This window comes from Lentzea atacamensis, assembly GCF_003269295.1.
Classification (GTDB): Bacteria; Actinomycetota; Actinomycetes; order Mycobacteriales; family Pseudonocardiaceae; genus Lentzea; species Lentzea atacamensis.
Map to the genome: position 1 here is coordinate 132,639 of NZ_QLTT01000001.1, position 53,670 is coordinate 186,308.

General features: G+C 69.8%; 63 protein-coding genes (2 of these 63 running past the window's edge). 33 read left to right on the forward strand and 30 right to left on the reverse strand.

The genetic code is table 11. The features are described from left to right. Both C8D87_RS00660 and C8D87_RS00665 read right to left on the reverse strand, forming a co-directional pair. Positions 1-460, reverse strand: partial view of a LysE family translocator gene (locus C8D87_RS00660; RefSeq protein ID WP_112226187.1) — the 5' portion only. Its footprint begins 131 nt before the window's first position; only the first 460 of its 591 coding nucleotides appear in the window; its start codon is at positions 458-460; the stop codon falls past the left edge of the window. A gap of 44 nt (positions 461-504) precedes the next feature. Further along, positions 505-2,130 carry an FAD-dependent oxidoreductase gene (locus tag C8D87_RS00665; protein WP_112225130.1) on the reverse strand — a complete coding sequence of 542 codons (1,626 nt, stop codon included), beginning with the start codon at positions 2,128-2,130 and terminating at the stop codon, positions 505-507. Positions 2,131-2,217: 87 nt separating this feature from the next. On the opposite strand from C8D87_RS00665, the gene C8D87_RS00670 reads away from it, so the two are divergent. The 3 genes from C8D87_RS00670 to C8D87_RS00680 all read left to right on the forward strand — a co-directional run bounded on the left by C8D87_RS00670 (position 2,218) and on the right by C8D87_RS00680 (position 4,317). Next, positions 2,218-2,859 (forward strand): TetR/AcrR family transcriptional regulator, encoded by a 642-nt coding sequence (locus tag C8D87_RS00670; RefSeq protein WP_146771586.1) that lies wholly within the window; start codon positions 2,218-2,220, stop codon positions 2,857-2,859. Further along, positions 2,856-3,791: a serine hydrolase domain-containing protein gene (locus C8D87_RS00675; protein ID WP_112225132.1), complete on the forward strand. Its 936-nt coding sequence runs from the start codon at positions 2,856-2,858 to the stop codon at positions 3,789-3,791. The genes C8D87_RS00670 and C8D87_RS00675 overlap by 4 nt, the downstream gene beginning before the upstream one ends. Before the next feature lie 88 nt (positions 3,792-3,879). Then, complete coding sequence (locus tag C8D87_RS00680; RefSeq protein WP_112225133.1) at positions 3,880-4,317, forward strand: VOC family protein; 438 nt, start codon at positions 3,880-3,882, stop codon at positions 4,315-4,317. On the opposite strand, the gene C8D87_RS00685 is transcribed toward C8D87_RS00680, so the two are convergent. Further along, positions 4,310-5,083 (reverse strand): helix-turn-helix domain-containing protein, encoded by a 774-nt coding sequence (locus C8D87_RS00685; RefSeq protein WP_112225134.1) that lies wholly within the window; start codon positions 5,081-5,083, stop codon positions 4,310-4,312. The two genes, C8D87_RS00680 and C8D87_RS00685, sit on opposite strands and share 8 nt — an antisense overlap. A gap of 65 nt (positions 5,084-5,148) precedes the next feature. Between C8D87_RS00685 and C8D87_RS00690 the strand changes: the two genes are divergently transcribed. The 3 genes from C8D87_RS00690 to C8D87_RS00700 all read left to right on the forward strand — a co-directional run bounded on the left by C8D87_RS00690 (position 5,149) and on the right by C8D87_RS00700 (position 9,651). Further along, entirely contained in the window at positions 5,149-5,703 is a 555-nt protein-coding gene (locus C8D87_RS00690) for a TIGR03086 family metal-binding protein (RefSeq protein WP_112225135.1), read from the forward strand. 8 nt (positions 5,704-5,711) lie between these two features. Further along, positions 5,712-6,395 (forward strand): aspartate/glutamate racemase family protein, encoded by a 684-nt coding sequence (locus C8D87_RS00695; RefSeq protein ID WP_112225136.1) that lies wholly within the window; start codon positions 5,712-5,714, stop codon positions 6,393-6,395. Between the two features lie 97 nt (positions 6,396-6,492). Next, complete coding sequence (locus tag C8D87_RS00700; RefSeq protein WP_170166267.1) at positions 6,493-9,651, forward strand: S8 family serine peptidase; 3,159 nt, start codon at positions 6,493-6,495, stop codon at positions 9,649-9,651. 36 nt (positions 9,652-9,687) lie between these two features. On the opposite strand, the gene C8D87_RS00705 is transcribed toward C8D87_RS00700, so the two are convergent. From C8D87_RS00705 to C8D87_RS00725, 5 genes are read right to left on the reverse strand one after another with little or no spacing between them, the layout of a single operon-like run. Beyond that, on the reverse strand, positions 9,688-10,104 hold the full coding sequence (locus C8D87_RS00705; protein ID WP_112226188.1) for a YciI family protein: 417 nt from the start codon (positions 10,102-10,104) through the stop codon (positions 9,688-9,690). 5 nt (positions 10,105-10,109) lie between these two features. After that, positions 10,110-10,508, reverse strand: coding sequence for a VOC family protein (locus tag C8D87_RS00710; protein ID WP_109637009.1), 399 nt, complete (start codon positions 10,506-10,508; stop codon positions 10,110-10,112). Positions 10,509-10,556: 48 nt separating this feature from the next. Next, positions 10,557-11,138: a TIGR03086 family metal-binding protein gene (locus tag C8D87_RS00715; protein WP_112225138.1), complete on the reverse strand. Its 582-nt coding sequence runs from the start codon at positions 11,136-11,138 to the stop codon at positions 10,557-10,559. Positions 11,139-11,142: 4 nt separating this feature from the next. Continuing rightward, positions 11,143-11,814, reverse strand: coding sequence for an RraA family protein (locus C8D87_RS00720; protein ID WP_109637007.1), 672 nt, complete (start codon positions 11,812-11,814; stop codon positions 11,143-11,145). An 11-nt stretch (positions 11,815-11,825) separates the two neighbouring features. Next, complete coding sequence (locus C8D87_RS00725; protein ID WP_233441836.1) at positions 11,826-12,983, reverse strand: MFS transporter; 1,158 nt, start codon at positions 12,981-12,983, stop codon at positions 11,826-11,828. A gap of 73 nt (positions 12,984-13,056) precedes the next feature. On the opposite strand from C8D87_RS00725, the gene C8D87_RS00730 reads away from it, so the two are divergent. Then, positions 13,057-13,794, forward strand: a complete 738-nt coding sequence (locus C8D87_RS00730) for a DeoR/GlpR family DNA-binding transcription regulator (RefSeq protein ID WP_233441837.1) — start codon at positions 13,057-13,059, stop codon at positions 13,792-13,794. Further along, on the forward strand, positions 13,791-14,330 hold the full coding sequence (locus C8D87_RS00735) for an HAD family hydrolase (RefSeq protein ID WP_112225140.1): 540 nt from the start codon (positions 13,791-13,793) through the stop codon (positions 14,328-14,330). The genes C8D87_RS00730 and C8D87_RS00735 overlap by 4 nt, the downstream gene beginning before the upstream one ends. Before the next feature lie 5 nt (positions 14,331-14,335). Here the strand turns inward: C8D87_RS00735 and C8D87_RS00740 are convergent, their stop codons facing one another. After that, on the reverse strand, positions 14,336-15,118 hold the full coding sequence (locus C8D87_RS00740) for an SDR family NAD(P)-dependent oxidoreductase (RefSeq protein ID WP_112225141.1): 783 nt from the start codon (positions 15,116-15,118) through the stop codon (positions 14,336-14,338). A gap of 86 nt (positions 15,119-15,204) precedes the next feature. On the opposite strand from C8D87_RS00740, the gene C8D87_RS00745 reads away from it, so the two are divergent. The 3 genes from C8D87_RS00745 to C8D87_RS00755 are packed head-to-tail and all read left to right on the forward strand — an operon-like array spanning position 15,205 to position 16,989. Continuing rightward, the gene (locus tag C8D87_RS00745) at positions 15,205-16,053 is read left to right on the forward strand and encodes a helix-turn-helix transcriptional regulator (protein ID WP_112225142.1); all 849 of its coding nucleotides are present in this window, start codon (positions 15,205-15,207) and stop codon (positions 16,051-16,053) included. A gap of 8 nt (positions 16,054-16,061) precedes the next feature. Beyond that, complete coding sequence (gene cmtR, locus C8D87_RS00750; protein WP_112225143.1) at positions 16,062-16,379, forward strand: Cd(II)/Pb(II)-sensing metalloregulatory transcriptional regulator CmtR; 318 nt, start codon at positions 16,062-16,064, stop codon at positions 16,377-16,379. Further along, positions 16,372-16,989: a cation diffusion facilitator family transporter gene (locus C8D87_RS00755; protein ID WP_112225144.1), complete on the forward strand. Its 618-nt coding sequence runs from the start codon at positions 16,372-16,374 to the stop codon at positions 16,987-16,989. Before cmtR ends, C8D87_RS00755 begins: the two co-directional genes overlap by 8 nt. A gap of 12 nt (positions 16,990-17,001) precedes the next feature. On the opposite strand, the gene C8D87_RS00760 is transcribed toward C8D87_RS00755, so the two are convergent. From C8D87_RS00760 to C8D87_RS00770, 3 genes are read right to left on the reverse strand one after another with little or no spacing between them, the layout of a single operon-like run. Further along, positions 17,002-17,538 carry a vitamin K epoxide reductase family protein gene (locus C8D87_RS00760; protein ID WP_112225145.1) on the reverse strand — a complete coding sequence of 179 codons (537 nt, stop codon included), beginning with the start codon at positions 17,536-17,538 and terminating at the stop codon, positions 17,002-17,004. Beyond that, on the reverse strand, positions 17,535-18,134 hold the full coding sequence (locus C8D87_RS00765; RefSeq protein WP_112225146.1) for a DsbA family protein: 600 nt from the start codon (positions 18,132-18,134) through the stop codon (positions 17,535-17,537). The genes C8D87_RS00760 and C8D87_RS00765 overlap by 4 nt, the downstream gene beginning before the upstream one ends. 55 nt (positions 18,135-18,189) lie before the next feature. Then, entirely contained in the window at positions 18,190-18,558 is a 369-nt protein-coding gene (locus C8D87_RS00770) for a hypothetical protein (RefSeq protein ID WP_146771587.1), read from the reverse strand. Between the two features lie 105 nt (positions 18,559-18,663). Between C8D87_RS00770 and C8D87_RS00775 the strand changes: the two genes are divergently transcribed. Next, positions 18,664-19,185 carry a hypothetical protein gene (locus C8D87_RS00775; protein WP_170166268.1) on the forward strand — a complete coding sequence of 174 codons (522 nt, stop codon included), beginning with the start codon at positions 18,664-18,666 and terminating at the stop codon, positions 19,183-19,185. Here C8D87_RS00775 and C8D87_RS00780 read toward each other — a convergent pair. Further along, entirely contained in the window at positions 19,182-20,603 is a 1,422-nt protein-coding gene (locus C8D87_RS00780; RefSeq protein ID WP_112225149.1) for a carboxylesterase/lipase family protein, read from the reverse strand. The genes C8D87_RS00775 and C8D87_RS00780 overlap by 4 nt on opposite strands. A 68-nt stretch (positions 20,604-20,671) precedes the next feature. Beyond that, entirely contained in the window at positions 20,672-21,238 is a 567-nt protein-coding gene (locus tag C8D87_RS00785; protein WP_146771589.1) for a TetR/AcrR family transcriptional regulator, read from the reverse strand. A 53-nt stretch (positions 21,239-21,291) separates the two neighbouring features. On the opposite strand from C8D87_RS00785, the gene C8D87_RS00790 reads away from it, so the two are divergent. Next, positions 21,292-22,164 carry a pentapeptide repeat-containing protein gene (locus C8D87_RS00790; protein WP_112225151.1) on the forward strand — a complete coding sequence of 291 codons (873 nt, stop codon included), beginning with the start codon at positions 21,292-21,294 and terminating at the stop codon, positions 22,162-22,164. Here C8D87_RS00790 and C8D87_RS00795 read toward each other — a convergent pair. Both C8D87_RS00795 and C8D87_RS00800 read right to left on the reverse strand, forming a co-directional pair. Further along, complete coding sequence (locus C8D87_RS00795; protein ID WP_112225152.1) at positions 22,139-22,804, reverse strand: HAD family hydrolase; 666 nt, start codon at positions 22,802-22,804, stop codon at positions 22,139-22,141. The two genes, C8D87_RS00790 and C8D87_RS00795, sit on opposite strands and share 26 nt — an antisense overlap. A gap of 25 nt (positions 22,805-22,829) precedes the next feature. Next, positions 22,830-23,861 carry an NAD(P)-dependent alcohol dehydrogenase gene (locus C8D87_RS00800; RefSeq protein ID WP_112225153.1) on the reverse strand — a complete coding sequence of 344 codons (1,032 nt, stop codon included), beginning with the start codon at positions 23,859-23,861 and terminating at the stop codon, positions 22,830-22,832. Positions 23,862-23,940: 79 nt separating this feature from the next. On the opposite strand from C8D87_RS00800, the gene C8D87_RS00805 reads away from it, so the two are divergent. After that, entirely contained in the window at positions 23,941-24,528 is a 588-nt protein-coding gene (locus C8D87_RS00805; RefSeq protein ID WP_112225154.1) for a TetR family transcriptional regulator, read from the forward strand. Between the two features lie 5 nt (positions 24,529-24,533). Here the strand turns inward: C8D87_RS00805 and C8D87_RS00810 are convergent, their stop codons facing one another. Beyond that, the gene (locus C8D87_RS00810; protein ID WP_112225155.1) at positions 24,534-25,154 is read right to left on the reverse strand and encodes a dihydrofolate reductase family protein; all 621 of its coding nucleotides are present in this window, start codon (positions 25,152-25,154) and stop codon (positions 24,534-24,536) included. A 175-nt stretch (positions 25,155-25,329) separates the two neighbouring features. Here C8D87_RS00810 and C8D87_RS00815 point away from each other — a divergent pair, with 175 nt between their 5' ends. Both C8D87_RS00815 and C8D87_RS00820 read left to right on the forward strand, forming a co-directional pair. Next, a complete protein-coding gene (locus tag C8D87_RS00815; RefSeq protein WP_170166269.1) occupies positions 25,330-26,205 on the forward strand; it encodes a helix-turn-helix domain-containing protein in 876 nt (291 codons plus the stop codon). Further along, complete coding sequence (locus C8D87_RS00820; RefSeq protein WP_112225157.1) at positions 26,171-26,335, forward strand: DUF397 domain-containing protein; 165 nt, start codon at positions 26,171-26,173, stop codon at positions 26,333-26,335. The genes C8D87_RS00815 and C8D87_RS00820 overlap by 35 nt, the downstream gene beginning before the upstream one ends. A 156-nt stretch (positions 26,336-26,491) precedes the next feature. Here C8D87_RS00820 and C8D87_RS00830 read toward each other — a convergent pair whose 3' ends face one another. Then, a complete protein-coding gene (locus tag C8D87_RS00830) occupies positions 26,492-27,565 on the reverse strand; it encodes a hypothetical protein (protein WP_146771590.1) in 1,074 nt (357 codons plus the stop codon). A 129-nt stretch (positions 27,566-27,694) separates the two neighbouring features. Here C8D87_RS00830 and C8D87_RS00835 point away from each other — a divergent pair, with 129 nt between their 5' ends. Genes C8D87_RS00835 through C8D87_RS00845 form a run of 3 tightly spaced genes read left to right on the forward strand, consistent with a single transcriptional unit; the run spans position 27,695 to position 28,952 of the window. Next, positions 27,695-28,159, forward strand: coding sequence for an SRPBCC family protein (locus tag C8D87_RS00835; RefSeq protein ID WP_112225159.1), 465 nt, complete (start codon positions 27,695-27,697; stop codon positions 28,157-28,159). Next, positions 28,156-28,503, forward strand: a complete 348-nt coding sequence (locus C8D87_RS00840) for an ArsR/SmtB family transcription factor (protein WP_233441838.1) — start codon at positions 28,156-28,158, stop codon at positions 28,501-28,503. The genes C8D87_RS00835 and C8D87_RS00840 overlap by 4 nt, the downstream gene beginning before the upstream one ends. Then, positions 28,500-28,952, forward strand: coding sequence for an SRPBCC family protein (locus C8D87_RS00845; protein WP_112225160.1), 453 nt, complete (start codon positions 28,500-28,502; stop codon positions 28,950-28,952). Before C8D87_RS00840 ends, C8D87_RS00845 begins: the two co-directional genes overlap by 4 nt. Here the strand turns inward: C8D87_RS00845 and C8D87_RS00850 are convergent, their stop codons facing one another. Both C8D87_RS00850 and C8D87_RS00855 read right to left on the reverse strand, forming a co-directional pair. Further along, entirely contained in the window at positions 28,953-29,360 is a 408-nt protein-coding gene (locus C8D87_RS00850; RefSeq protein ID WP_112225161.1) for a hypothetical protein, read from the reverse strand. Next, positions 29,357-29,911: an RNA polymerase sigma factor gene (locus C8D87_RS00855; RefSeq protein WP_112225162.1), complete on the reverse strand. Its 555-nt coding sequence runs from the start codon at positions 29,909-29,911 to the stop codon at positions 29,357-29,359. Before C8D87_RS00855 ends, C8D87_RS00850 begins: the two co-directional genes overlap by 4 nt. 252 nt (positions 29,912-30,163) lie before the next feature. On the opposite strand from C8D87_RS00855, the gene C8D87_RS00860 reads away from it, so the two are divergent. Both C8D87_RS00860 and C8D87_RS45570 read left to right on the forward strand, forming a co-directional pair. Further along, positions 30,164-32,443, forward strand: coding sequence for an Orn/Lys/Arg family decarboxylase (locus tag C8D87_RS00860; RefSeq protein WP_112225163.1), 2,280 nt, complete (start codon positions 30,164-30,166; stop codon positions 32,441-32,443). Positions 32,444-32,544: 101 nt separating this feature from the next. Beyond that, a complete protein-coding gene (locus C8D87_RS45570) occupies positions 32,545-32,721 on the forward strand; it encodes a hypothetical protein (protein ID WP_170154954.1) in 177 nt (58 codons plus the stop codon). On the opposite strand, the gene C8D87_RS00870 is transcribed toward C8D87_RS45570, so the two are convergent. Beyond that, a complete protein-coding gene (locus C8D87_RS00870; protein WP_112226191.1) occupies positions 32,722-33,213 on the reverse strand; it encodes an FBP domain-containing protein in 492 nt (163 codons plus the stop codon). Between the two features lie 67 nt (positions 33,214-33,280). Here C8D87_RS00870 and C8D87_RS00875 point away from each other — a divergent pair, with 67 nt between their 5' ends. Both C8D87_RS00875 and C8D87_RS00880 read left to right on the forward strand, forming a co-directional pair. Further along, positions 33,281-33,847, forward strand: coding sequence for a TetR/AcrR family transcriptional regulator (locus C8D87_RS00875; RefSeq protein ID WP_112225164.1), 567 nt, complete (start codon positions 33,281-33,283; stop codon positions 33,845-33,847). A gap of 36 nt (positions 33,848-33,883) precedes the next feature. Next, a complete protein-coding gene (locus C8D87_RS00880; protein WP_146771591.1) occupies positions 33,884-35,824 on the forward strand; it encodes a hypothetical protein in 1,941 nt (646 codons plus the stop codon). Positions 35,825-36,070: 246 nt separating this feature from the next. Here C8D87_RS00880 and C8D87_RS45575 read toward each other — a convergent pair whose 3' ends face one another. Beyond that, positions 36,071-36,220: a hypothetical protein gene (locus tag C8D87_RS45575; RefSeq protein ID WP_170166270.1), complete on the reverse strand. Its 150-nt coding sequence runs from the start codon at positions 36,218-36,220 to the stop codon at positions 36,071-36,073. A gap of 219 nt (positions 36,221-36,439) precedes the next feature. Between C8D87_RS45575 and C8D87_RS00885 the strand changes: the two genes are divergently transcribed. Both C8D87_RS00885 and C8D87_RS00890 read left to right on the forward strand, forming a co-directional pair. Next, positions 36,440-37,633, forward strand: a complete 1,194-nt coding sequence (locus tag C8D87_RS00885) for a coiled-coil domain-containing protein (RefSeq protein ID WP_146771592.1) — start codon at positions 36,440-36,442, stop codon at positions 37,631-37,633. A 46-nt stretch (positions 37,634-37,679) separates the two neighbouring features. Next, on the forward strand, positions 37,680-38,468 hold the full coding sequence (locus C8D87_RS00890) for a pentapeptide repeat-containing protein (protein ID WP_112225167.1): 789 nt from the start codon (positions 37,680-37,682) through the stop codon (positions 38,466-38,468). Between the two features lie 12 nt (positions 38,469-38,480). Here C8D87_RS00890 and C8D87_RS00895 read toward each other — a convergent pair whose 3' ends face one another. The 4 genes from C8D87_RS00895 to C8D87_RS00910 all read right to left on the reverse strand — a co-directional run bounded on the left by C8D87_RS00895 (position 38,481) and on the right by C8D87_RS00910 (position 40,908). Continuing rightward, entirely contained in the window at positions 38,481-39,245 is a 765-nt protein-coding gene (locus C8D87_RS00895; RefSeq protein WP_109636977.1) for an alpha/beta fold hydrolase, read from the reverse strand. An 83-nt stretch (positions 39,246-39,328) separates the two neighbouring features. Continuing rightward, positions 39,329-39,787 carry a hypothetical protein gene (locus C8D87_RS00900; protein ID WP_146771593.1) on the reverse strand — a complete coding sequence of 153 codons (459 nt, stop codon included), beginning with the start codon at positions 39,785-39,787 and terminating at the stop codon, positions 39,329-39,331. A gap of 49 nt (positions 39,788-39,836) precedes the next feature. Continuing rightward, positions 39,837-40,364 carry an SMI1/KNR4 family protein gene (locus C8D87_RS00905; RefSeq protein WP_112225169.1) on the reverse strand — a complete coding sequence of 176 codons (528 nt, stop codon included), beginning with the start codon at positions 40,362-40,364 and terminating at the stop codon, positions 39,837-39,839. Continuing rightward, on the reverse strand, positions 40,357-40,908 hold the full coding sequence (locus tag C8D87_RS00910; RefSeq protein WP_112225170.1) for a TetR/AcrR family transcriptional regulator: 552 nt from the start codon (positions 40,906-40,908) through the stop codon (positions 40,357-40,359). The genes C8D87_RS00905 and C8D87_RS00910 overlap by 8 nt, the downstream gene beginning before the upstream one ends. 85 nt (positions 40,909-40,993) lie before the next feature. On the opposite strand from C8D87_RS00910, the gene C8D87_RS00915 reads away from it, so the two are divergent. Beyond that, the gene (locus tag C8D87_RS00915; RefSeq protein WP_112225171.1) at positions 40,994-42,208 is read left to right on the forward strand and encodes an FAD-dependent monooxygenase; all 1,215 of its coding nucleotides are present in this window, start codon (positions 40,994-40,996) and stop codon (positions 42,206-42,208) included. A gap of 27 nt (positions 42,209-42,235) precedes the next feature. On the opposite strand, the gene C8D87_RS00920 is transcribed toward C8D87_RS00915, so the two are convergent. Then, positions 42,236-43,894, reverse strand: coding sequence for a M14 family metallopeptidase (locus C8D87_RS00920; protein ID WP_112225172.1), 1,659 nt, complete (start codon positions 43,892-43,894; stop codon positions 42,236-42,238). A 104-nt stretch (positions 43,895-43,998) separates the two neighbouring features. Between C8D87_RS00920 and C8D87_RS00925 the strand changes: the two genes are divergently transcribed. After that, a complete protein-coding gene (locus C8D87_RS00925; protein ID WP_112225173.1) occupies positions 43,999-44,781 on the forward strand; it encodes a class I SAM-dependent methyltransferase in 783 nt (260 codons plus the stop codon). Between the two features lie 13 nt (positions 44,782-44,794). Next, on the forward strand, positions 44,795-45,382 hold the full coding sequence (locus C8D87_RS00930; RefSeq protein WP_112225174.1) for a DinB family protein: 588 nt from the start codon (positions 44,795-44,797) through the stop codon (positions 45,380-45,382). Positions 45,383-45,424: 42 nt separating this feature from the next. Here C8D87_RS00930 and C8D87_RS00935 read toward each other — a convergent pair whose 3' ends face one another. Beyond that, on the reverse strand, positions 45,425-46,492 hold the full coding sequence (locus C8D87_RS00935; RefSeq protein ID WP_112225175.1) for an epoxide hydrolase family protein: 1,068 nt from the start codon (positions 46,490-46,492) through the stop codon (positions 45,425-45,427). Positions 46,493-46,555: 63 nt separating this feature from the next. On the opposite strand from C8D87_RS00935, the gene C8D87_RS00940 reads away from it, so the two are divergent. Continuing rightward, positions 46,556-47,482 (forward strand): helix-turn-helix transcriptional regulator, encoded by a 927-nt coding sequence (locus C8D87_RS00940; protein ID WP_112226192.1) that lies wholly within the window; start codon positions 46,556-46,558, stop codon positions 47,480-47,482. Further along, the gene (locus C8D87_RS00945; RefSeq protein WP_109636968.1) at positions 47,475-48,053 is read left to right on the forward strand and encodes a pyridoxamine 5'-phosphate oxidase family protein; all 579 of its coding nucleotides are present in this window, start codon (positions 47,475-47,477) and stop codon (positions 48,051-48,053) included. Before C8D87_RS00940 ends, C8D87_RS00945 begins: the two co-directional genes overlap by 8 nt. A gap of 4 nt (positions 48,054-48,057) precedes the next feature. On the opposite strand, the gene C8D87_RS00950 is transcribed toward C8D87_RS00945, so the two are convergent. Beyond that, complete coding sequence (locus C8D87_RS00950) at positions 48,058-49,344, reverse strand: M20/M25/M40 family metallo-hydrolase (protein WP_112225176.1); 1,287 nt, start codon at positions 49,342-49,344, stop codon at positions 48,058-48,060. Between the two features lie 43 nt (positions 49,345-49,387). Further along, positions 49,388-50,215: a M55 family metallopeptidase gene (locus C8D87_RS00955; protein ID WP_215732124.1), complete on the reverse strand. Its 828-nt coding sequence runs from the start codon at positions 50,213-50,215 to the stop codon at positions 49,388-49,390. Between the two features lie 126 nt (positions 50,216-50,341). Between C8D87_RS00955 and C8D87_RS00960 the strand changes: the two genes are divergently transcribed. The 3 genes in view from C8D87_RS00960 to C8D87_RS00970 are tightly spaced (each overlapping or abutting the next) and all read left to right on the forward strand, a layout consistent with a single transcriptional unit that may run on beyond the window. Then, positions 50,342-52,015, forward strand: a complete 1,674-nt coding sequence (locus C8D87_RS00960) for an ABC transporter substrate-binding protein (protein WP_233441839.1) — start codon at positions 50,342-50,344, stop codon at positions 52,013-52,015. After that, positions 52,016-52,978 (forward strand): ABC transporter permease, encoded by a 963-nt coding sequence (locus C8D87_RS00965; RefSeq protein WP_267899819.1) that lies wholly within the window; start codon positions 52,016-52,018, stop codon positions 52,976-52,978. Continuing rightward, positions 52,975-53,670 carry the 5' portion of an ABC transporter permease gene (locus C8D87_RS00970; RefSeq protein WP_109636965.1) on the forward strand. The gene runs 168 nt beyond the window's last position, so only the first 696 of its 864 coding nucleotides appear in the window; the start codon lies at positions 52,975-52,977; the stop codon falls past the right edge of the window. The genes C8D87_RS00965 and C8D87_RS00970 overlap by 4 nt, the downstream gene beginning before the upstream one ends.

Below are 53,670 nucleotides of genomic sequence, written 5' to 3' on the forward strand. Positions count from 1 at the left end.
AGCCAGCGAACGTCATCGCCATGAACACCGCGCTCAGCTGCACCATCTGCGCCGGAGTGGTGGCGAACTGCGGCAGGAACGCCACGAAGAAGATCGTCAGCTTGGGGTTCAGCACGTTGAGCAGCACGGCGTTGACGATGATCTTCGTCGCCGACGCCCGCGGCGCGTCGGCGGAGACCACGAGCTCGCTCTTGTCCCGCAACGTGCTCCACGCCAGGAACACCAGGTACGCGACCCCGAGGTACTTCACGATCTCGAACGCCAGCGCGCTCGCGTGCAACAGTGCGGCCAGCCCGGTGACAGTGGCGACCACCTGCGGCACAATCCCGAGCGTGCAGCCGAACGCGGCGATCACGCTCGCACGCCGGCCGTGGGCCAGACCGGCGGACATCGTGTACAGCACACCGGTGCCGGGTGTGGCGACCGCGATCAGCGTCGTGATCAGGAATGCGAGGCTCATGCCGATCACTGTGCCGCCGGATCGGTCCAATTGGCAGAGCCAAATCAGGCGTGCTGAAATGGTCCAATTCTCGGGATCGGGTCCGTGTGGGCGACCCTGCGGTCCAGGTCGGCCTGGAGGAGGTCGAGCTGGATCGGGGTGCCGCGGTAGGCGATGTGGCCGTCGGGCCTGATGACGTACGCGGTGTCGTTGCTGTATCGCTTGTGCGCGCTGCCGTCGGAGTCGGTGAGCGCGCCGGCGCCGTCTCGCATCGACACGATGTGGGTGTGCACGGCTGCGCCGTACCGGTTCTCCAGTGTCGCCGCGAGCGCGAGCGCGGGTGAGGTGTCCGCGTCGCGGGTGAACAGCAGCACCGTGTAATGCGTGCCGCGCAGCAAGGTGAACAACCGCTGCCCGCCCACCACGACCTCACGTGCCCGGTCGCCCGGCCGGGGGCCGTGCCGCATCGGGCCGTCGTGGGAGTTGAGCGGGCTGTCCGGGTAGCCGACGCGCAGCTGGGAGAACAGACCCGCCACCAGGCGGCGGAACGCGGGCCGCGCCACGGCGTGGGGGAGCAGCCGCGGCTGAAGTGCCCGGACCAGCCGGGCGAGCGGGTGCTGGGCGGCCGCGATCGAGAAGCCCCGGTCGGTGGTGCGCAGCAGCTGGGTGGCAACCGGGTGTCGTTCGGCGGAGTAGGAGTCGAGGATGCCGGCGTGAGCGTGGCCGTGTTCGACGGCGGCGATCTTCCACGCCAGGTTGTACGCGTCCTGGATACCGGTGTTCATGCCTTGGGCTCCGGCAGGGCTGTGGATGTGCGCGGCGTCGCCGGCGAGGAACACCCGGCCCTCGCGGAAGCGGGGCACGCTGCGGCGGTGCAGCCGGTAGCGAGCCGTCCACGAGGTCTCGGCGATCCGGGCGGGAACGGACGAACGTTGATCCATGAGCGTTTGCAGGTCGGCGAGCGTCGGTGCGTTGTCCGTGTCGTCTCGCGCGCCGGCGGGGACGCTGCCGAAGATGCGGAACCGGCCCGGTCCTGGCATGGCCCAGGCGGCGAAGATGCCGTCCTTGGCCGGGAAGATGTACAGCTCACCGTCCGGCAGGTCCCAGTCGAGCCGTGCGTCGGCCTGGATGAACTCCTCGGCGTAGGTGGCACCTTCGAACGGGATGCCCACCGTTGAGCGCACTCTGCTGTGCGCGCCGTCGGCACCGATCACCCATCGGGCGGTGACGACTTCCTCCGTGCCGTCGGAGCGGCGCAGCCGTGCCCGGACTCCGTCCTCGTCCTGGTCGAGGTCCTCGAAGACGACCCCGCGTTCGACGGGCACGCCGAGGCCGAGCAGGTGCTCGGTGAGCAGGCGTTCGGTGAGGTCCTGCGGAATCATCTGCGGATCCGGATAGGCCGTGTACAGGTCCGACTCGCCCGACAGCTGCGCGCCGAGGTCGAACCGGAACGGCCGTCCCTTGATCACCGCGGTGAGCTGGTCGGCGGGGCGCCCTGCGCTCAGCACCTGCTCGACGACGCCCATGTCGTCGAACACCTCCAGCGTGCGGCTCTGCACCACCAGTGCCCGCGACGTGACCGCGGGTCTGCTCTGCCGGTCGACGACCCGCACGGCGAGGCCGCGTCTGGCCAGCTCGGCTGCTGCGGTCAGGCCCGTCGGTCCGGCGCCCACCACGAGAACCGTTGTCATCGTTTCCTCCGGATCTTCTCTCGACTGACCGGTCGGTCGAGTGGAAACGGTAGACCGACCAGTCAGTCGAGGCAATACAATTAACCGGTGCAACCGTTGAGCCAGGGATCAGGTCCGATGGGCAAGGAAGCGACCACCGAGCAGCGCCGGGCGCAGATCCTCGCCGCGGCCGCGGCGGTCTTCGCCGGCAAGGGATTTCACAAGGCGCGCATGGACGACGTGGCGCGCGCCGCCGGTCTGGGCAAGGGCACGGTCTACTGGTACTTCGCCAGCAAGGAAGAGCTGGCCATCTCGCTCGTCGAGATCATGCAGGGCGTGATTCCTCGCCAGCTGGCCGACGCCGCCGGGGAGCCGGGTTCGGTGCGCGAGCGCATCACCGCGCAGATGAACCGCCTCGCGGAATCGCTGGCCGCCAACTCCGACACGGTCCTGCTGACGTTCGAGATGTACTCGCTGTCGTACCGCGTGCCGGAGATCAGGGCCTACTTCATCCGGTTCTACACCGAGCTGACAGGCCAGTTCGTCCGGCTGCTCGAACAGGGAGTCGCCGCCGGCGAACTGGCCGAGGACACCGACGTGGAGACCGTGGCGAGGACGCTGGTCTCGGCGGTCGACGGCCTCAGCGCGCGCTGGGCGCTGGCCCCGGAGGACCACGACCTGCGCGCGAACCTGGCCAGCACGGTCGCGCTGATCCTGGACGCGGTGACGGCGAAAGCGAAGGGCGAATGATCTCCCGGCTGTGCCAGGACATCCAACGCGAACTGGAAGCCGATCCGCGCTACCGCCACACGAGTCACCTGCGGGTCGAGGTGGCGGGCGAGCTGGTGCACGACGCCCACCTCCACGGCCCGGCGGTGGCCGAGACCTTCTCCATCACCAAGTCCGTGCTCTCCACCCTGGTGGGCATCGCGATGGCGGACGGCCTGGTCACCGACCTCGACACACCGCTCGGGCAGGTGCTCGACATCCGGGGCACCCCGGCCGAGCGCCACACCCTGCGCCACCTCCTCACCATGACCCGAGGCTGCGAGACCGCAGGTGAATGGGACGTCGACGCCGTCCTGGCACGACCGCACGGCTGGATCAGGCACCTGGCCTCGGCGCCGCAGCTCACCGCGCCCGGCGTCCGGTTCGAGTACGACGGCGTGGCGGCACACCTGCTCAGCGCCGCCTTGACCGAGCTCGTCGGGCGGCCGCTGGCCGGCTACGCGGCGGAACGGCTGTTCACCCCGCTGGGCATCAGCGACTGGGAGTGGTCCACAGATCCCGACGGGATCGCCGTCGGGTGGGCGCACCTCCGCCTGTCCGCCGGCGGACTGGGTGCACTGGGACGGCTGTGGCTCGACGGCGGCCGTCTGCACGGGACGCCCCTCGTCGATCCGGGCTACGCGGCCCAGATGATGCGACCGCAGAACCAGGGCGGCTCTCCAGAAGGGTGCCCGTTCGGCTATCTCATGTGGATCGACGAGCACGGTCCGTTCGCCGGTGGCTGGGCAGGCCAGCACGTCACCCTGATCCCCGAAGCCGACGCGGTGATCGTCACCACCGGCGATCCCCGCTTCGACCCCGGACCACCACCGCGTGCCGAACTCCCCGACGACTGGAGGCCGGCGCGTGACCTGGTCACCGCGCGGCTCGTGCCGGCCCTGCTGGCACGGTGAGCGGATTTCGGTCGCAACCCCGGCGAGAGTGTCGAAATGCCACCACCGGCTCCGTCCCAGGGGTACGAGCAACGAGGAGGCACACGAAATGGCAGTCAAGGCCATGCACCACGTCGGCATCACCGTCACCGATCTCGCGGCCGCGGTCGCGTTCTTCGAGGAGCTCGGCCTGGAGCTCGAAGGAAAGATGCACATGGAGGGCTCGTTCGTCGACGGCGTCATCGGGCTCGACGGCTCCCGCAGCCAGATCGCGATGCTGCGCACCCCGGACGACCGGTACCGGATCGAGTTCAGCGAGTTCCAGGCGCCGCAGAGCATCGACGGCAGCTCGCACGCACCGATTCACGCCCTCGGCCTGCGGCACATCGCTTTCGTCGTGGACGACCTCGACGACACCCTCGCCCGCCTCCGGCCGCACGGCGCCGAGCTGGTGCGCAACGTCGAGACGTACCAGGACATCCTGCGGACCTGCTACGTCCGCGGCCCCGAGGGGATCCTCGTCGAGCTGAGCGAGTTCTTCAGCTGAGCGCCCGCGCGTACGCCGTGGGGGAGACGCCGACGGTCTGGGTGAAGTCGCGCACGAGGTGGGCCTGGTCGCTGTAACCGAGATCAGCGGCCAACCGCGCCCACTCCACCTCGGACTCGGCGCGTTCCAGCGCCTCGTGGATGCGGTAGCGCAGGATGACCCACTTCGGGCTCACCCCGACGTAGTCCGCGAACAGCCGTTGCATCGTCCGCACCGCCACACCCTCGGCGCTCGCGAAGTCCGCGACCCGCTGGATCTCCCGGTCGTCACGGATCCGCTGGACCAGGTCCATCGCCAGCGTCGCCTGCGGATCCTCGTGTGGCCCCATCGTCAGCAGGAACCGATCGAGTGCGGCGACGCGCCCGTCCTCGTCCTCCTCGCCCAGCACCAGCTCCGCGGGAACGTCGGTGAGCCGCACGTGCCGGCCGGTCCAGTGCGACACCGGCTCGGCGCGGAACGGCCGGAACCCGCCGGGCCGGAACTGCACTCCCGCGACGGCAACCCGGCCGTGCAGCGTCCGGCTGAAGAGCCCGAGCCCGACACCGGCGATCTCCGGGTGCGCGTACCCGTGTTCGAAGACGAGGTTCACGGACGGATGCGGCACCACGTGCGAGGTGTAAGGCGTGTCGAGCGAACCGTCGATCAGCCAGTAATGCTCCAGATACGGCTGCAGCTCGGCACAGGGCAGACGACGCCGGAACCGCACGCGGGCGAACAGCTCACGCGCGTCCACGATTCCCCTGGTGTCCCGGCGCGGCCCCTGCACGCCAGTGATCCTAGGTTGGCGCGTTTTTTCAAGAACGCCGAACCGCGCGGAAATAGCGTCGAGCCATGAAGCTCAGCGTTCTGCTCGATCGTGCCCGTGACCACGCACTGCCCGTCATCGCGGACATCGGTGACGACGACCTGACCAAGCCCACCCCGTGCGCTGACTACGACGTCCGCGCCCTGCTCGACCACCTGCTGCACGTCGTCGTCGAGTTCCAGAAGCTCGCCGTCAAGCAGGACGCCGACTTCAGCCACACCCCGTCCTATCCGGACTGGCGCGCGCAGTTCCCCGTCGAGACGGCGAAGCTCGTCGAGGCGTGGGGGCAGCCCGGAGCGGACGAGGGCATCGCCGGCAGCATGAACATGCCCGCACAGACCGTGGGCGGGCTTGCGTTGCTCGACCTGACCATCCACGCCTCGGACCTCGCGCAGGCGACCGGACAGCGCTTCGAGCCCGACACCGAGGTGCTCGCCGAGGTCGCGGGCCTCGTCGCCCAGATGGGGCCGATGGCCCAGGAGTGGAACGTGTTCAAGGCGCCCGTCGAGGCACCGGCCGACGCGTCACCGTTCGAGCGGGTCCTGGCCGACACCGGCCGCAACCCGCGCTGGAGTGCTTGACTGGCGGCATGATGACCATCGGGATGCTCGGCGGGATGAGCTGGGAGAGCAGCGCGGAGTACTACCGCCTCGCGAACACGATCGTGCGGGAACGCCTCGGCGGCCTGCACTCCGCGAAAGTCGTGCTGCACTCCGTGGACTTCGCCGAGATCGAACGCATGCAGGTCGAGGGCAGGTGGGACGACGCCGGCAAGGCGCTCGCCGAAGCGGCGGCGAGCGTACAGGCGGGCGGTGCGGACTTCCTGCTGCTGTGCACCAACACCATGCACAAGGTGTTCGACCAGGTGCAGGCCGCCGTCGACATCCCGATGATCCACCTCGGCGACACCACGGCTGCCGCGATCAAGAAGGCCGGGCTGACCACGGTCGGCCTGCTCGGCACCGGGTTCACGATGGACCAGCCGTTCTACCGCGAACGCCTGGAGTCGCACGGGTTGCGCGTCCTGCTTCCGTCCACAGAGGACCGTGCGACCGTGCACCGGATCATCTACGACGAGCTGTGCGTCGGCGTCGTCCGGGACGAGTCCAGGCGGGCGTACCAGGACGTGATCTCACGGTTCGAGGGGGCGGAGGGGATCATCCTCGGCTGCACCGAGATCGAGCTGCTGATCACCCAGGCCGACGTGCCGCTTCCGGTGTTCCCGACCACCCGCCTGCACGTCGAGGCGGCCGTTGAGCGGGCCATTCTGTGAATATGTGATGTGATCCACGCCGCAACGCGGCCACGCTGCGAGCTGTCTTAGTCACTGAGGGCTAATCAACCTCCACAGTGAACCAGGGGAGTTCGCGTTGAAACGATCACATCTCGCCGCAGGGCTGACGGCTGTCGTGGTTGCCGCCACGGCAGCCGTTCCTGTTTCCGCGGCACCGCAGCAACCAGAGGTGCGTGCGGACGGGCTGACCACCAAGGTCACGCTCGTCACCGGTGACGAGGTCGTCGTCACCAACGGCAAGGTTCAGCCTCGCGCGGGCAGGGGCAGGCAGAACATCGCGTTCCGGACGTTCAAGGATCCGCGGGGCGACCTCCACGTCGTTCCCTCGGACGCCCAGGCCGGGTTGAACTCCGGGGAGCTCGACGAGCGGCTGTTCGACGTCTCGCTGCTGGCCAGATCCGGCTACGACGACGCCTCCAGCAAGACCATTCCGCTGATCGTGCAGGGGCAGGGGATCAGCGCGGCCAACGCGGAGTCGTTGCCGAGCATCGGCGCGCACGCCGTGACGGTCGAGAAGAACGGCGGGTTCTGGTCCGGTGCCCGGGCGGCGGGAACCGGACGGATCTGGCTCGACGGCCTGGTCACCGCGTCGCTGGACCGCAGCGCCGCGCAGGTCGGTGCGCCCCGGGCGTGGGAGAAGGGCTTCACCGGGTCCGGCGTGACGGTCGCGGTGCTCGACACCGGTGTCGACGAGACGCACCCGGACCTCGCGGGCGCCGTCGTCGAGTCGAAGAACTTCAGCGACAGCGACACCACCGACGACCGCTCCGGCCACGGCACGCACGTCGCCGCGACCGTGACCGGTGACGGCACGTACAAGGGCATCGCGCCCGACGCGAAGATCGTCAACGGCAAGGTGCTCGGTGACCACGGCGGCGGCCGCGAGAGCGACATCATCGCCGGCATGGAGTGGGCCGCCACCAAGGCCAAGGTCGTCAACATGAGCCTCGGCAGCCCGTGGCCGGAAGAGGGCACCGACCCGATGTCGCTGGCGCTCAACCGGATCACCGCGCAGACCGGCGCACTGTTCGTGGTCGCCGCCGGCAACTCCGGTGGCGCGGTGGGTTCACCCGCGGCCGCCGACGCGGCCCTCACCGTCGGCGCGGTGGACCGTGACGACAAGCTCGCCGAGTTCTCCTCGCGCGGCCCGCGCTGGGTGAACAACGCGGTCAAGCCCGACATCACGGCGCCGGGCGTGGAGATCGTGGCGGCCAAGGCGAAGAACGGCCAGATCGGCACGCCTGTCGGTGACGCGCACGTGGCGTTGTCCGGCACGTCGATGGCCACGCCGCACGTGGCGGGCGCGGCGGCGATTCTCGCCGCCCAGCACCCGGCGTGGAAGGCCGAGGACATCAAGGCGGCGCTGATGAACACGGCGAAGCCCAACCCGTCGTTGACCATCTACGAGCAGGGCGCCGGACGTCTCGACGTGGGCCGCGCGGTGTCCGCCGGGGTCACGACGTCCGCCGGCAGCCACTCGCTGGGCATCGCCCGCTGGCCGCACGACGACGACAAGCCGATCACGCAGAAGCTGACCTACCGCAACAACGGCAACGCGGCCGTGACGCTCGACCTCAGCGTGGCCGAGGTGAAGCCCGCTGCTTCCGGCCTGTTCAGCGTGTCGCCGTCGAAGCTGACGATCCCGGCCGGTGGCTCCGCGGACGCCGTCGTCACCGCGGACACGCGTGCTTCCGTGCCGGACGCGATCTACGGCGCCGTGGTCCTGGCATCTGATGGCACGCGCGTACCGGTGGGTGTGGTGAAGGAGGTCGAGAGCTACGACGTGAAGCTGACCTTCCTCGACCGCAACGGCAATCCGACGCCGGACTACAACTACCGGTTCGTCGACGTCAACCAGCCGCAGGCGTACCTCCGGTTCGACCCGTCGGGCACGATCGTCCAGCGCCTGCCCAAGGGGACGTTCTTCTTCGACGGCTCGGTCTACACCCGCGACCCCGACCCGGCGAAGCGCGGCTCGAGCACCGCGATGATCGAGCCGGCGATCGAGATCACGGGCGACACCGACCTGGTGTTCGACGCGCGACAGGCGAACCAGCCGTCCATCACGGTCGACCAGAAGGAGGCCGCGTCGTCGAGCGCCGAGCTGGGCTTCGCCATGCAGGCCAACTGGGGCCTGACCGGCACGACCTGGATCATCGGCCGTTTCGACGGTTTCTTCATCCGCCCGTCGAAGACGTCGTGGCCCAAGTTCAACTTCTACGCGCAGACGGTCATGGCCAAGCCGGACGGCAACGGCTATTTCGACGGCAGCCCGTACCAGTACAACGTGCGGATCTCCGAGAACGGCCGCGTGCCGGAGAACGTCCAGCGCACGGTGAAGGACAGCGAACTGGCCAAGGTCGACTCGGTGATCCACGCCCGCGTGCCGGGCTCGATCGGCCAGCGCGACAACGGCGCCTCCGGTCCGCTTCCGTTGCGGCTCAAGGAGTTCTACACGCCGGACGTCGAGTGGCTCGGCTCCGTGACCGAGTTCGCGAAGCTCGGCGAGTACCCCGGCCACGGCTACCAGTACACGGCCGTGCCACAGGTGTACAAGCTCGGCCGCACCGTCACCAAGCACTGGAACAGCGCCGTGTACGGCCCCGCCGTGCCGAACGACCCGCGCTACGTCCGGTTCGCCGGACGCCTGGGCAACCAGCTGCGTCTCGACGTGCCGATGTTCAGCGCGACCGGCACCGTCGGCGGCGGCACGCACGTCGGCAGGACCGTCGTGACCCTCGACGGCAAGGTCATCTCCGACCAGGCCTACGCGGGCTACGCCTACATCCAGGGCGTGCCGGCGGAGAAGAAGACCTACCAGGCGCACGTCGAGGCCACCCGCGACTCGCAGTCGTCGAGGATCGTCACCGACTGGACGTTCACGTCCGAGCACGTCGCGGGCGAGGAGTACAAGGCGGTGCCGCTGCTGGCGGTGCGGTTCGCGCCGGAGCTGGACGACCAGAACCGGGCGGCTGCGGGTCGTGCGTTCACGATCCCGGTGACGGTGGAGCGCAACGGATCCTCGTCTTCGGCTGGGATCAGGACGCCGCAGATCCAGGTGTCCTACGACGAGGGCAAGACCTGGCAGCAGGCGCTGGTGTTCAAGGTTCGCGACCAGTGGCGTGCTGCGGTGTTGCACCCGAAGAACGCCAAGTCGGTGTCGCTGAAGGCGAAGGCCAATGACGCGAACGGCTCCGTCGAGCAGACGATCATCCGTGCGTACGACCTGAAGTGACGGCGTGAGGGGCCGGGCGGACCCGGCCCCTCACCGCTACTGCTGATACGGCGCCAAAGTCTCCGAATCCACGTCCGGCGCCTCCATGATCGGATGCACCTCGATCGGCTGGTTCAGGATCGACCCGCCCGGCCCGGGACAGGCCGAGCACTTCGCCGCGATCTCCAGCACCCGCTCGCGGCTGGTGACGTCCACCACCCAGTACCCGGCGATGACCTCCTTGGACTCCGCGAAGGGCCCGTCGACCACGATCGGCGCACCGCCGCCGTCGCCTCCGCGCACCACGAACGCGCGCGCCGGGCCGCTCAGGCCCTCGGACTGCAGCAACTCACCGGAGGCGCGCAGCTCGGCGTCCAGGTCGCGCATGTAGGCGATCATGCGGTGCATGTCCTCGTCGGACCACGCGGCCAGGCCCTCCCAGTCCTCCTGGTTGCCGCCGTAGCTGACCAGCATGTACTTCACTTCCACTCCCCACCGGTCGCGCGGGCCTTGATCTCCTGCACGGCCCAGCTGTTGCCGTCCGGGTCGTCGAAGAAGATGAACGACCCACCGTCCTGTTCGTTCATGCGCACGATCTCGCCCACCTCGACGCCGCGCTCGACCAGCTGTGCGCGGGCCTTCTCCAGGTCGGAGACGACGAGCTGCACGCCCTTCAGCGCGCCCGGTTCGCCCTTCACGATGCCCTTGCCCATGACGATCGAGCAGGCCGAGCCGGGTGGGGTGAGCTGCATGATGCGGGTGTTCTCGTCGAACGTCGTGTCGTGGTCGACGGTGAAGCCGAGCTGCTCGGCGTAGAAGTGCTTCGCCCGGTCGAGATCCGATACCGGCACGACGATGACTTCCAGCGTCCAGTCCATGTCCGAAGTTCCTCTCAGCGGCTGCCTTACAGCGGTCCGTCGAAGTGCTCAGGAACTTTTCGACATGGGGTCTCGGCCCACATACCCGAGCAGCCGGTCCTGCAGCGGAGCATCGTCGGGCACCGCGACCTCCTCGCCGTAGACCTCGATGCCGGGGCCGAACGCGCCGGGCGTGCGGAAGCGTTCCATCAGCTCGGGAGGCACCGCGGTTGCCGTGGCCCACAGGCGTGCCACGTCGGCCGGCGGGATCGTCTCGTCCTGGCCGGTGGCGCGGGCGAGGTCCCAGCCGTGCAGCACGAGGTCGTCGCTCACGACGCGGTCGATGTGGTCTTCCAGGGTCATCGGGCCGAGGGGCGTGGAGACCTCGCTGCGGGCACGGTCCGACGACAACGCCTCTTCGATCTGGCGCCGGGCCTCGCGGAAGTCCGTCAGCGGGTCGTCGGTTCGTGGGATCGCCACGCCCAGCATCACGCCGTGCATGTCGATGACGTGGTCCACCACCCCACGCGCGGTCCACTTCGCGCACGGCGACGGGTTGTCCCACTGGTCCGCACGCACATGAGCGACCTTCGCCTCGAAGGCGTCCGCACGAGCCCGGTACCTGTCCGAAATCGATGTCTCGGGGATCATGGCCTCACTCCTCGACTGCGCCGCCGATCTTGCGCAGATGCTCGCGGAACGTCAGTCCGCTCGCCAGGTATTCGGAGAACTGGAGCTGGCTGCGCAGGGACTCACCCTGCCGCACCCGCTCGGCCTGCGCTCGTTCGACGTCGCGGATGCTCGCCGCCTTGGCGAGGACGGCTTCGACCTCGGAGCCGGGCACGAACAGGACGCCGTCGTCGTCACCGAACACCACGTCGTCGGACGTGACGGTCCACTGGCCGACCTCCGCCGTCGAGAGAGCCTCGGGTGCACGGTCGCGCAGGCTCAACGGGCCGGTGGGGTTGGCGCCGAGGCTGAACACCGGCAGGCCTATCGCGCGGATGTCCTGGGTGTCGCGGTGCAGGCCCCAGATCACCACGCCGGCCAGCCCGGCGGCGCGCGCTTCGAGCACGATCAGGTCGCCCACGCAGGCCTCGTCGGTGCGGCCGTCGTTGTCGACGACGAGCACGTCGCCGGGGCGGCTGCGTTCGATGGCCTCCAGGAAGATGTCGACGCTGCCCGCGTGCCGGGCGGGCAGGACGCGGCCGGACGTCCTGGTGCCGGGGATGACCGGCGTCAGGGTGGCCGTGCGGACCGGGATGTCCGCCCGGATGCAGGCGTCGGCGACGTGTGCGGTGGTGAGATCCAGTTCGGCGAGGTCCATGTCGCACAGTCTTACGCCGCCACGCGCTCCTGAACCGAATCGGTCCGCAACACGCCCGCGGAGAACGCCGCGACCACGCAGATGGCCACCGGCAACAGGAACGCGATGTTGAGCGGCACGAAGTGCGTCATCCACCCGATCACCGCGGGTCCCGCCAGCACACCGAGGTAACCGAGCCCGGCCACCCGCGACACGTTCGCCGCCGCCGCACCGGCCTCCGCGTGGCCGGCCGCGCTGAACAGCTGCGGCACCGTGCCGGACAGGCCCGCTCCCGCGATCGCCCAGCCGAGGAGCGCCAGCCAGATCCACGGCGAGAGCGCCGCCGTCGCGATGCCCGCCGCCCCGATCGCCGAGCCCCAGCGCAGCACCGCGACCGGCCCGATCCTGGCGGCGATCCGGTCGGCGAGCAGCCGCCCGGTCGTCATCGTCGTCGCGAACGCGCCGTAGGCCAGTGCCGCGATCTCCGGCGAGGCGCCGAGGACGTCCTGCAGGTGCAGCACGCTCCAGTCGTTCGCCGCGCCCTCGCTCAGCATCACGAACCCCGCCAGCACCGCCATGATCCAGATCCGGCGCGGCACTCTGCGCTTGCCGGTGGGCTGAGCGTGCTGCTCTTCCTTCTCGTTGAGCAGCGCCCTCGCGGTCACAAGGCTCACCACGACACCGAGCGCGGCTGCTGCTCCGAGCGTGGTGGCGGGGGAGAGTTCCCAGCTGAGTGTGCGCGCTCCGGTCAACGCCGCCGCCACACCACCGAGCGACCACGTCGCGTGGAACGCCGACATCACCGGCCGCTGGTAGTGCCGTTCCACCACCACGGCGTGCGCGTTCATGCTGACGTCCATCAGCCCGTTGCCGATGCCGAAGACGAGAAGCGCCGCACCGAGCGTCCACTGGTCAACGGCCAGACCCGGCGTCAAAGCGGTCACGCTGCACACCACACCCGCGATCGGCACGACCAGCTTCACGCCCGCCCGGTCCGTGACCTTGCCACCGATCCGCATGCCAACGAACGCGCCCAGCCCGAGCAACAGCAGCAACCGGCCGAGCTCGGCGTGGTCGATGCCGGTGCGCTGCTCGACCGTCGGGATGTGCACGAGCCACAGCCCGAGCAGGAACCCGTTGAGCGTGAAGTACGTGAAGGTGGCCACCCGCGCGGCCTTGAGAGCGTTCACTTGCTCCACGCTAACGAACGTGCGCCGTGTTCGAAAGGTTGAGTTTCGAACACCACTGATGTTCAATCACGCCGTGTCCCGTTTGAAGCAGATCACCGAGGCCGTCCGCGACGCGGGCTCGCTGGGGGTGGCCGACCTGGCTGCGCTCACCGGCGCGTCCGAGATGACCATCCGCCGCGACCTGGAGGTCCTCGCCGCCCAGGGCGTCCTCGAACGCTTCCGCGGCGGCGCCCGCAGCCTCCTGCTGCGCTGCTCCGAACCCCCGTTCGCCCTGCGCACCGACGAGAACATGGCGGCCAAGCGCCGCATCGCCGCCACTGTCGCGGGCATGATCGCGGACGGCGAGTCGGTCGTGCTGGACAGCGGCACCACGTGCCTGGAGGTCGCGCGCCTGCTGCACGACCGCCGCATCACCGTCATGCCTCTCTCACTGCACGCGGTGAACGCCCTGTCCTCCAGCACTTCACTCACCCTGCTCGTGCCCGGTGGCCGCCCTCGCCCCGGCGAGCTGGCGCTGACCGGGCCCCTCACGCTCGCCTCCCTCTCCGCACTGCGCTTCGACACCGCGGTGATCGGCTGCTGCGGGCTTTCCGCGGCCCAGGGACTCACCGCCTTCGACCTGGAGGACGCATCGGTGAAACGAGCCGCCATCTCCTCCGCCCGGCGGGTGATCGCGGCCGTCGACGCTTCGAAGCTGTCGCGCACCGCGCTGGCGTTCGTGGCTCCCGCGTCCTCTTTGGACGCTGTGGTCACCGACGCGGACGGCGACGAGGACCTGGCGGCAGCCGGCGTGACGGTGGTGACCGCGTGATCGTGCTGTTCGACATGTTCGGCGTGATCGCGCGCGGCCAGTCGCCCGAGGTCATGGCCTCGATGAGCACGTCGCCGTCGTTCTGGGACGCGTACTGGGCGCACCGGCCCGCCTACGACCGCGGCGACGTGACGGCCGAGGAGTACTGGGCGCTCGTCGGCCACCCACCGCTCGTCGAGCAGGACGTGGCCAGCTGGAGCCGCGTCGACCACGAGATGGTCGCCCTGCTCCACGACCTGCACAACGCGGGCCGGCGAATCGCGCTGCTGTCCAACATCCCGGAAGACCACGCCCGGAACTTCGAACGCACCCATGCGTGGCTGGACCTGTTCGAGGTGCGGGGTTTCTCGTGCCGCATCGGCCACGCGAAGCCGGAACGCGCGGCCTTCGAGTGGTGCCGCGACGCGCTCGGCGGCGGCGACATCCTCTTCGTCGACGACAGGATGGAGAACGTCGAGGCCGCGCGCGAGATCGGGATGCGCGGCCACCACTTCACCGGGATCGCCGGGCTCAGGGACCGGCTCGGCGTCGTCTGACGTGCTCAGGCCCCGGCGCCGCCGTCCACAGGCACGATCGCGCCGGTCACCATCGACGCGCGGTCGCTGAGCAGCCACGCGGCGACTTCGGCCACCTCGCGCGGCTCTGCCATGCGGCCCAGCGGGCTCGCCGCGGTGATGCGCTCGACGATGCCGGGGGACGCCGCCTCCCACGCGTCGATCATCTCCGTGGCGGTGCCGCCGGGGGTGATGCCGTTGACCCGGATGCCCTGACCGGCCCAGGTCACGGCCGCGGTTTCGGTGATGCTGTTGAGCGCGCGCTTCATGGCGCCGTACGCGGGCAGGGCGGGGTTCGCGCGGCGGCTGCCGATGCTCGAGGTGTTGACGATCGCCCCGCCGCCGTTGCGTCGCATGAGCGCCGCTTCCGCGGTCATGGCGGTCCAGTGCGAGCGGAAGTTCACGGCGAACTGCTGGTCGATGTCCTCGTCACTCGTGGTGTCCAGCGGGCCGGGCTGCTGGATCGTCGCGCCGTTGTTGAAGGCGCCGTCGAGCCGCCCGTGCAGCTCCTCGACCCGGTCGACCGCCGCACGGATGCTCGCACGGTCGGCGAGGTCCAGCGCGACGGCATCGGCGACGCCTCCACCGGCGCGGATCTCGGTGACGATGAGGTCGAGGGCGTCGGTGCCGCGGGAGGCGAGCACGACGGCGGCACCCTCGGCGGCGAAGAGCCTGGCCGCGGCCGCTCCGATGCCGCGGCTGGCGCCGGTGACGAGGACGACCTTGCCGGTGAGCAGGCCGACGGGTGCGATGTGGATGTCGTTGGTCATGACGACAATGTCAGCGCGGCCCGATGCGCGGAGGCAGGCACAGGCTGTACCAGGATCCGCCGCCGTGCGACGGGCAGACTCGGGGTATGAGCAAGCAGGAGCTCGGCGCGTTCCTCCGCAGCCGTCGCGAGCGGCTCCGGCCGCAGGACGTCGGTCTGCCGTCCGGACCGCGGCGCCGCACACCGGGTCTGCGTCGCGAGGAGGTCGCGGTCCTCGCGCACATCTCCATCGAGTACTACGTGCGGCTCGAGCAGGGCAGGGCGCCGTGGCCGTCCGGTGACGTCCTCGCCGGGATCGCGGGCGCGCTGAGGCTCACCGACGCCGAGTCCGACCACCTCCACGTCCTCGCGGGCGCCGCGCCGACCCGTGCCAGGACGCTGCGGCGCGACGTCCGCCCGAGCATCCTCGCGCTGCTCGAACGGCTGCCGCTGACAGCGGGGTTCGTGACCTCCGCCGTGTTGGAGGTGCTCGCGTGGAACGACCTCGCGGCCGCGCTCATGGAGGACTTCGCCGAGCTCGCCCCCGAGGACCGCAACCTCGCGCGCCGGGCGTTCCTCGGGCCTGCCCCGCCTGACGCGCCGCTGTACGGGGTCTCCGACGCCGCCGAGTTCCGGCACCACGTCGTCACGCAGCTCCGCGCCACCCTCGCCCGCTACCCGGCGGATCCCGCGGTGACCGGCCTCGTCGGCGAACTCCACGCCAGCCCGGACTTCGCCCGGCTCTGGGAGCGGCACGACGTGCAGGCAGCGCCCACGCTCACCAAGACCTTCCGCCACCCGGTCGTCGGGGAGGTCACCATCGACTGCGACTCGCTCGCCCTCACGGACCGCGACCAGCACCTCGTCCTCTACAGCGCGCCGGCGGGATCGCCGGCAGCCGAGGCACTGGCCCTGCTGAACGTGCTGGGTCCCAAGGCGACATCTGGAGCTGTATAGTTCAGCGAGTGCTGACCTGTGAGACCCGAGAAACCGCACTGTCCAGGCTGGGCAAGGCGCTGGCCGACCCGACGCGATGCCGCATCCTCGTGGCGCTGCTCGACGGCCACGGCTACCCGGCCCAGCTCGCCGAGAAACTGGGCCTGACCAGGTCGAACGTCTCCAACCACCTGTCCTGTCTGCGTGGCTGCGGCCTCGTCGTCGCCACCTACCAGGGCCGCCAGGTCCGCTACGAGCTCGCGGACCAGCGCCTCACCCGCGCCCTCACCGAACTCGCCGACGTCGTCCTCGCGGTCGACCCGCAGGTGGAGTGCGTCGATGAGTGACGCCTGCTGCCAGCCGACGGCCCGCAAGACGACGCTGACCAAGCGCGTCCGGTGGCTCGTCGCCGCCACGATCACCTACAACGTCGTCGAAGCGATCATCGCGCTCACGGCGGGGACCATCGCGTCCTCCACCGCGCTGATCGGCTTCGGTCTCGACTCGATCATCGAGGTGGCGTCGGCCGCGGCGGTCGCCTGGCAGTTCTCCGGCAAGGACCCCGAAGCGCGCGAACGCACCGCGCTCAAGGTGATCGCGGTGTCGTTCTTCGCGCTCGCCGCCTACGTGACCTTCGAGTCGGTCACCGCACTGATCTTCCAGGAACGCGCCGAGCACTCCACCGTCGGCATCGTGCTGGCGGCGGTCTCGTTGCTGGTCATGCCGGGCCTGAGCTACGCGCAGCGCCGAGCCGGCCGCGAACTCGGGTCCGCGAGCGCCGTGGCCGACTCGAAGCAGACGCTGCTGTGCACCTACCTGTCCGCCGTGCTGCTCGTCGGGCTCGGCGTCAACAGCCTGTTCGGCTGGTGGTGGGCCGATCCGCTGGCAGCACTCGTGATCGCCGCGGTGGCGGTCAAGGAGGGCCGGGAGGCCTGGCGCGGCGACCACTGCTGTTAGAACCCACTGCTGTCAGAACAACGACGACCAGTAGAACCAGAACGCCTGCAGCACTCCGGCCGCGATCACCAGGTACCACAGGATCAGCACGACGCTGTGGTACTGGAAGGACGGCCGGATGTTGCGCAGCGTCGTGTACCAGAAGATCGGGATCGTCACCGCCCACACGACCATGCAGTACGGGCACAGCGCCCCGATCTCGTACAGGCTCTGCCAGATCAGCCAGTGCACGAACAGCACGCCGAACGTCGCGCCGACCTGCAGCCCGATCCAGATCCACGGCGGCAACGCGACGCCCGCCAGCAGCAGTACACCCAGCGTCGTCACCACCGCGAACCCCGCGATGCCGAGCAACGGGTTGGGAAACCCGAACAGCTCGGCCTGCGGCGTCTTCATGATCGAGCCGCAGCTCAGCACCGGGTTGATGCTGCACGTCGGCACGTAGAACGGGTCCTTGAGCAGCGCGATCTTCTCGATCGTCAGCACGGACGAGGCGACCAGGCCGACGAACCCGCCGACCGCGAGCACCCACGCGACCACTCGGTTCACCTGGAGAGCTCCCGGTCGATCGCGGTCTTCAGGTTGTCGTAGCTCGGCGCGCCGCTGAGCTTGGTGCCGTTGATGAAGAACGTCGGCGTGCCCTGCACTCCGGCCTTGCTGCCCTCCGCACGCTGGGCGAGCACCCGCTCCCGCAGCGCCGGGTCGCCGAGCGCCTTCTCGAACGCGGCCAGGTCGAGCCCGAGCTGCTGAGCGAACTCGACGAACACCGCGCGCTGCGACGTCTGCTGCCCGCCCCACTCCTGCTGCGCGTCGAACATCAGCGTGAACATCTCGTCCCGCTTGCCCTGCGCACCGGCCGCCTCGACCGCGACAGCCGCGAGCTCGGCGTTGCGGTGGCTGGGAATCGGGAAGTGCCGCACGTCGAACGTCACGCGCTCGCCGTACTCGGACTTGAGCTTCTGCACGCCGGGGTGGGCGGCGCGGCAGGACGGGCACTCGAGGTCGAGGTACTCGACCACGGTCACCTTGCCGTCGGCGGACTGCGGTGCCGCGGTGGTGTTGTTGCGGCTGAAGAAGATGAAACCGGCGATCACCACGGCCACGACGGCGACGATGATCAGGGACAGGCGAGCGTTCTTGGACATGACTGAAGGACCTCCACGAAGGCGGGAAAGGACGGGCTCGAAGACCGGGATCGGTCTAGGTGCGCAGCACGCAGAGCTGCGCCAGCCGTACTTCCAGCCGACGTGAAGGACGAGACCACACGGGCAGCGGCACCAACCGTGCCGGCACCGAACCGGCGCGCCGCAGCACGGCGAACCCGATCAGCACCGCCAGCGCCACCACCAGGCAGGCACCGGCGACGAGAATGCCCTCGATCAGGCCGATGTCGTCGGTCTGATCGGAGTGGGCGACCGCGTGGGTGCTCGACGTGGGGCACTGTGCGGTCCAGGCGAACTCCGTCTCACACGGGGTGCCCTGCATCATCGCGACTCCGGCCACCAGCGCCAGCACGGCGAACATGCGCGCGAGGTACGCGCGGGTTCGTGAGCTGCGGGGGCCGGGCACGTGATCCAGGGTAGCGATCTGCCGCCTACGCTGGATCGCGTGGGGGAGAAACTGCACGAATCAGACCGATTGGTCCTCGACGGGCACCATGTCCCGGAGGACCTCATGCCGCTCGATCGCCATGCCGCCTCGGGGGTTCCGCACATCGTCCAGGCCGCTCTGCAGCTGTCGGCGGAACAGCGCGCGGAGGTTCTTGCGTTCGCGGACTCGTTGCCGCAGCACGAACGCACGAAGCCCGCACAGATGCCGATATCGTTCGACCTCTATTTGGCCAGCGAGGGGCCTGGCGCCCTCGTCATGCGGCTGCTCTCCAACCGGAACCTCCACCAGACCCTGGTCGCCAAAGCGGTCTGCGACATCACGGAGGGCCGCCGGTACTGGGCGGCTTCCAGCTACGCCATGGTCGGCGCCGGGCGCAAGGAGCTGACGCCTGATCTGCTCGGTGACCTGGCGCCGTTGCTGGACGTTCCGGCCGACGTCCTGGCGACGCTGACCGGAATCACGCCGGTGGGCGTCCCGGTGCCCGGTCTCGGTGAGATCGTCTGGGCCGTCCGGCGACTCACCCGGGACCAGGTGGTGGACGTCCGCGAGTTCGCCGAAGCCATGATCAGCCGCCGCGCGACCTAGTTCCAGAACGCCAGCTTGTGCTCGGCCGCGTAGTCGACGCGCCCGATCGCTCCCGGAGCCAGTGACTGCACGTACTGGCCCTCGGAGAACTTCGGCCAGCCCGGCGTTCCGTTCCTGGCGAAGTCCGTCCACGCCTTGATCATGTGGTCGGACAACCCGCGGTCCTTGTCGAAGTCGGCGTCCGGGAACAGGTAGTCGATGTCGGACGAGTGGTTCGCGCCGTGCAGCTCCGCCGGGAACTCCGGGTTCGTGGACGCCCCACGATCAGCGAACTCGAACGCGTACACCGGCGCCTTCTTGGCGTATAACGTGTTCTGCCGGAACGTCGCCCGCGCCCACACGCGGTCGGTCAGCACCGTGGCCCACGCCTGCTTCGGCGACGCGTAGGCGCTGACCGGGTATTCGCGCTCAATCTCGGCAGCGCGGTCGGGGAACGCCTCCCGCACCAGCCCCGAATAGTCCTCAGCCGACATCGGTCCCTGCCGGAACAGGCCGACGAAGCTGTTGTGCTCGTCCCGCGTCGCACCGACGAGCATCGGCACGGAAGAGAACTCACCCGCCTCCAGCGACTCACCGGGCAGCTTGGGCAGCAACGAACCGCCGTACCCCACCGGCTGGAAGATGTTCATGATCTGCGGGTGCTCCAGCAGCTTCTCGACCGGCAGCTGCCGCAGGCACTCGACGTCCGCGCACCCCAGCTCGCGCGTGATCATCGTGCCGATCTCCTGGATCTCCGGGACCGGCCGCCACGCGAGCGACGGCAACGCCTCCAGGTCCGGGTACCAGGTGCCCTTCGGCACGTCCACCAGCGTGAACGAGCTGTGCATGACGGCCTTGTGGAACAACGGCCGCTGCCCGATGAGGTGAGCGCCGACGGCCGTCGCGCCGAACGACACCCCGAAGAGCGTCACGTTGCCCGGATCCCCGCCGAACGCCGCGATGTTGCGCTGCACCCATTCCAGCGCGGCCCGCTGGTCGAGCAGCCCGAACTCGCCGGAGTGCTCGAGCCCCGGCAGCCCGAAGCCGCCGAACACCCCCATCCGGTAGTTGAACGTCACGACGACGACATCCCCTTGCCGCGCAAGACGTTCCGCGTTGAAGTAGTGCCCGGCCCCCACCGCGCCGTCGCCGTGCACCCACACCAGCACGGGCCTGGAGCCCGTCACCGAAGGCGTGGTGACGTTCGCGAACAGGCAGTCCTCGTCGGTGCTCTTGGCCTCGGAATAGCTGGATCCGACCTGCGGGCACGGACTTCCGGGTTTGAGCGCGTCCCGCACCCCGCTCCACGCGGCGGCCCGAGCCGGCGGCTTCCACCGCTCGGGCTTGGCCGCGTACGGAACCCCCTGGAACACCAGGTGCCCGTCGCGCTGCTCGCCCCTGACCTGTCCGGTGTCGGTCGCAACGACGTTCGACGGCACCGCATCCCCCTTTCCGCACGCGCTCACCAAGAGCAAGGCGGCCACCACAATCCCCCGACGCAAGATGACTAACCCCCTGTTGCCAGCTCGACGGCCGCGACCAGCTCCCGTTCGCAGACGTCGAGATCGAGTGCCCCGGACCGCAGCACGACGCTGTTGCGCATCGCGAGGATGAACACCGCCATCACGTCCGGGTCGAACGCGCGGAACTCACCGGCCTCCTGCCCCTGCCTGAGAAGGTCGGCGAGCGCCACGTGATCGGAGTCGGCGATGCCCCCGTCGGTCACCGCCGCGTGCGCCCTGATGCGCAGGAACGCGAGCATGTCGTCGCGGTGCTCACGGATGAACGCCACGTTGGCCCGGAGGAACGCCTCCAGCTCACCGCGAGCGGTGGACTGGCCCATCCGCTCGGTCACGAACCCTTGGAACCGCTCCAGGACGTCCGCGAACACCACGTCCACGAGCTCCTGCTTGTTGCGGAAGTGGTACGAGATCAGCCCGGTGCTGCTCAGGCCCGCGCGCGTCGCGATCGCCTTGAACGACGTCTCCGCGTAGTCCAGCTCCGCGATCGTGGCGATGGCCGCCCGCACGATCTGCGCCCGGCGGGCCTGCTCCGTGACAGACTTTGCTCGCATGAGCAAAAATTAGCACAGCTGAGCAAACGCCGGGCAGGTCAAAATCAACTTCCATGAGCACCAGGCAGCAGGTGGAGTTACGGCCGTTGCGCCGATGGGTGATCGTGGTGTGCGCGGTCCTGGTCGTCGTGCTGACGGCGGCGGTGCTCGTCTGGCTGCTGCTGGAGGCGGGTGCGGACCCGGGACGGCGGATGGAAGCGATCAAGACCGGCTTCACCGTCGGACTGGCGGGCGGCGGCAGCGTCGTGCTGTTCCTGGCCGTGCGGCGGCAGTGGCACCAGGAGGTCATTGCCGTCCACACGACCCGTGACGCCGACGAGCGCCGCCTCACCGACCTCTACGTCAAAGCCACCGAGCACCTCGGCTCACCGCTGGCCCAGGTGCGCGTCGCGGGCCTCTACGCCCTGGAACGCCTCGCCCAGGAGTACCACCACCAGCGCCAGGTCGTCGCCGACGTCATCGCCGCGTACCTGCGCATGCCGTACCACCAGGCCGAGGACCTCGAAGCCGAACAGGAACTGCACGTCCGCCGGGCCGCGGGCAAGATCCTCACCGGCAACCTGCGCGGACCGGACCCCTGGCAGGTCACGCTCGACCTCAGTGGTGCCACGCTGGTCGACTTCAACGCCCGCCAGTGCGTCTTCCCCGGCGGCCTCAACTGCGAGGGCGCCACCTTCATCGGCATCGCGCGTTTCACCGACGCGCGCTTCGCCGGTGTGGCGAGGTTCGTCGACGTGAGCTTTCGCGGGACCAGCCGGTTCACCGGAGTGGTCTTCGAGGACGACGCCCTGTTCGACGGCGTCCGCTCCAGCGACACCCGCTGGTTCCTCGGCGCGAAACTCACGAACCTCAAGGCGGTGCTGGAAATCCCGGGCTTCCACGTCGCCCCGGACGGCACCATCACCCCTGACGCGCCAGCCCGATGAGGTGATCGACGGCCGCCGCCAGATCAGCGGGCCCGTCGACCGCGATTCCGGCGCCACCGAGCCGGCGCAACGGCTCGATGTCGATGTCCACCCGGTCACCGACGCTCCACGTCCGCGCGGCGGGCACCCCGCACCGGTCGAGCACCACCCGGAACGCACCGGGATCGGGCTTCGGCGTGTCCCCGGAGTCCTCGGAGCTGAACACCTGCGTGAAGCCGCCGGCCCCCAGGCCGATCTTGTCCAGGATGGCCGTCGCCGAGCTCCTCGTGTTGTTGGTGAGCAGCACGATCGGCACCACCTCACGCAACCGCGCCAGCTCCCGCACCAGGTTCTCGTCGCGCTCCAGACCGTCCGCAATGGACAGATGCGCTTCGCGGTACTCCAGCCACTGTGCAACGTCGAAACCGTTGGCCCGCACGAACGACGTCGTCGACGTGCCCGACCAGTTCGTCCGCATCGCCTCCCGCAGCTCGGCCGTCTTCGCGTCCGCGTGGGCGGCGGAAGTGCCCTGCAGCTCGACGAACATCCGGCCGATCACCGCGAGGACCTGTTCCGCGTACGCCTCCTTCGGATACAGGGTTCCGTCGAGGTCGAACACGACGAGCCGCGGTGCGGATCCGTTTCCGAGAACGTCGATCATGCGCCTACTCAATCACGGGCCGCCCTCAGCCGAGGTCGGACAGGTCGAGTACGAACCGGTAGCGGACGTCTCCCCGGGCGAGCCGGTCGAGCGCCTCGGTCACGCGGCCCGACGGGAGCAGTTCGATGTCGGCGGTGATGCCGTGAGCGGCGGAGAACTCCAGCATGGCGGCGGTGGCGGCAAGGCCGCCGCTGCCTCCGGAGGTCAGCTTCTTGCGGCCGAGGAGCAGGTCCATCGTCTCCACGGTCAGGGACCCGAGGTAGCCGACCTGGCTCAGGGTTCCGTCCATGGCCACCAGGTTGAGGTAGGGGCCGAGGTCGTGGGGGACGGGAATGGTGTTGATCAGGACGTCGAACCGGTCGCGGGCCGCGGCGGTGCTGTCCGGGTCGGTGGAGACGACGACGTCGTGCGCGCCGAGCCTCGCGGCATCGCCGGCGCGATCCGCCGACCGGCTCACGACCGACACCTCGGCGCCCATCGCCGCGGCGAACTTGACCGCGAGGTGGCCCAGTCCGCCCAGGCCCGCCACCGCGACCCGCGTTCCCGGACCCACGCCCAGAGCGCGCAGCGGTTCCCACACCGTGATCCCTGCGCACATCAGCGGCGCGGCGGCGGCCGGGTCCAGTCCGGCCGGCAGGGGATGGGCGAACCGGTCGCGCACCACGTACTCACGGGAGAAGCCACCCAGCGTCGTCGTCCCGTCGCGGCGATCGGTGCCGCCGTAGGTGAGCGTGGGGAACTCGCGGCAGAAGTTCTCCTGACCCGCCGCGCACATCGTGCACAAGCCGCAGGAGTCGACGATGTTGCCGACGGCGACGGGGTCACCGGCCCGGAACGCCGTCACGTCCGGACCGACCTCGGTGACCACGCCGGTGAACTCGTGACCCGGCACGAGCACGTCCTCGCCGTTGTGACTGCGGACGGCGTGCAGGTCGGTGTGGCAGACCCCGCAGAAGTCCACGCGCACCGCGATGTCGTCGTGGCGCAGGTCGCGCCGGGGGATGGGTACCGCGTGCAACGTGGTGCCGCGGGCCTGCCAGCCGGTGGTGCTTCGCATGACGCTCCTCAAACAGACTGTTCGGTCTATTTCACGCTACACGAGAACAAACCAACTGTTCTGTCTGTAGGGTTGGCTCATGCCCGACCAGCAGCTGACGGCCCGCGGCGCGGCCACGCGGCAGCGCATCATCGACGTCGCCACCCGCGAGTTCGCCGAGCACGGCATCGCGGGCGCCCGCATCGAACGGGTCGTCGCCGCCGCACGCACCAACAAAGCCCAGCTCTACGCCTATTTCGGCAACAAGGAAGGGCTGTTCGACGCGATCTTCTTCAGCTCGCTGGAGCGGATCGTCAACGTCGTCCCCATCGACGCCGCCGACCTGGCGGACTGGGCCGTGCGCCTGTACGACGAGTACCTGCGGCGCCCCGATCTCATCCGGCTGGCCACGTGGGCCCGCCTGGAGCGACGGCCCACCGGCCACCTCGTCGCCGACACCGACCGCCTCGACGCGAGCAAGCTCCGGGCCATCACCGAGGCCCAGGCGGCAGGCCTGGTCCGCGACGGCGACCCCTTCGACCTGATGGCGATGGTCATCGCGATGTCGATGGCCTGGTCACCGGTCAGCAACGTCTACGCGGCCACCATCGACGAACCCGCCGAGGTGCACGAACGCCGCCGGGACCTGCTGCGCGACAGCGTGCGCCGCGTGGTCGCACCCGGCTAGGAACTTCAGGCCGTGGCGTACTGCGGACGCCCGGCCGGCCGGTAGACCTGGATCGTCACGCCCTTCGAGTCGGCCCGTGACTCGACCAGGTCCAGCGCGAGGTCCGGCCCTGCGGCGGGGAACAGCCGCTCGCCCTGGCCGACGACCACCGGCATGACGATCAGAGTCATCTCGTCGACGAGGTCGTTCTCGAGCAGCCACCGGATCAGGGTGCCGCTGCCGTGCACCTGCAGCTCACCGCCCGGCTCCGCCTTCAGGTCCGCGATGGCGGCCGCGAGGTCGCCGGCCAGGACGGTGGTGCCCGGCCACGCCGGATCGGTGAGCGTGGTCGACGCCACGTACTTGGGCCGTGCGTTCAACGCTCGCAGAACGGGCTCCCAACCGGGAACGTCCTGTTCGGACAAGGTCCCCCAGACGCCGGCGAACAGCTCGTAGGTCCGCCTGCCGAACAGGAACGCATCGGCGCGGTGGTAGGTCTCGTTGATGAACGCGTGGGTGTCGTTGTCGCCCTTGCCCAAGGCCCATCCGCCGCGCTCGAACCCGTTCCTGCGGTCCTCGTCCGACGCGCCGCCGTTGCCTTGCACCACTCCGTCGATGGTGACTTGGGTCATGGTCGTCAGCTTCATGGTGGCTCCTCGTCTCGGCGTCGCCTTCACCACTGCTACGAACGCCGCGGCGCCGATCCGACGACCTCTCCCGGATTTCTCGAAGACTTTGGAAAGCCGCCAAACAGCATGCTTTCAGGTTGATCTGCGGCGAATGGGTGGAGCCAAACGGACGCGCGGTTCTACCGTCCCTGCCATGCCTTTGCTGAGATCAACGGTGCGCGGCCGCGAGTTCGGCGACGCGATACGGGCGCTGCTGCGTGCGGCCGGCCTGACCAACCGCGCCGCCGCCGAGTTGCTGGGGTGGCAGGAGGCCAAGGTCTCGGAGCTCGTCAACGGCAAGGAAGGCGTCACCGACGTCGAGCTGGCCACGCTGCTGGGTTTGCTGCGTACACCCCCGGACGAGTTCGACCACCTGATGGCCCTGCACCACGACGCACACATCAGGGATTGGTTGCAGCCCACCGGTTCCGGCATGGCGGACCGAGTGCGCACGTTGCGAGAGCACGAGAAAATCGCTTCCGAGATCGACGGTTGGTCGATGAACGTCGTGCACGGTCTCGTGCAGGTTCCCGACTACACCTGGCACCTCGCCCTCGCCAAGCCGCTGCCTGAACCGGACGCGCGGGCACTCACCGAGAACCGGGTCGTGCGTCAGACGGCCGTTCTGGACGGAAACCGGAAAGTCACCATCTACATGCACGAGCAGGCTCTTCGACTGCCGGTGGGCAACGCGAGCGTCATGGCGGAGCAACTGCACCACCTGCTGCGCATGTCTGTCCGGCCGTACCTGACGATTCGCCTGGTTCCCACGGCGTTCGGTCCGCGCGCCGGGCTGGCAGGTGACTTCGACCGCCTCAAGTTCAAGAAGATTCCGGCGATCGTCTACGTCGAAAGCGAGGGCGCTAACGTCTTCCTCGAAGATCAGGTCTCCGTCGGCCGCTACGACACCGTGCTGAGGTCACTCGAACGGACGGCGTTGGACGAGGTCCAGACGAGGAAGCTGATCACCGACATCATCGGTGAGGAGACGCGTGATGACCAGGTGGCGCAAGAGCAGCTACAGCGCTAGCGACGGCAACTGTGTTGAAGTTGGCCGTGGCGTCGGCGTCCGGGACAGCAAGGCGCCCTCGGTCGAGCTCCCGCTCACGTCCCACCAGTGGACGAGCTTCTTGGAGCTGGTGGTTGCCATCCGCCGGTGACTTCCTTGGTGGGCTTGTGGGGGAAGCGGCGTTGGGCGTATTCCTGCGCGTGTGAGCCCGGCAGGACGTAGAAGGTCTCCCGCTTCCGCGAGCTCGCTCAGCAGGTGTGCGGGCAGGATGAAGCAGACCATTGTTCCCCCTCTGGTTCCCCTTGTATCAGCGGAGAGGGCGATATCCGGCGCGCAAGTACAGCGTGTTCCGCAGGACCTCGTCGGCGATCTCGTCCACGGGCCGATGGCCGGTGTCCACATGTAGATCACCGGTTCCGCGAGTCCGGCCCACGATCTCCCGCAGCCGGTCCGGTGGCTGACCCAGCAGCAGGTCGCCGGCCAGGCCCGGCGCGGGAGACTCGCCTCGGGCGCGGCGGGTGGCACGGTCCAGGAGGACGTCCCGGCCGGCGTCCAGGCAGCACACGGTGACCGCGGCGGCGGGCAGGGCCGCCCGGTACCGCTCGGGGTCCTCGAGCGGGCCCACCGCGATCAGGCACTCGGTTCCGGCGGCGCGGAACGTGTGCCAGACCGCGGCCAGGTTGGCGGCTCTGAAGTGGTCGCCGAGCTCGGGGCGGTGAAAGGAGATCTGGTCGAGATCGACGAACGCGGCGTTGCGACCGGATCGCTGGACCTGCTGGAAGACCTGCCAGCCCACGGTCGACTTCCCGACGGCCGCCGGTCCGCACAGCAGGAGGACCTCGCCCGGATCCGAGTACCGCCGCAGGGGCCTCGTCGCCGGCTCACGGGGATCGGGCCAGCCGGTCTGCGCCAGCACCCGGTCCGCGACCTCGGTGACGGTGAGTCCGGTGGTGTCCACGTGAAGACCCGGCTCGCGGTCCACGGTCTCGGCATGTTCGAGCGCCTCGATGAGGTTGGTCGCGCCGCCACGTACGGTGATGCGCCGGGCCAGTTCCGCGGGGTCGGCGCGCAGCAGGCACGTCGTGAGCTCGGCGTTCGCCACGGTCTCGATCCCGCGAACCGGGTCGGTGACGCCCGGCACGACGAGGCACTGGGCGCCGGCGTCGCGGAAGTTCGCGGTCACCGCGCCGAGTGCGCGGGCCTTGAGGCGGTAGCGGCCGGGGTCACCGTCGGGTTCGGGCAGGCACATGCCGAGCTGGTCGATGTCGACGAAGCCGGTCGCGAGACCACGCCGGGCGAGGCGTTCGAACACCTCCCAGGCGACGGTCGTCTTGCCCACCCCGGGCGCTCCGCGGAGCCACAAGACCGGCAACGTGGTCACGCGGGGAGTATCGGGACCCCGGCGCTGCCGGGTCTACCGAAATTATCGTGCAACCAACGGTTGCGTTAGTGGTGCGCTCCGGCTAGGTTCATGCGCAACCGTTGGTTGCGTTTGAGCCGGGAGAAGCCCGTGGAGTACGGAAGCATCGAACGGGAGCTGCGCATCGACGCCACTCCCGAGGTCGTCTACGAGGTGGTCAGCTCGCCGGAGCACCTGCGCGAGTGGTGGCCCGACGACGCCGAGCTCGACCCGGTGCCCGGTGCGGTCGGCACGATCACCTTCGGCGATCCGGCCTCGCAGGAGGCGAAGGTCGAGCAGCTCACCGTCGTGGAGGCCGATCCGCCGCGCCGGTTCGCCTTCCTCTGGGTGACCGATCAGGGCGAGGCGGCGACGCAGGGCAACTCCCTGCTCGTCACGATCGACCTCGTCGCGTCCGGCGACGGCACGTTGCTGCGCTTCAAGGAGACCGGCTTCCGTGAGCGCGGGTGGGAAGCCGCCGTGCTGGAGAAGGCCTACACCGATCACGTGAACGGCTGGAACCACTTCCTGCCGAGGCTCGTCGCGTACGCCCAGAAGCTGGTCGCACGGCCGTGATCGACGACGACCTGTGGTCCGCGGTCGGTGACCCGACGCGGCGGCGGATGCTCGACCTGCTCCTCGCGGACGGTGGCGGGACGGCGACCTCGCTCAGCGAGCAGCTGCCCGTCACGCGGCAGGCGGTGGCCAAGCACCTCGGTGTCCTCGACCGCGTCGGCCTGGTGCACGTGACGCCGACCGGGCGCGAGCGCCGTTACGAGGTGGACTCCGATCAGCTGGCCCGTGCGGTGGCCCAGCTGTCGGCGGTCGGCGCCACGTGGGACGCCCGGCTGCAGCGGATCAAGCGGATCGCCGAGCGGATTCAGCGCGGCAAATCGGACTCTGGAGCGGATCACTCATGACGACACAGACAGAACGTGGCTACACCGCGTCGTACACGGTCGAGCAGTCACCGGACGAGGTCTTCGCCGCCATCGTGGACGTGCGTGCCTGGTGGACGGGCGAGATCGAGGGCCGTGCCGACGAGGCGGGCGCCGAGTTCACCTACCGGCATGCGCCGCAGCACTACAGCCGCCAGCGCGTGACCGAGCTCGTGCCAGGCCGCCGCGTGGTCTGGCGGGTCGTCGACAGCCACCTGTCGTTCGTCTCGGAACCGGCGGAGTGGACGGGCAGCGACATCGTGTTCGACATCGTTCCCGCGGCCGGCGGCACCGAGCTGCGGTTCACCCATGTCGGCCTGGTGCCGGACGTCGAGTGCTACAGCGCGTGCTCCACGGGCTGGCTGCACTACGTCAACGGCAGCCTGTACAGCCTGATCACCACCGGCACGGGCCTGCCGGATCCCTGGTGATCAGCCCCGTGCCCACCGCGTGACGACCGGGGTGCCGTCGCTCGCCGTCACCCGGATCCGGACCAGCCCGGACGGCACGTCGGTCACGGTGAACCAGCCATCGGTGATGGGCGCCGCACGGCGTGAGTGCGGCGTCTCCACCACCGCCTCGCCTTCAGCGCCGGTGACCAGCCCGCGGACCACGCCGTCGCTGATCTCCAGGTTGACGGTGACCCGTTCGGACTCGAAGGCGAGCGTCAGCGGCCCGTCACCGCGCACCAACGCCTCGGACTCGACGAGCTCGGCCAGTTCGGCGTCGAGCGACCGCAACGCCAGCGCGGCGCTCGCATCGCGCAGCACGCCCGCCGGCACCGGGTCGAACTCGTCGGCCGTGGCGCGCAGGACGTCGAGGAAGTCGTCGTCGTTCATGACCGCTCCTCCAGCAGGGAATCGCCCCTGACCAGCGCTTTTAGTCGACCCAGGCACCGCTGGCGGTTGGGCCCGATGCTGCCGACCGGCATGTCGAGCGCGAGCGCGACGTCGGCGTACGCGGGTGGCGGCGAGGCCATCAGCACGCGCAGCAGCCGGCGGCAGCGGTCCGGCAGTTCCTCGAAGACGCGCCAGAGCCGGGCGTTGCGTTCACCGACGAGCAGCTCGTGGTCGACGGCGGGTGCGGGGTCGGGGGAGTCGGCGATCTCCTCCGCCGGTTCCGGCAGCCGCCCGGACCGGCGGATGAGCTGCAGGCACTCGTGCCGCGCGGTGGTGGACAGCCACCCGGCGAGACGCTCCGGCTCGGTGATGCGGTCGAGGTGCTCGACGAGCTTGATCCAGGTGCACTGCACGGCGTCGGCCGCGTCGGCGTCGCTGAGGCGGTAGGCGCGGGCGATCGACCACAGCAGCCCGCTGAACTGTCTGACCAGTGCGTCCCACGCGCTCTGGTCGCCTCGCGCGGCCGCGGCCACCAGCGCCGGTATGTCCATGTGGACATGATGCCCCGCCACGCCGTCCTGATTCGTGTGCCCGGCCGGACACATCGCGCACCTCCCCCCGTTCGGACCACGCCCTGCTGCCGTTCAGGTGGCCGGACCTGAACGGTGATCGCGCGCGGAAGCGGTCCAGGGCTGTCCGGGTGCCTTTCGCTTCATGCCAATGCGGCATCGACAGAGGGCCTGTTCGGGCTCAAAGCTCTAGACCAGAACGACGACAGCGAAGTCTGACGAAAAGAGTCGATCGTGTCCCGATCAACCGTTCTGGTGGCGCTCGATCCCCGCAGCAGCGGCTCGGTGGCCTGCGACCAGCTCGACCGCATCTGCGCGAAACTGGACGAGGAGGGGCACGGCGTGGCCCGCGCGGGCACCGCGTCCGACGCCCTCGCGCTGACCCAGAGCAGGGCCGATCTGTCCGCCGCGTTGGTGTCGTGGGACCTCGACGATCCCGAGGCCGTGCTGCGGGCGATCATGAGCAGGTTCACGAAGCTGCCGGTGTTCCTGGTGACCACCGCAGCGTCCGTGGACGACCTGCCGTTGTGGGTGTCCGAGGTGGTCTCCGGGTACGTGTGGCTGCTGGAGGACACGCCGGACTTCATCGCCGGCCGGATCGGGGTCGCCGCGCTGCGCTACCTGGACGGTGTGCTGCCGCCGTTCTTCCGGGAACTGAGAAGGTTCGAGGACACGCACGAATACTCCTGGCACACACCGGCGCACGCGGGCGGTGTGGCCTTCCTGAAGTCGCCGGCCGGGCGGGCGTTCTACGACTACTACGGCGAGACGCTGTTCCGCACCGACCTGTCGATCTCCGTGGCGGAGCTGGGGTCGCTGTTCGAGCACACCGGGCCGATCGGTGACGCGGAACGCAACGCCGCCCGGATCTTCGGCGCCGACCTCACCTACTTCGTCCTGCACGGCGACTCCACCGCGGACCGGATCGCCTGCCACGCCAGCGTCGCCACCGACGAGCTCGTGCTGGTGGACCGCAACTGCCACAAGGCCATCTACCACGGCCTGACGCTGACCGGCGGTCGTCCCGTCTACCTCGTCCCCACCCGCAACGGCTACGGGCTCATGGGACCGATCCCTCCCTCGGCCATGCGTGCGGAGGCGGTCGCGAGCGCGGTCGGCCGCAGTCCGTTCAGCGAGGGTGCCGCGTCGGAGAAACCCGTGTACGCGGTGATCACGAACTCGACGTACGACGGCCTGTGCTACGACGCGGTGCGGGTCGCGGAACTGCTCGGCGCCACGGTGCCGAGACTGCACCTGGACGAGGCGTGGTTCGCCTACGCGAGGTTCAACCCGCTCTATGCCCGCCGCTACGGCATGTCCGTCGACGCCGACGCCCTGCCCGACGAGGAAGTGCGTCCCACGGTCTTCTCCACCCAGTCCACGCACAAGCTGCTCGCCGCCATGTCGCAGAGCTCGATGGTGCACGTCAAGAACTCGCCGAGGTCGCCGGTGGAGCACCGGCAGTTCAACGAGACGTTCATGATGCACGCGACCACGTCACCGATGTACCCGATGATCGCCGGGCTCGACGTGGCCGCCGCCATGATGGACGGGCCCGGTGGCCGGTGGCTGACCGACGAGGCGATCACCGAGGCGATCCGCTTCCGCCAGGCGGTGGCGCGGCTGAGCCGGCGCATCCGGGAGGCGGCGGACCGGCCGGGCTGGTTCTTCGGCACCTGGCAGCCCGACGAGGTCACCGACCCCGCCACCGGTCACGTGCACGCCTTCGCCGACGCGCCGCTCGATCTGCTGCGCACCGAACCGGGCTGCTGGACGCTCGCGCCGGGTGCCGACTGGCACGGCTTCGAGGGCATGGAGGACGGCTACTGCCTGCTCGACCCGATCAAGGTCTCGATCACCTGTCCCGGCGTCGACGCCGCCGGCCACGTCGCCGAGACGGGCATCCCCGCCCGGATCGTCACCGCGTACCTGGAGACTCGCGGCATCGTGGTGGAGAAGACCGATGCCTACACCTGCCTGATCCTGTTCTCGATGGGCATCACCAAGGGCAAGTGGGGCACGCTGCTGGACGCGTTGCTGGACTTCAAGAACCTCTTCGACACCGACGCGACGGTCGCCGAGGTGCTGCCGAACCTGGTGCGCACTCACCCGGACCGCTACGCCGGCCTCACCTTGCCGCAGCTGTGTGCCCAGATGCACGACCAGCTCAGCAAGAGCGAGCTCACCGCACTGCTGGACGAGGCGTTCACCCACCCGACCCCGGCGGTGCTGACGCCTGCGCAGACCTACCAGCGCCTCATCCGCGGGGGCACCGAACCCGTGCGGCTGGCCGACATCGCAGGGCGGACGGTGGCGACCCAGGTCGTCACCACGCCACCGGGCATCCCGGTCCTGATGCCCGGTGAGAGCACCGGCGAGGCCGACGGCGCGGTGCTGCGCTATCTACGTGCTCTGGAGGCGTTCGACCGCGAGTTCCCCGGTTTCCCGAGCGAGACCCACGGGGTCCACCGGGACACCGCGGGCGACTACTGGATCGCCTGCCTGCGGTCGTGAATGAATCCCCCCGTGGCAGGACTCGCCGCGTGATTTGAGCCACAAGACAGGTCTTCCGGGTGCATGCTGTTGTCCGACGGCCGAACGGAAGGCTGATGAACATGACCAGTGCGACCGCGTCCTCCCGACACGACTGGGAGTCCGACCTGGAGCGCTACCGCAGCAGAGCGGTGCACGTCCTCGACACGCACCTGCCCGCGACGACCGGGTGCACCGAGTGCGGTGAGCCGTGGCCGTGTGCCCGCGCGTGCTCGGCCGAGCTGGTGCTGGAACTCTGACTAGGAGCTCACGCGCGCGAGGAACGCGCTGATCCCCGAGACCATCCGCTCGATCTGCTCGTCGAGCGTCATGGACTCCTTGAAGCGCGATCCCGGCCCCGCGCTCTTCTTGCCGCGCAGGTACAGCGAACACTCCAGGTCAGCGCACACATAGGCGCCGACCGAGTTGCCCAGTTGACCGGACTTCCCGGCCTTACGCGCGGTCATCAGCGACACGCCGTCCCCTGAATGCGTGGTCAGACACCACGCGCACATCGTCTTACGCGCGCGCCCTGCCTGCGTCGCCCGGCGCAGCGCGATCCCGACGAGCCGTCCGTCCAGCTCGATCACCAGGTACGAGCGATCAGGGGCGGCCGGGTCACGCCAGCCGAGGAAGTCGAGGTCGTCCCACGGACGTTCGGCAAGATCCTTGGGGACGTGCATGCGCTTCGCCTCGCCCTTGGTGGAATTGACGAAGGACGCGCGGATGTCGTGTTCGGTCAGCGGCTTCACGACCACGGACGCTAGGCTTGCCTAGAGGTCCTAGGCAAATGAATAAGGACCCTAGGAAGGGTGACGGATGGCACGCGCTGGGCTCACCGCCGACCGCCTCACGCAGGCGGCCGCGGAGCTGGCGGACGAGGTCGGCTTCGAGAACGTGACGGTGTCCGCGCTCGCCCGGCACTTCGGCGTGAAGGACGCCTCCCTCTACTCGCACATCCGCAACGCCCACGACCTGCGCGTCCGGCTCGCGGTGCTGGCACTGGCGGAGCTCGCGGACCGGGTGTCGGACGCGCTGGCCGGCCGTTCGGGCAAGGACGCGCTGGTGGCGTTCGCCAACGCGTATCGGCGGTACGCGCACGAGCACCCCGGCCGCTACACCGCGACGCAGATGGCGCTCGACCCGGACACGGCGGCGACCAGCGCGGCCGGCAAGCACGCCGAGATGACCCGCGCGATCCTGCGCGGCTACGACCTGTGGGAGCCAGACCAGACCGACGCCGTGCGGTTCCTGCACAGCACGTTCCACGGCTACGTGTCGTTGGAGCGCGCCGGGGCATTCCACAGCCACCCGCGCGGGGTCGAGGCGTCGTGGCTGCGGGCGCTCGACGCGCTGGACTCCCTGCTGCGGGCGTGGCCGTCCTAGAACGCCGCCCCTGCGTCTGCCCCGCAGGACATCGACGTGACCGCCGCCTCCACGGAGGCTGAGCGGGTGCCGACCCACGCGCGCCGCTCTCCCGAGACAAGCTCCGGCAAGGACGAGCTACGTTCTCACCACCACCGCGGGACACACGTGCCGTTGACCGCGCTACCCCGCGCCGCCGGCAACGCCGCCGTTACCGCCTGGGTGCAGCGGCAGCAGCGGTCAACCGCCACGCCGACGCGGCCGGCCCCGGTCGGCGACCTGACCAACACCGGTCTGCTGGACGAGCTCGAGACGGTTCGCCAGCAGCTCGCGAGGCCTGAGCTCGCCGCGGCGGAACGGCAGGCCGCCACCACTCGCCAGACCGCGCTGGAGCAGGAACGTCAGGCCCGCGTCGACGCCGGACAGGTCTTCCTCGCGGAGCAGAGCAACGCCGGTGGCCGTGGCCAGCTCCTCGCCGTCACCGATGGCTCGCAGGTCGTCGACGTGGGCACCGCGCCGCTGGGCTGGGGCCGGTCGGCGCCGGCCGTCGTCGTGACGCAGCGGCAGTTCCAGCGGGCCCTCAGCGGGCTGGGCATCCCGATCACCAGCCTGGACGAAGCGGCGGCCGCCGGTGTGCTCGGGCCGCGGCTGCAGAGCGGCGCGTTCGAACGGCAGCTACCCGGCGTGGTCGGCACCGACGTCAGCGGGCCCGGCGTGCTGCGCAGGGGGTTCACCGGCGATGTGAGCGAGCTGTCGTTCGCCGCGCGTGAAGGTTCGCCGCTGGTACGCGACTTGAACGCGGTGCCGTGGCGGCCGTCGGGACCCGGTTCGGCGCCCCAGTCGGGCAACTACCCGGTCTGGGACTTCACCGACATCGGCGGGCGGCTGGTCAGTGTCAAGGCGTCCACCCAGGCCGCCGCCGGGCGCGGTGGCTACTACCGTGACTCGTTCCGGACGCTCACCGGTGCGGGTGGCGGCACGGCGTTCGACCGAGCCGTGTGGAACCAGCACCCGACGCTGCCGTGGCCACCGACCACGGCCCCCGCCTGGCAGGCAGCGCGGCAGGACGTGATCCGCCGAGGCAGGCTCGCGGTCAACGCCGACGACGTGACCTCGTTCCGTGCCACGGTCTCCAACGGCGTCATGACCAACCCGGCGAACCACCAGGCCGCGATCGAGGCTCACCTCGCCGTCGCGAACGAACGCGTCGGCGGCACCCAGATCCGCACACTGGCCCAGCTCAACGCCCTGCCGCCTGCGCAACGAACCCCGATCCTCACCCGGCTGGCACGGGCTCTGTCCGAGCAGGTGGTCAGCCACGGCATGGACACCGCAGGCCTGCAGGCCGTCCAGAACGTGCGCCTCGCGGCCGGACTGGGCGGCTCCGGCCGTGGTGCCCGGCCGGACATCGCGATGCGGACGTTCCCCGAAGCGCTGTCGGTGGCCGAACGCGGCGCACCCCGCGCGATGGGCCGCGCCGGCGTGCGATCGGGCACCATGGGCGCGGGCGCCGCCGTGTTGTTCCAGGCAGGTGGTTCGCTCGTCACCGAGGGCAGACTGCCGTCCGCCGCGGACTTGGGCACGACCGCGGCCTCCACCGGTGTCGGCGCCGGCGTCGGCGGCGCGGTGGAGACCAGGGTCGGCGCGGCGGTCGGCAACTCGCTGATGGCCGGTGGGGCCGGCCGGGTGTACGTCGTGCTGGGCCGGGCCGGGACGAGCGCGGCCGGTGCCGTGGTCGCGGCCCCGTTGATCGAGACGGGACACATGGCCATCGAGGAGCTGCGCGGCACCGCCGACTACAACGCGACCGACTACGCGGCGCGCGGTGGCCGAGCCGCGGCGTCCGGGCTGCTGGCCGCGGGAATCACGGGTGCCATCGTCGGCGCACCCGCCACTCCGCTCGGTGCGGCCGTGGGGTTCCTCGTCGGCGTGGCCGCGTACATGGTCACGGACTACCTGATCGGTGACGCGGTCGAGTCGAGGATCAGGGGGCGGTGAGCGACGAAGCCCGTGCACGCCTCGATGACGTCGGAAATGTCGTCCAGCGCCTGACACAGATCGATCACGGCGTCGAGACCAGCTCGACCCGACGATTGCGCTGGCGTCCCGCCCCCGTGCGGGTTGGTGTCGACCGGCTCCGACCCGCCGCGTCCGGACGCGTGCAGCCGGCCTGCGAGCGACGCCCCACGACGTTCGTCGGGGCCTCGCCCGCAGCGTGACGACCAGCACCGATCGGGCCGCGGGTCACACGATCGCCGAGTTGAAGGCGAAGAGCAGGTCACCGGTCACCACAAGGGGCGCGGCGCAGGTGTCGGAGGCGGCGGGGGCGTGGGCACCCACCGGTGCTGCGCGCCAGTGCCGCCACATGTACCGGGTCGCCTGGCCGGTCAGCACCGCTCGGTTGGCGACTCTCCCGAACCAGGGGATCGGCCTCGGTCTGCGGCATCTCAGGGGGCAGCCATCCGTGCACATCCACAGGACCTTCGGCAGCGAAGTCCGACTTCTCTGACCGCCGATAACGTTCACTTATCGGGGGTCAGGTTCTTTCTGCCCAATTGGGTAGCGTTGCGTTGGATAACGTAACTACACACGTAAGTCTGCTACGATATTGCTGTGGAGACGAGCTGCAACTTCCCCGGCTGTGAGCGCCCCGTTTTCCGAGGTAGCGGGCCGGGCAGGCCCTCGGAGTACTGCGACCTGCCCGAGCACACGCGCTGGCGGGCTTGGCGGGAGCGGCAGCGGCTGGCTGAGGCGCCTGAGCAAAACCTGGAGGTCGTCACCGTGACGAATCTCCCGAGGGTCTCCGGTACGGCCAAGATCAGGGCCGAAGAGCTCCTCGACCGCTTCCGGGTGCTGTCGGAGCAGATGACGCAGACCCTCGGGCGGGCTGTCGGTGAGCTGAACGCGATGGCGGACCCGAGCGTCGCGGAGAGCCAGATCCAGGCAGCGGAGGCCGAGGCCGCGCGGCGGGTCGCCGAGGCGCAGGCGGAGTTGGCGGCTGCGGAACGGCGGCGGCACGACGCGGAGAAAGCTCGCAAGGCCGCTGAGGAGATGACCGAGCAGGCCGTGCGGGCGGCGGAGGAAGCCGACGAGGCGGCGGACACCGCGTTGACCGAGCGGGATGAGGCTCTGGAGGCTGCACGGGTGGCCGAAGAACGTGCCGAGGCGCAGATCGCCGAGGTCCGGGTGCAGGCGGCGGCCGTGATCGAGGAGATCCGGGCCGAGGCGGACGCCAAGGTGCGTGAGGCGCTGGAGGTGGCGGAGCAGGCGAAAGCCGATGCGGTGAAGCACGCCGAGCAGGCGCGCCGGCAGGCCGCGAAGGAGATCGAGCAGGCCCGCGCCGAGGCCAGGACCGAGGCCGACCGGGCTCGCGAGGAGGCCGCCGCCGCGGTCGACCGTGCTCGCGCGGAAGCCGAAGCTGAGATCGGACGTGCGAAGGCCGCCGCCGCGGCTGCGGTGCAGGCTGCTGACCAGGCGCGCACCGAGGCTGTGGCGCAGGTTGAGCTGGCGCGTCAGGAGGCGGCGGAGACCGTCAGCCGGGCTGCCAAGGCGCGTGATCAGGCGCTGGTGCGCGCCGAACGGGCCGAGCAGGCCGCCGCGGACGCCCGCGCCGAGTTGGAACGGACTCGTGGCGAGTTCGACGGGCGGCTCGCGCAGGTCAGGCAGGAAGGCGCTGATCAGGTGGCGGCGGTGCGGCAGGCGCTGGCCGCGGTGGAGGATGCGCGGGCGCAGACGCTGGTCCGTGCGGAACGCGCGGAACGTCAGCTCGACGAGGCTGCGGGCGAACTGCGGGCGTTGCGTCGTTAGGGCAACGTCGGGGATCAGCTCTTCCGCCGAAGTAGGCTGATCGGCGATGGACGAGCTCAAGGGCGACTGCGCCAACTGTTTCGGGTTGTGCTGCGTCGCGCTGCCCTTCGCGAAGTCGGCCGATTTCGCGGCCACCAAGGACACCGGGACACCGTGCCGCAACCTGCTGGCAGACCATCGTTGCGGCATCCACGACCGGTTGCGGGACAAGGGTTATCCCGGCTGCACGGTCTACGACTGCTTCGGCGCGGGCCAGCGGGTGTCGCAGACGGTGTTCCGCGGCAACGACTGGCGCACCGGTGAGCGGCAGAAGATGTTCGCGGTGTTCCCGGTGGCGCGACAGCTGCACGAGTTGCTCTGGTATCTCGCCGAGGCCCGTCGTCTCGACCCGCACGACGACCTCGGCGAGGCCTACGCGGAGGTTGAGCGGCACACGGTCGCTGATCCGGACCATCTCCTCGCCGTCGACGTCGCGGAGATTCGCGCGAAGGTGAACGTCCTGTTGCTGCGAACCAGCGAGCGGCTGCGCGCGAGCGCGAAGTCGTACCGGGGCGCCGACCTGATCGGCGCGCGCCTGCGGAACAGGAACCTGAGCAATGCCGACTTCCGGGGTGCCTACCTGATCGGTGCGGATCTGACGAACGCCGACCTGTCGCGGGCGGACATGATCGGCGCCGACCTGCGCGGCGCTGACCTGTCGGGTGCGGATCTGAGCACGTGCCTGTTCCTGACGCAGCCGCAGGTCAACGCCGCGCGCGGGAACGCCCGCACGAAGCTGCCGGCGGCGTTGACCCGGCCGTCGCACTGGCACACGGGGACCGGCAAACGTCGCTGAAACTGTGCGGCGCTAGACCGACAGGCGTTGCTGGGCGACCGCGCGGGCGAAGCCCTCGACGTTGTCGATCATGATGTTGTGACCGGTGTTCGGCACGGAGATGATCTGGACACCGGCCGCGGCGAGCTCGCGCGCACCCCTGGGCGGGGCGTCCTCCGGGTGCAGGAAGACGCGCGGGATCTCCAGTTCCAGCAACAGTTTCCGCATCGTCGGTGACGTGCCGCGGACGAGGTCGACGGCGCTGCGGTAGAGGGCTTCGCGGCCGGCCATGCGCATGGTCGCGGCCCAGTGCGGGCCGACGTCGCGCAGCACGCGGTCGAAACCGTGAGAGAGGAAGTCAGCCTCACCGTAGGCGGCGATGCCCCGGCTGCCGGGTGCGCCGAGCGCGGGCGTGGCGGGGTCGACGTGGGGGTCGACGAGGACGAGCGAGCGCACCATCTCGGGGTGGCGGGCGGCGAGCACGATGGCGACGGCTCCGCCCATGCTGTGGCCGATGATCTCGCTGCGGCGCAGGCCGATCTTGGCCAGCGCGACGGCGAGGGCGTCGGCGTGGCCTTCGAGCGAGTAGGCGAACCCGGTGGGGCGGTCGCTGATGCCGAAGCCGAGCATGTCCATCATCAGGCTGCGGCGGCCGGCGAGCAGCGGATGGGCGACGGCTTCGGCGTAGTAGGGCGCCGAGGAGGCGCCGAGACCGTGCAGGTAGACGCGGGCGGGCGTGTCGCCCGGTACTTCGACCCAGCGGATCCGGACCCCAGGTCTGATCTCGACGGCGCGCATGTCTCTCCCGGCGGCTGATTCGACTGCTGGACCCTACCTCGCGTGCACGGCAAGTGAGACCGGTTTCGAGACCCGGTTCTCACCTAGTCGACGAGCCGCGCGGCGATCACTGCGAGGAACAGGGTCACTGCGGTGAACACGAAGGTGTAGCCAAATCCTATGGCGGCGTGCAGCGGGCGTGATCGTGGTCCCTCGCACAGGTGCAGCTGCCAGTGGGCGGCGCCCAGGCCGAAAACCAGCCACGGCAGCACAATCAGCGGATCCGTTGGCCCGCCGAGCAGTCCACTGACCGCGAAGGGGGTCGCCGCGGTGAGGACGCCGGTGATGGTGGCGATCATGCGCGGGCGGCTGACCGGTTCGCCGGTGGTGCGGGCGGCGGCTGTGGCCACGATCGTGGCGAGGATGATGGCGGTGATCAGGAGGCCGAGCAGCCACGGGCGTTCGTCGGGTCCCGTGGCGGTGACCGGGATCAGGGCGGCCGCTGTGAGCAGCACGGCGGCGACGGGTGTCAGCGGGAGCACCCAGGAGTGGCGAAGGGGCACTGCGTGATGTTCGCTCACACGCGCGTTGATCGGCAGAGGCCGAACGGTGTCACCACATGCCGGGGTCGCCGAGGGTGTAACCGGTCAGCTGCGGGTCGAGGACGCCGGTGAGCTCGGCGACGAGCAGTTCGGTGAGGGTTCCCTCGAAGCGGTGCCGGTCGAACTCCACGTCCCAGAGGATCGTCCAGCGGTCGGGGGCCGGGTCGGACGTGTCCCACCACAGGACGTCGCGGCCCTCGGTGCTCGCGCACAACAGCAAGCCTCCGGGTTCGGGGTGTACCGGCAGTGCGGCGGCAAGGTCGTTCGCGAACCAGTCACGCAGGTAGGTGGCGTGCACCTCGTGTCCCTCGCGGAAGCCGTTCGCGGGGACGATGTCGATCCCGCCGATGGTGAGCTCGCCGAAGCCGTCCATGAGGCGCTTGTAGTCCGTGGGCAGCTCGATGCCGGCGTCGGCCTCGATGGCTGTCCAGTCGTGGACGTGGCTCGCGGGGGCGTAGACCAGTTCTGACAACGGGTAGGCGAGGCCGGTGGGGAAACCTGCCAGGACTTCCCGCAGTCGCGCGAGGGCGTCAGTCACGCGGGTGGTTCTCGATGCCGAGTGCGGCGCAGGCGGCGGTCACCGTCGCGGCCTTCAGCTCGTCGTACGGCGCGTCCGGGAACTGCATGGTGCAGTCCTGCATCCCGCCGAACGCCAGCACGGCCCGCGCCTCCTGCTCCAGCGTCGGCTCGGGGCCGAACAGGATCCGCGTGAGCCGGGCCCGCCACGCCAGCACGGTGTCGATCAGGCCGAGCTCCGCGAGGGTGGACAGCTCGGCGACCAGCAGCAGGACGTCGGCTCGGTGGCGGTGGTGGAAGTCGAAGAAGCCCTCGATCAGTTCGAGGGGTGGCACGTCGGCGCGGTCCTCCATGCGGGAGAGGAACTCGTCGCCCTCGTCGAGCAGCGGGGTGACGATGCTGCGGACCAGCTCTTCGCGTGAGGTGAAGTGGTAGTACAGCGCGGGTTTGGTGATGCCGAGGCGGTCGGCGATCTCCTGCAGGCTGGTCTGCTGGACGCCCTTGGTGACGAACAGCTCCCGCGCGGTCTGCATGATCCGCTTCTTGGTGTCGGACGGTCTGGCCACGCGCCGAATCTTACTTAACAGTCGGTAAGGGCGGGTGTAGTCTCGAGGAAAGGGGCTTACCGACCGTTAAGTAAGGGGGTTTGACGTGCGGGTTCTCGTTTCCGGTGCGAGCATCGCGGGTCCGGTGCTGGCGTACTGGCTCACCCGGTACGGGCACGAGGTGACGGTGGTGGAGCGGTCACCGGTGCTGCGCAAGACGGGTGGGCACGCGGTCGACCTGTTCAAGCCGGCGATGGACATCTCCGAACGCATGGGTGTTCTGCCGCGCATCGAGTCGTTGGCGACCGGCACCGAGCGCATCACGTTCCTGCGTGAGGGAACGCGCAGACCCATCAGCGCCGACGCGACGAAGCTGTTCGGTGCCGCGTCGGACCGGCACGTCGAGATCATGCGCGACGACCTGAGCGAGGTCTACTACGACGCCACGCTGCCCGATGTCGCCTACGTGTTCGGGGATTCGATCACGTCGATCGGCGACGACGGTGACGTGACGTTCGAGAAGGCGGCACCGCGGAAGTTCGATCTGGTGATCGGCGCGGACGGGTTGCATTCGAACGTGCGCCGGCTGGTGTTCGGTGAGGTCGAGAAGGCGTTCGTGGGCGCGTATCTGGCCGTGTTGTCGGTCCCTCGCGAACTGGGTGCGCCGGGGGCGATGACCGGGCACATCGGACGGGGACGCAGTGCGGCGGTGTACGGGGCACGCAGCGTGGACGACGCGCGGGCTGTGTTCCTGTTCCGCACGAAGGAAGAGCTGGACTACCACTACCGGGATGTCGCGCGGCAGAAGCAGCTGCTGCGGGAGGCGTTCGCGGGCCTGCATCCCGAGGTCGACGGATGGCTCGAGCACCTCGACGACGACCGGGCGTTCTACTTCGACTCGATCACGCAGCTGCGCGGCGACACGTGGACGCGCGGGCGGGTGGCGCTGGTCGGGGACGCGGGCTACTGCCCCGGTCCGGCGATCGGGGGCAGCACGAGCCTCGCGGTGCTGGGCGCCTACGTGCTGGCGGGCGAGCTGGCCCGCACCGACGACCACGTGGCGGCGTTCGCCCGGTACGAGGACGAGATGCGCGGGGTGGTGCACGCGAGCCGTGAGTTCGCGCTGGGAGCCGCGAAGGCGTTGGTCCCGTCGACGCGGGCGGGGGTGTGGGCGCTGACGCGGGGTGCGCAGTTCTTCACGTCGTTGCCTTTGTGGCTGCTGCGGCCGTTGGTCAAGCTCAACTCGAAGGGCATGCGGCTGCACGACTCGATGCGGGTGCCCGACTACGAGCGTCAGGGCGCCGAGGTCTCGGCGCCCTGACGGCACGGTGTTGTCAGAACGGCAGGATCAGAACTGCAGGCTCCACTTGTCGAGGAACCCGGTGTCCTGGCTGGCGGCGTCGGTCACCCGAAGCTGCCAGCCACCGTTCGCGACCTCGCTGGAGGCGTTGACGGTGTAGGTGGTGTTGATGTTGTCCGTACCGCTGCCGGTGCGGTTGTGCAGGACGTAGGCGGTGCCGTCCGGCGCGATCAGCTCGACCTTCAGGTCGCCCTGGTAGGTGTGCTTGATGTCCACGGCGACCTTGAGGGTCGACGGGGCGTTGCCCGCCACCCCGGACACCGTGATCGGGGAGTTGATGGTGGTGTTGTCCCTGATCTGGAAGTCCGTGGCGTTCTCGAAGTACTTGCCGGGCAACGGCGGCGTGGCGCCGCAGTACTGGGCTTCCTTGCCGATGGCCTCGTACGGGCAGTCAGCGCGTTCCAGCAGCTGCAGCACAGCCTCCTTGTTGCGGGCGGTCTGCGCCGGGATCACCTCGTCGGGCGGGTAGAAGCCGCCACCGCCGGCGCTGCCGGGGTACATCTCGAAGGTGTAGGCGAAGATGCCCTGCGTGCCCCACAGCCAGTCAGGGATCGACCCGTCGGTGATGTAGAGGTCGCTGGACTGCTCGGGCGTGTAGTTGTTGGTCGCGGCCATGTCCTGGCCGATCTTGGCGAACGTGTCGCGCTGGTCCTGGGTCAGGCCCGGTGCGACGTCGTCGTAGGTCCAGCCCCACGGCCACAGGATGAGCTCGCTGTAGGTGTGGAAGTCGATGGACGCGGTGATCTGCTGCTTGCCACCGACGTTGCGGCCGCGCACGAAGTCGGCCACGACCTTCACCTCGGGCGCGGACTCCGCGCTCGGCCCGCGGTAGGTGTCACTGCCGGTGCTGCCGGAGGAACCGCCGCAGCAGCCCCACTTGTAGCCCCAGTTGCGGTTGAGGTCGGTGCCGACGTTGCTGGAACCGGCGTTGGGCTGCCGGTTCTTGCGCCACGACCGGTACGTGCCGGTCGCGATGTCGTACTCGCCGCCGTCGGGGTTGACGTCGGGGATGATCCAGACCTCGCGGGTGTCGAGCAGGCCCTTGATCCGCGCGTCGCTCGCGTACTGCGAGGTGAACGTCTTGATCAGGTAGATCGCCATCTCGACGGTGAGGTGCTCACGGGCGTGCTGGTGGTGCGTGAACAGCACCTCCGGCTCGTTCTCGTCGGTGGTGACGTTGTCACTGATCTTGAGCGCGATGATGTCGCGGTTCTCGTAGGACTTGCCGATGACCTGCTTGGAGATCAGGTTCGGGTACTGCGAGACGACCTCGTTGATCGCGGCGGTCATCTCGGCGTAGTTGTGGTAGTTCGAGTCCGCGGCGGGGAAGTCGAACGGCCCGATCGCGGAGTTCGCCTCCATCCGCTTGGGCAGCTCGGTGATCTCGAAGCCCTGGGCCTTGAGGTTCTTGACCTCCCGCTCGGTGGCGGTGATCACGACGATGCCGTGCTCCTCGACCGAGTCGATGGCGGCACCGGACTTGGCGAGCTTGGTCCGCTGGTCAGCGGAGCGGACGCCGCTGACCTGGTAGTTGGTCGTCGTTTCCTCGGCGCCGGGAGCCGCGCCGGTGGGCACGCCTCCCATCGTGAACACGACGCTCGCGGCGACGGCGACCCCGATCAGGGGTCTGAGGTGGCTTTTACGCATGCAGGGCAACCCTTTCGGACCACGGCAGGGACATGGCTGGGGTAAGTGAAGTCCGTGTCAAGGCTCACTGTCATCCCGCCATCCGTATGGGGTTATCTGGACTAATGACGCGCTACGACGCTGTGGAGGCCGCCTCGTACCGGGTGGCTCGTGAGATTCCGTTGACGGGGTTGGCGTCGTGGCGGGACGCCGTGGAGCCGTACTTCCTGCCGGGCCGCACGGTGCTGGATCTGGGGGCCGGGACGGGATTGTTCGTGCGGGCGTTCGCGCAGTGGTTCCCGGACGTGGCCGTCGTCGCGGTGGAGCCGTCCGCGGACATGAGGGAGGCGTCGGGGCTGACGATGCTGGCCGGGGACGCGTACACGATTCCGGTGCCGGACGCGTCGGTGGACGTGGTGTGGATCTCGACGGTGATCCACCACGTCCGCGACCTGCCGGCCGCTGGGGCGGAGTTGCGGCGGGTGCTGCGTCCGGGCGGAGTGGTGGTGTTGCGGTCGTTGTTCCGGGAACGGCACGAGGGGGTCGGGTTGTTCCGGTTCTTCCCCGAGGCGACGCGGGCGTTGTCGTCGTTCCCGACGGTGTCCGAGGTCGCGGACGGCCTGGGGTTCGCCGTGGACCGGTTGGAGCCGGTTGCACAGGTGACAGCGCTGTCGTTGGCGGAGAAGGCTTCCTCGCTGCGGTGGGAGGCGGACACGCTGTTGCGGTCGCTGTCGGAGCACGAGTTCGAGGCGGGCCGTGCGCGGTTGCTGGAGGCGGCCGCGGTCGAGACGGGCCCGGTGGTCGATCACCTGGATCTGCTGGTGCTCAACGCTGTCCGAGACGCTGCCGGTGCGCGGACCACCACGCCCGGTTGGACGAAATCACGGTCGCCCCGGGGCGGGTTCTGAAAGGCTGACGGGCATGGCTTCGGATCCCAAGGCAGACCTGCACCGCTATCTCCGCACGGCCCGCGACAGCATGCGGTGGAAGCTGGACGGGCTGTCGGAGTACGACGTGCGGCGGCCGTTGACGCCGACGGGCACGAACCTGCTGGGCCTGGTCAAGCACCTGGCGGGTACCGAGCAGGAGTATTTCGGTGCCTGCCTGGGCCGCTCGTTCGGGGAGAAGCTGCCGTGGCTGGACGCGATCGACAACGGTGACCCGAACGCGGACATGTTCGCCACCGCCGACGAGTCGCGTGAGGACATCCTGTCGTTGTACGGCCGGGTCGCGGAGTTCGCCGACAACGTGATCTCGGAGCTGCCGCTGGACGCGCCGGGTGTGGTGCCGTGGTGGTCGGAGGAGCGGCGGTACGTGACGTTGCACCTGCTGCTGGTCCACATGATCGCGGAGACGAACCGGCACGCCGGGCACGCGGACATCCTGCGGGAGGGCCTGGACGGGGCGGCCGGGTTGCGCGACGGGGTGTCGAACCTGCCGGAGCAGGACTGGGCGGCGTACCGGGCGCGGGTGGAGCAGGCGGCGCGGAAGGCGGCGGGCCTGGTCTGAGGCCGACGGTCGAGCTCAAACCGGGCTCGCCCTGTCACGCCGCTAGAACGCGGAGAAGTACTTGCGGACGTCGGCGACGTAGAGGTCGGGCACCTCGATGGCCGGGAAGTGGCCGCCGCGGTCGTACTCGGTCCAGTGCTCAACCTGGTGCTCGGGGTCGAGCAGCGAGCGGATGCCGGTGTCGGCGGCGAAGGTCGCGAAGCCGGTGGGCGCGGCGGCCCCTCCCCACGTGCCGGGGGCGTTCATGGACTCGTAGATGAACTCGGCCGAGGTGGCGCCGGTGCCGGTGAACCAGTAGATCGACACGGCGGTGAGCAGTGCGTCGCGGTCGACTTCCGCGCACCAGGCGTGGAACTTCTCGTAGATCCACGCCAGCAGCCCCACCGGCGAGTCCGTGAGCGAGAAGCCGATGGTCCACGGTTTGGTGGACATCAGCTGCAGGTAGCCGAGGCCGGTGGCGACCAGCTCGTTGAACCGCTCGGCGCGCGCCAGCTCCACGCCGGAGAGATTGTCGGTGGGCAGCGGGCCGCCGAACGGGTGGGAGCTGGGGCCGTTGATGTGCATGGCGGCCACGGCCGGGGTCAGGCGGCTCATGGCGCCCGCGATGCCCGCGCCGACGTCACCGGCCTGCACGCCGTACCGCTCGTAGCCCAGCTGTTGCATCAGCGCGACGAACGCGCCGGCGGTGCGGGAGACGTCCCAGGCGCCGGTGACGGGCACGGAGAAGCCGAAGCCGGGGATGGACGGCACGACGACGTGGTGATCGCGCGCGAGGTCGGCGATCACGTCCAGGTACTCGGCGAACGTCGAGGGCCAGCCGTGGATGAGCATCAGCGGCAGGGCGTCGGCGCGGGAGCTGCGGACGTGGACGAAGTGGATGGGCTGGCCGTCGATCTCGGTCACGAACTGATCGAAGGCGTTGAGGCGGTCCTCGACGGCACGCCAGTCGAACCCGCCGGCCCAGTGTTCGACGAGCGACCGGAGTTCCGCGACGGGCACGCCGCGCTTCCAGCCATCGGTGCCGGACTGCGCGGGCCACCGCACGCCGGCGAGCCGCTGCCGCAGGTCGGAGAGGTCGTTCTGGGAGATCTCGACGCGAAAGGTGTCCATGGCCGCAACGTTAGGAACAATTGCGGAAAGGTTCGTTCCTCATTCGCGGGGAGAGTGCTCGGCATGGTGGAGACGTCGGCACGGTTGCTGAAGCTGCTGTCGTTGCTGCAGACCCCGCGCGACTGGTCGGGGCCCGAGCTGGCCGAGCGGCTCGGCGTGACGACCAGGACCGTGCGCAACGACGTGGATCGGCTGCGGAGCCTGGGTTATCCGGTGCACGCGACGCCGGGGGTGGCGGGCGGCTACAAGCTGGGTGCGGGGGCGAAGCTGCCGCCGTTGCTGCTCGATGACGACGAGGCGGTCGCGATCGCGCTGAGCCTGAGCACGCAGGACTCCGAGACCGCGGACCGGGCGCTGCGCAAGCTGGAGCAGGTGCTGCCCTCGCGCCTGCGGCACCGGGTCGCCGCGTTGCAGGAGTTCACCGTCGGCACCGCCACCGAGCTCGACTCCGAGGTGACGGTGCAGATCGTCAACGCCTGCCGCGCGCGGGAACGCCTGCGGTTCGACTACGTCAAGTTCGACGGCGCGCGGGATCGCCGGGAGGTGGAGCCGTACCGGCTGGTGCACACGCGGGGCCGCTGGTACCTGGTCGCGTGGGACGTGGCCAGGCAGGACTGGCGGACGTTCCGGGCCGATCGGATGCAGCCGCGGATCCCGACGGGCCCGAGGTTCACCCCGCGTGAGCTTCCCGACCTGGAGGCCCACCTTGCCCAGGGGCTCGCGACGGCGGCGTGGCGGTTCCGGGCGACGGTCACGGTGCACGCGCCGGCGCACGAGGTCGCGGCGAAGGTGCCGGCGGCGCTGGTGGAGGCCGTGGACGAGACGACGTGCCGGATGACCGCGGGGTCGGACACACCGCAGATGCTGGCGGTGTACCTGGGCATGCTCGACAGCGACTTCGAGGTGGACGGGCCGCCGGAGCTCGTTCAGCACTTGGGAAAGACCGCTGACAGGTTCCGCGGCGCCATCAATACTGCCGACCATGGGTAAGGAGTACGAGCGCATCGAGCCGCGGCTGTGGGAGTTCATCGAGAGGCAGAAGGTGTTCTTCGTGGCGAGCGCTCCGCTGGCCGGCGACGGTCACGTGAACCTCTCGCCCAAGGGCCGGCAGGGCACGTTGCGGATCCTCGACGACCGCACGGTGGCCTACCTCGACTTCGGCGGCAGTCACGCCGAGACGATCGCGCATCTGCGGGAGAACGGCCGGATCACGTTGATGTGGTGCGCGTTCGAGGGTCCGCCGAACATCGTGCGGATCCACGGCCGTGGTGAGCCGGTGTTCCGCGACGACCCGCGCTTCCCGGGGCTGGTGGCGGGGTTCGGTGAGGCGGACGGGCCGGCGCTGCGGGCGGTCATCGTCGTGACGGCGGAGCTGATCAGCGACACGTGCGGGTTCGCGGTGCCGTTCATGGACTACCGGGCGGAACGGGAGCTGCACGCGAACCACTTCGGCCGCAAGACCGACGAGGAGTTCCGCGAGTACACCGCGAGCAAGCCCTACAACAACGCGAGCCTCGACGGGTTGCCGGCGGTTCCGCTGCCCCTGCCGCCCCGGCGGTGAGCGGTCAGCTCGACAGGAACCGGTCCAGGACGCGGACCCCGAACTCCAGGCCCGCGACGGGGACGCGTTCGTCGACGCCGTGGGCCATCGACCGGTAGTCGTACCCGGTGGGCAGCAGCAGCGGCGAGAACCCGTAGCAGTGGATGCCGAGCTGGCTGAACGCCTTGGCGTCGGTGCCGCCGCCCAGGCAGTACGGCACGACGACGGCGGCGGGGTCCTCGTCGCGCAACGCCTCGGCCATCGCGGCGAACCACGCGGTGTCCACGGGTGCCTCGACCGGCGGCTGGTGTTCCAGGAACTCGCGCGTCACGCCGTCGCTGAGCAACGAGTCGATGGTCGCCTCCAGCTCCTCGACGGTGCCGGGCAGGGTCCGCACGTCGAGCTGGGCGGTCGCGCTGCCGGGGATGACGTTCACCTTGTAGCCGGCCTGCAGCATCGTCGGCGTCGTGGAGCACCGCACGGTGTTCTCCACCAGCTTCGCGGCGGGGCCGAGGCGGGCGATGGTGGCGTCGACGTCGTCGAGGTCGACCTCGACGCCCAGTGCCTTGCCCGCGCCGACGAGGAACGCCTCGACCGTCGGCGTGAGGCGGACCGGGTGCTGGTACGCGGCGATGCGCGCCAGCGACGAGACGAGCGCGGTGACGGCGTTGCGGTCGTTCTTGCGGGATCCGTGCCCGGCGCGGCCCGCGGCGGTGAGCTTCATGTGCGAGGTGCCGCGCTCGGCGGTGCCGATCGGGTACAGGCGCACGCCGTCGACGTCGAAGGAGAACGCGCCGGACTCGCTGATCGCCGCCTGGACTCCGGCGAAGTGGGCGGCGTGGTGGTCGACGAGCCAGTGCGCGCCATAAACGCCCTGGTCCTCCTCGTCGGCGACGAACGCCAGCACGACGTCGCGGCGGGGCCGGCGGCCCTCGGTGTGCCAGCGGTTGATCACGGCCAGCGTCATCGCGGCCATGTCCTTCATGTCGACCGCGCCGCGGCCGTGGACGAACCCGTCGCGGATCTCGCCGCCGAACGGGTCGAAGCTCCACTCGGCCGCGTCGGCGGGCACGACGTCGAGGTGGGACTGGACGAGGACGGCGGGCAGCGACGGGTCGGTGCCGTGGATGCGCGCGAGGACGCTGGTGCGGCGTGGCGCGGGCTCGAGCAGCGTGGGTGGCACGCCGTTGTCCTGCAGGACGGCGGCCACGTGCTCGGCGGCCTCGCGTTCGCCCGCGCAGTCGCCGCCGCCGCGGTTGGTCGTGTCGAAGCGAATGAGCTGCGCGCACAGCTGCGCCACGTCCAGCGTCATGAAGCCACCGTAGCCGCACGCGTCAGGTGGAAATGTCACGGCCTCAGCCGTAGATGTCCTCGACGGCTCCGGCTGCGACGTGGGTGACGACTTTGAACGCCTTCATCGCCTCGGTCATCGACACGGCGTCGAACCCGACCCGCCGCGCGCCGATCAGCTCGACGGTCGGCACCACGGCGGCGGCGTCGGCGAGGTGGGTGGCGTCGAACTCGACCTCGATGCGGTGCGGCGACACCACACCCTCACCCCGCCCGGCGGACGCCATCGCCGCTGTGGCGGCTTGTGTGATGTGTGAAAAAGCCACGGCGGGTGGCAAACACACGGCGGCGTACCGCGACACGCACTCCTTCACCGCCACGGTCGCCGCCGAGGGCGCGTAGGAGGCCGCGTCCTCGCACGTCAGGTCGTCACCGGTCACCAGCAGCACGGGCACCCCGTACTCGGCGGCCAGCGCGGCGTTGAGGCGTCCCTCGGAGGCGTGCACCCCGTCGAGCCAGACGCCGGTGATGGAGTTCTCCAGGTAGGTGTGCGCGAGCACGCCGGGAGAGCCGGCACCCGTGTGATAGCCGAGGAGAACAACACCGTCCACATCGGAGTCGATGCCCTGCATCATCGACAACGGTTTGTGCCTGCCGGTGAGCATTCGAGCCGAGGTGTGGAGGTCTTCGAGCAGAAGGTTGCGCTGCGAGGAATGCGCTTCGTTGACCATTACCTCTTTTGCGCCACCCGCCACCAGGCCCGCCACGCAGGCGTTGACGTCTCCTGTGAACAGGCGCCGGAACCGTTGCCACTGCTCGGTACCGGGGATGACGTCCCCGGTCCAGGTGACTCCGGTGGCGCCTTCCATGTCCGCCGAGATCATGATCCGCACATCTGAGTAACGTAGCGGTGGGCTGCTGGGGAAGAGGGGTATTTCGTGCGGGTCAAGTTGTGCGCGTTACTTGCCATAGCAATGACACTGGGGATGGCGACACCTTCTGCAACGGCACAGGGGCCGGTGATTCTGAAGGTCGCGATCGTGCAGCAGATCGACTCGATGAACCCGTTCCTGGCGGTGTTCCAGTCGAGCACCGAGATCAACCGGCTGATGTACGACTACCTGACCGCGTACGCGGCGGACGACCAGCGGGTGACCGAGGGCCTCGCGAACAGATGGGAGCCCTCACCCGACAAGCTCACGTGGACGTTCACCGTCCCCGAGGGCAAGAAGTGGTCCGACGGGCAACTGGTCACGGCGCACGACGTCGCGTTCACCTACAACCTGATGCTCAACGACGAGGTCGCGCGGACCGCGAACGGCAGCTTCGTCACCAACTTCGCCTCCGTCGCCGCCCCCGACGACCGGACCGTGGTGATCAGGACCAAGGCACCGCAGGTGACGATGCTGGCGCTGGACATCCCGATCGTGCCCAGGCACGTGTGGGAGAAGGTCCCGAGCATCAAGGACTACGCCAACGACCGGATGCCGGTCGTGGGCTCCGGCCCGTTCGTGCTGACCGACCACGTGGCCGGTCAGTTCATCAAGCTCAAGGCCAACAAGAACTACTGGCGCGGCCCGGCGAAGTACGACGAGCTGCACTTCGTGTACTTCCAGAACTCCGACGCCGCGGTGCAGGCGCTGACCAAGGGCGAGATCGACCTGGTCAACCGGATGGCACCGGCGCAGTTCGACTCGCTGGGGGACAAGCCCGGCGTCACGCGCAACAAGGCGCAGGGCCGCCGGTTCGTCGAGCTGCTGATCAACCCCGGCGCGCAGACCAGGACCGGGGAGCCGATCGGTGACGGCCACGCGGCGCTCAAGGACGTGCGGGTGCGGCGGGCGCTCGCGCAGGCCATCGACCTCGACGCGCTGGTGCAGCGGGTGAGCCTCGGCTACGCGGAGAAGGGCGCCGGGCTGGTGCCGCCGGTGTTCGGCAAGTGGCACTGGCAGCCGGGCGAGCAGGAGCTGCGCAAGTTCGACCCCGCGGCCGCGAACGCCGCTCTCGACGCCGCCGGGCATCCGCGCAAGGCCGACGGCACCCGCTTCGGGCTGCGGCTGGTCGGGCGCGCGGGGCGTGCCTACGACGAGCAGGCGTCGGAGTACCTCAAGCGGCAGCTGGGCGACATCGGCATCCCGCTGGACGTGCGGCTGGTGTCGGACAACCAGCTCAACGAGGCGACCACGGTGGCGACCTACGACCTCGCCTTCTCGGGCTGGGCGACGAACGTGGACCCGGACTTCGTCCTGGGCCTGCACACGTGCGCGCAGCGGCCGGGCGCGGACGGCAAGGGCGGCACCTCCGACGCCTACTTCTGCGACGCGACCTACGACCAGCTCTACGCGCGGCAGCTCTCGGAGTTCGACGAGGGCAAGCGGGTGGAGATCGTGAAGCAGATGCAGGCGCGGTTCTACGACCAGGTGCCCGCGGTGGTGCTGGCCTACGAGAACGCGCTGGAGGCCTACCGCTCCGACCGCTTCGCCAGGTTCACCACACAGCCCGCGCAGGGTGGCGTGATCATGGCGCAGAACGGCATGTGGGGTTACTACGGCGCCGAGCCCGCCGGACGCGCGGCGCCGCCCTCCAGCAGGGGGCCCGCGCTGGCGATCGGCGGCCTGGTGCTCCTCGCGCTGGTCGTGGTGGGTGTCGTGGTGGCACGCCGGCGCAAGGCCACGGCGGGGGAGCGCGAGTAGGTGCGACTCGGTGTTCGTCTCTGGGGTCGGCTCGGTGGTGCCGCGCTCAGCCTGGTGATGGTGGCGGTGCTGGGCTTCTTCCTGTTCCGGGTGGTGCCCGGCGACCCTGTCGTGTCCATGACGCGCGGGCGGCCGACGACAGCGGCGATGCAGGCCGAACTGCGCACGCAGTTCGGCCTGGACCGTCCCCTGCACGAGCAGTTCTGGAACTACCTCACCTCGCTGCTGCGCGGTGACCTGGGCACGTCGTTCACGTTCCGCCGCCCGGTGTCGGAGGTGATCCTGGAGCGGCTGGGGCCGACGCTGCTGCTGGTCGGCACGTCGACGGTGATCGCGGTCGGGCTGGGGTTGTGGCTGGGCGTGCGGGCGGCGTGGCGTCGTGACTCCGCCTTCGACCGGGCGGCGACCGGGGTGTCGCTGACGTTGTGGGCGGTGCCGACGTTCTGGCTCGGCATGCTGCTGATGATGGCGACCGGGGATCTCTTCCCGTCGCGGGGCATGCGCGACACCGACACGGCACCCGACTTCGTCTCGCAGGCGCTGGACGTCGGGCATCACCTGGTGCTGCCGTCGCTCACGCTGGTGGCGGTGGTGTGCGCGGAGTACATGCTGGTGATGCGGTCGTCGTTGCTGGAGGAGATGCACGCCCCGTACCTGACGACGGCGCGGGCGAAGGGCCTGCGCGACGATCTGGTGCGCCGCCGCCACGCCGTGCCCAACGCGGTGCTGCCGGCGATCACGCTGGTGTTCCTGCGGTTCGGGCTGGTGGTGGCCGGGGCGATCACGACGGAGACGGTGTTCTCCTGGCCCGGTCTGGGGTTGTTGTTCTACGACGCGCTGACCGGGCCTGACTACTTCCTGCTGCAGGGGCTGCTGGTGGTCACGGCGGGAGCGGTCGTGGTGATGAACCTGCTGGCGGAACTGCTGTACGGGGTGCTGGATCCACGGGTGAAGGTCGTATGAGCGGGTTCCTCACACGCGGCACGGGCCGCGGCGGCAAGACCGGGTTTCTCGCGCACCGCGCCGGGGTCGCGGGTGCCGCGGTCCTGGCCGTGGCCGCGCTCGTCGCGGTGATCGCGCCGCTGCTGATCCCCGCGGACGCGCTGGACGTCACGCGGGTGACGGCGGCGCCGTGGCAGTCACCCGGCGCGGATCACTGGCTCGGCACCGACCACACGGGGCGGTCGGTGGCGCTGCTGGTGGCGCAGGGCGCCGGGACGTCGTTGTTCGTCGGGCTGACCGCGGCGGTGCTCGCGGTCGGCATCGGCACGCTCGTCGGGATCGTGAGCGGGCACTTCGGTGGGCTGCTCGCGGGCGCGTTGCTGCGGGTCACGGACTTCTTCCTGGTGCTGCCGGCGCTGGTGCTGGCCATCGCCCTGTCCACGGTGCTGCCGCGCGGGCTGGGCACGATCGTGCTGGCGATCGGCCTGACGAGCTGGCCGTCCACGGCGCGGATGGTGCGGGCGCAGACGCTGACGATCGAGGCCAGGCCGTTCGTGGAACGCGCGCGGGCGCTCGGTGGCGGGCACGGGCACGTGATCGGGCGGCACGTGTTGCCGTCGGTGGTGCCACTGGTGCTGGTGAACGCGACGCTCGCGGTGGCGTCGGCGATCGTGGCGGAGTCGACGCTGGCGTTTCTGGGGCTGGGTGATCCG

What these genes read in the sequence shown, in the direction of transcription:
- C8D87_RS00665 (WP_112225130.1), bottom strand. Translation starts at nt 2,130, where the DNA reads ATGACAACGGTTCTCGTGGTGGGCGCCGGACCGACGGGCCTGACCGCA.
- C8D87_RS00675 (WP_112225132.1), top strand. Translation starts at nt 2,856, where the DNA reads ATGATCTCCCGGCTGTGCCAGGACATCCAACGCGAACTGGAAGCCGAT.
- C8D87_RS00680 (WP_112225133.1), top strand. Translation starts at nt 3,880, where the DNA reads ATGGCAGTCAAGGCCATGCACCACGTCGGCATCACCGTCACCGATCTC.
- C8D87_RS00690 (WP_112225135.1), top strand. Translation starts at nt 5,149, where the DNA reads ATGAAGCTCAGCGTTCTGCTCGATCGTGCCCGTGACCACGCACTGCCC.
- C8D87_RS00695 (WP_112225136.1), top strand. Translation starts at nt 5,712, where the DNA reads ATGATGACCATCGGGATGCTCGGCGGGATGAGCTGGGAGAGCAGCGCG.
- C8D87_RS00705 (WP_112226188.1), bottom strand. Translation starts at nt 10,104, where the DNA reads ATGCTGGTCAGCTACGGCGGCAACCAGGAGGACTGGGAGGGCCTGGCC.
- C8D87_RS00710 (WP_109637009.1), bottom strand. Translation starts at nt 10,508, where the DNA reads ATGGACTGGACGCTGGAAGTCATCGTCGTGCCGGTATCGGATCTCGAC.
- C8D87_RS00715 (WP_112225138.1), bottom strand. Translation starts at nt 11,138, where the DNA reads ATGATCCCCGAGACATCGATTTCGGACAGGTACCGGGCTCGTGCGGAC.
- C8D87_RS00720 (WP_109637007.1), bottom strand. Translation starts at nt 11,814, where the DNA reads ATGGACCTCGCCGAACTGGATCTCACCACCGCACACGTCGCCGACGCC.
- C8D87_RS00740 (WP_112225141.1), bottom strand. Translation starts at nt 15,118, where the DNA reads ATGACCAACGACATCCACATCGCACCCGTCGGCCTGCTCACCGGCAAG.
- C8D87_RS00745 (WP_112225142.1), top strand. Translation starts at nt 15,205, where the DNA reads ATGAGCAAGCAGGAGCTCGGCGCGTTCCTCCGCAGCCGTCGCGAGCGG.
- C8D87_RS00755 (WP_112225144.1), top strand. Translation starts at nt 16,372, where the DNA reads ATGAGTGACGCCTGCTGCCAGCCGACGGCCCGCAAGACGACGCTGACC.
- C8D87_RS00765 (WP_112225146.1), bottom strand. Translation starts at nt 18,134, where the DNA reads ATGTCCAAGAACGCTCGCCTGTCCCTGATCATCGTCGCCGTCGTGGCC.
- C8D87_RS00775 (WP_170166268.1), top strand. Translation starts at nt 18,664, where the DNA reads ATGCCGCTCGATCGCCATGCCGCCTCGGGGGTTCCGCACATCGTCCAG.
- C8D87_RS00785 (WP_146771589.1), bottom strand. Translation starts at nt 21,238, where the DNA reads ATGCGAGCAAAGTCTGTCACGGAGCAGGCCCGCCGGGCGCAGATCGTG.
- C8D87_RS00790 (WP_112225151.1), top strand. Translation starts at nt 21,292, where the DNA reads ATGAGCACCAGGCAGCAGGTGGAGTTACGGCCGTTGCGCCGATGGGTG.
- C8D87_RS00795 (WP_112225152.1), bottom strand. Translation starts at nt 22,804, where the DNA reads ATGATCGACGTTCTCGGAAACGGATCCGCACCGCGGCTCGTCGTGTTC.
- C8D87_RS00800 (WP_112225153.1), bottom strand. Translation starts at nt 23,861, where the DNA reads ATGCGAAGCACCACCGGCTGGCAGGCCCGCGGCACCACGTTGCACGCG.
- C8D87_RS00805 (WP_112225154.1), top strand. Translation starts at nt 23,941, where the DNA reads ATGCCCGACCAGCAGCTGACGGCCCGCGGCGCGGCCACGCGGCAGCGC.
- C8D87_RS00810 (WP_112225155.1), bottom strand. Translation starts at nt 25,154, where the DNA reads ATGAAGCTGACGACCATGACCCAAGTCACCATCGACGGAGTGGTGCAA.
- C8D87_RS00815 (WP_170166269.1), top strand. Translation starts at nt 25,330, where the DNA reads ATGCCTTTGCTGAGATCAACGGTGCGCGGCCGCGAGTTCGGCGACGCG.
- C8D87_RS00820 (WP_112225157.1), top strand. Translation starts at nt 26,171, where the DNA reads ATGACCAGGTGGCGCAAGAGCAGCTACAGCGCTAGCGACGGCAACTGT.
- C8D87_RS00845 (WP_112225160.1), top strand. Translation starts at nt 28,500, where the DNA reads ATGACGACACAGACAGAACGTGGCTACACCGCGTCGTACACGGTCGAG.
- C8D87_RS00850 (WP_112225161.1), bottom strand. Translation starts at nt 29,360, where the DNA reads ATGAACGACGACGACTTCCTCGACGTCCTGCGCGCCACGGCCGACGAG.
- C8D87_RS00855 (WP_112225162.1), bottom strand. Translation starts at nt 29,911, where the DNA reads ATGGACATACCGGCGCTGGTGGCCGCGGCCGCGCGAGGCGACCAGAGC.
- C8D87_RS45570 (WP_170154954.1), top strand. Translation starts at nt 32,545, where the DNA reads ATGACCAGTGCGACCGCGTCCTCCCGACACGACTGGGAGTCCGACCTG.
- C8D87_RS00875 (WP_112225164.1), top strand. Translation starts at nt 33,281, where the DNA reads ATGGCACGCGCTGGGCTCACCGCCGACCGCCTCACGCAGGCGGCCGCG.
- C8D87_RS00890 (WP_112225167.1), top strand. Translation starts at nt 37,680, where the DNA reads ATGGACGAGCTCAAGGGCGACTGCGCCAACTGTTTCGGGTTGTGCTGC.
- C8D87_RS00895 (WP_109636977.1), bottom strand. Translation starts at nt 39,245, where the DNA reads ATGCGCGCCGTCGAGATCAGACCTGGGGTCCGGATCCGCTGGGTCGAA.
- C8D87_RS00920 (WP_112225172.1), bottom strand. Translation starts at nt 43,894, where the DNA reads ATGCGTAAAAGCCACCTCAGACCCCTGATCGGGGTCGCCGTCGCCGCG.
- C8D87_RS00925 (WP_112225173.1), top strand. Translation starts at nt 43,999, where the DNA reads ATGACGCGCTACGACGCTGTGGAGGCCGCCTCGTACCGGGTGGCTCGT.
- C8D87_RS00930 (WP_112225174.1), top strand. Translation starts at nt 44,795, where the DNA reads ATGGCTTCGGATCCCAAGGCAGACCTGCACCGCTATCTCCGCACGGCC.
- C8D87_RS00935 (WP_112225175.1), bottom strand. Translation starts at nt 46,492, where the DNA reads ATGGACACCTTTCGCGTCGAGATCTCCCAGAACGACCTCTCCGACCTG.
- C8D87_RS00940 (WP_112226192.1), top strand. Translation starts at nt 46,556, where the DNA reads ATGGTGGAGACGTCGGCACGGTTGCTGAAGCTGCTGTCGTTGCTGCAG.
- C8D87_RS00945 (WP_109636968.1), top strand. Translation starts at nt 47,475, where the DNA reads ATGGGTAAGGAGTACGAGCGCATCGAGCCGCGGCTGTGGGAGTTCATC.
- C8D87_RS00950 (WP_112225176.1), bottom strand. Translation starts at nt 49,344, where the DNA reads ATGACGCTGGACGTGGCGCAGCTGTGCGCGCAGCTCATTCGCTTCGAC.